The sequence below is a fragment of the Azospirillum sp. genome (genome assembly GCF_035628975.1).
GTDB lineage: Bacteria > Pseudomonadota > Alphaproteobacteria > Azospirillales > Azospirillaceae > Azospirillum.
On sequence record NZ_DASPIS010000126.1, the window covers coordinates 1 to 56,109 of the forward strand.

The window sequence follows — 56,109 nt, forward strand, 5'->3', positions numbered from 1 at the left end:
GACGCTAAACCGAAGCAAACACGCTGGCATCCTCACGAAATCCATCACCCCATACCGAGACATCCGCGGGGTGGAGCAGCCCGGTAGCTCGTCAGGCTCATAACCTGAAGGCCGCAGGTTCAAATCCTGCCCCCGCAACCACTATTACCGAACGCACCTGTTCACGAAGGCCGGCCGCTCCCGCAGCGCTGGCCTTTGGTGCGTTTGGGACCAGGCCGAGACTGAGCAGCGCCACCAGATCACCCTCCAGCGTGATCTCGACCCCTCGGGCATCGGCTATGCCGAAGCGCACCGCCACCCGTTCGATCAGCGGGCGCAGGCGGTCGCGCGCTTCGATCCGGTGCTCCGGGTCCTCCAGCGTCGCCGCCAAATCGGCGATCCGCTCCCGGTACAGGGCAGCCAAGTTGTTGGGCAGTTCCACAAGCGGTGGGGGAGGGGAGGCCAGCGCCGCTTCCAGCGATTCGGCCTTCGCCTCCAACTCGACCATCAACCGGTGCAGGCGCTCGGTCAGCCGACCCTGGCGGGCGGTGGCATCCAGCCCATCGAGGTCCTGGCGCACCTTCTTCAATTCGGCTTCCAGCCGCCGCTGTTCAGCGGTCTGTCCCTGCCCATCCGTCCGAACCGCCTCCCGGAAGGCGGCGATGAAGGCCGCAACCATGTCGTCCTGCATCAGCCGATCGCGCAGGGTGTTCAGCACTGTGTCCTCCAGCACACTCCGTCGGACGCTGCCCTGATTGGTGCAGGAGGTGGGCGAGAGCTTGGCGGTGGCGCAGGCGAGATAATCACGGCCGGCGTTGCTGAGCGACGTGCCGCAGCCGGCGCAGACCGCGAGGCCGGTGAGCAGATGCTGGCGGCGGTGCTCCCACGGACGCACGTCGCGAATGGCGCTGGATGCTGCGCCGTTCCGGATGTCCTGCAGCCGCTGCTGGACCCGGTCCCACAGAGCCTGCGGGAGGATGGCCAAGTCCGGCCAGGGCACCCGCACCCAATCGGACTCGTCGTTGAGGTTGGCGACGCGCTTGGCATCGTCGGCCGGGTTGCGGCTGAAGCTCTGGCGGTTGAACACCAGCACGCCGGCGTAGAGCGCGTTGCGCAGAATGCCGCTCGCCCGCTCATAATGGCCGCGGATGGTGGTGTCGCGCCAGATGCCGCCGCGCGGGCCGGGAACGTGACGCTCGTTCAGGGCGCGGGCGATCTGCTTGGGGCTGCGGCCGCCGGCGAAAACGGTGAAGATCTCGCGGAACACCGCCGCCTGCTCCTCGACGATCTCCCAGTGCCGGTCGACCAACGTTCCGTCGTCCGCATAAACCTTGACCACCCGGTAACCGTAGGCGAGGCCGGTGATGATCTCGCCTCTCCGGACCTTATCGAGGATTGAGCGCCGGGTTTTGAATGAAACGGCCTCAAGGTAGAGGGCGTTGGAGATGCCGCTGACCGCGACGTGGATGTTGCTGACCTCGCCCTCGGCCAGGGTGACGAGACGGACGCCCCGGTGCTTGAGCCGCTTGAACAGGGCGTGGCTCTTTTCCGGGTCGCGGGTCAGGCGGTCGAGCGGCTCGGCGAAGACGATATCCGCCCCGCCGGCGTCAGCGGCGCGCAGCATGGCCTGATAGCCATCCCGCGCCTTGGTGGCCCCGCTGATCATCGCGTCGGTGAATTCGCCGGCTACCTCCCATCCCTTGGAGGCAGCGAAGTCGCGGCAGAGCGCCAATTGGGCGTCGATGGAGGAGGGGTCCTGCTTTTGGTCCGAGTAGCGGGCGTAGATCACCACCCGGTCACCGATGGTGCCGTTGGACTGGCCGGAACTCGGCTTGCGTCTCATGAAGGCGTGTCCTTTCCGGGGCGAGGGAGGTCAGGAGGGTGTCGCGGCGATGATGCCGATCATGATGGTCAGGCTGATCAGGGCGATCAGCACCAACACGCGGAGGTCGGTGACGCCGCGGGAAGAGTGCAGGAAGCGGCGGGCTTCGGTTCGGGCGATAAGGCGCACCAGGTCCAGCAGGGTTTCCTCCACGCGCTGAAGGCGGTGGTCCGGTTCCGACGGCTCGGCGGAGGCGGGGGTGGCGGGGTCGGCCTCGCGGCGGGACACGGGCATGGAAGCGCTCCTGCGATGGCGGATCGGAAACCAATCCGATCCGGCTGCAGGACAGCGTGCCGCACCCGCCCTCCTCATGGTCTCCGCGTTCGCCTCGGAGGAACGTCCGAACGCAATAAAGATGTTGACGCCGCTGAAAAGGCCGGTCGTTGGCGTGTTCGTTCCCCCTCACCAGCCGGGATCGTGCGACAACAGCATCATGATGCCGGCCCAGCCGGACTGTCCGGTCCGGGACGCAGCCGTTCATGAGGTCCGGTCGAGCCAGTCCAACTGGCCGGCGACTGCTTCGTCGTTCAGTCCAGCGGCGGCAAGCAGGCCGGCCAATCGCATGCGTCCGTGAGCACTATGGGTCAGCTCAAGGATCCGCCTGGCCTGCCGCTCAGCGGCCAACTGCGACAGGCTGATGTCCACCTCCCCGAACCCGGCGGCCGCGAGTGCTGTGCGAATGTCCTGGAATACAGCAGCGACATGGGGCGGATAGGTCAGAGGATCGGGGGCGGTGGTGCTGTAAGTGACGACGACCTTACCGAAGCGGATGATCCTCCAGGGCAGAATGCAGGGAAAGGGCGCGTCATCGATCCGAACCCACAAGCGGCCATCTTCGACATGCGGGCTGATAGCGACGACGAAACTCTGCGGGACGATGGCCTGGACGACGCGGAAAGCCGCTTCGCGATCCGCGGCGGTGTAACAGCGGGCCATTCTGGCGCCTCCCTATTTGACGCCACGCTCCCGGCGCAGCCAGCGAGGTGGAAGCAGGATCAAATACGTGCCGGGGCGAGAAATTGTCGCCGCCGTCGCAGGAATGAGCTTGGGTCCTGGCAGCCCGCAGGATCGGGATGTGGCATGGTTGGATGGTCCATCGTTTGGCTACCCCCTGTTCTATTCGTGTAGGCTGAGCGTGGCGGTCGATACTGTGACGGCTAGGCCCTCCTCGTCACGGTGGATCGCCTGCTGGACGTCGACCTTCATCGTCAGGCTGACGCTGCGGGCCACGGTCATCGCCCACTCGAGGAACTCCGTGGCATCCGCCAAGTGGCGGCGCATTCGCGTACACCGGTCGCATTGGGTCAGCAGCGGGTGCCATGGCCGCGGCGCGTCTCGCCGGGCCGCGACGATCAGGAGGTGGGCGCTATCGAGCGCCTCGGCGATCACTCCGAGGGCGCAACGGGTATCGTCATCACCGACCTGATCACGCCAAACCGCCAGGTCGGCGGTCACGACGGGGACAAGGTCGCAAGTCTCAGTGACCAGTTTTGCCCGGCGTGTGGGGTTCGTTTTGAAGAGCTGCGCCTCCAATGCATCGATGGTGCCAGGGTGGGGATCGGCGATTACCGCGGTTTTGCTCGGCGGGGTCGTGAGATCGGTCGATGTCATGAGAAACCTCTGGAGCTGGAATGGAATGGTATGGGAGGGGATAATGGGCCGGTGTTGGATGCCGGTGCCGACCAGCCGCAAGGTTCCGCCGACTGTGCGTCATGGCGGAGCAACATCGCGGTCCCGCACTTAGCCGTTGCAAGAACTGCCGAACTGGTCGCGTCGCGTGCGACGACCACCACATGGTTGGCTTCTATTGAGGGGTGCAGCCGCCGGTAATGGGGTTCGATCGAGCCAGTCAAGTTGTGCGGAGATAGCCTCTTCGTCCAACCCGGCTGCGCCAAGCAGCTTGGCCAGCGCCATCCGTCCGTGGGCGCTCTGGCTCAAAGCAAGGATTTGGGCAGCCTGCCGTTCCGCAGCGGCCTGAGACAGGCTGATGTCCGCCTCCCCGATCCCGGCGGCGGTGAGTGTCACGCGGATGCTCTGGATCACCGCGGCGACACGGGGCGGGTAAGTCAGAGTGTCGGGTCCGACGCTGTAGCTGAGGAAGGTTCCCCAGCGGATTATCCGCCGAGGCAAGAAGGCGGGGAAGGGCGCGTCATCGATCCTCATCCACAATTTGTCGCCCTCGACATGAGGGCCAATGCCGACAGTAAAGCCTTTCGGCACCGTGGCCAGTACGATGCGGAGGGCCATCTCCCTGTCGGCGGCGGTGTGGCTGCTGGCCATGGACCGGGCGCTCCCTCTTCTGTTGGTTTTGCGTCGCCCCCGGTTCGGCCAGCGGGGAGGCAGCAGCGTCAGATACGTGTCCGGGTCGAGATAGTGTGGCCGTCGCCGCATAATTGTGATGTGGCAGCGGCGGCACAGTGTGTAGCTTTCGGGATCGCCGGGCGGCCCGACAAGGAGCCAGTTGTCCAGACCGCTACGGTCCTGGTCGTGCCAGATGCCGCACCGAGCGCATCGACAAGAATCGGCGATCGATGGCACATGTTTCATCACGGATGGCTTCGTCCGGCTCGTCCTCATGGGCATTTTCCCCGCTCTTCGACGGCACAATCCATGCAAGTCAAAGAACCGAACTCTGGAAGCAAACGTGCGACCGCCATCGCCCTGTTGCTGACGCCGAGAGTCCGATAGACTGCAGTAAGATGTATCTTGACGGTTCCTTCGCTCATCCCAAGGGTGGCGCCGATGATCTTGTTGCTGTGGCCGCGCGCAAGTTCTGCGGCAACCTCCCGCTGTCTTGCCGTCAGAGTGAGAGCAGGGGCCGGTATGCTGTGAAATACCTTGATTTCATCTGGATTGATTGCCGCTGCTGCTGGCCAACAGCAGCAGTCGGCAAGAGCCAGCTGGATCATGCTGGCGCACAGTTCCGTCGTTTCCGCCCCGGTCAGCAGCCCGTGGGCACCGGCGGCTCGCAACTCCGCCAGTCTGCTGGGTCCGCACACCCCGGCAGCAAGGAGAACTCTGGCCTGTCTTCGCTCGACCAGCGCCGCCACCGGCTCGATGGTCAAGCCAGGCGTGCCGGTATGCACCACAAGGAGATCCGTTCGCGGTCCGGACATCGCCGCGTCGATGCTGCCGTGAGCTTCGATGGAGCCAATGGAATGGACTCGGCCGAGAAGGCTGACCAGGCCCCGCAGGGCAAACCGGTCGCCAGCGACAATGACCGCAGTCGTTGGCGTCGGCGATGCGCAATCCTGGGGAGCAAGTGGCGTTGTGTTGGCTGGGGTGGGGGGACTGAGATCTGTGTCGGGCATCGCTACCTCATTTCGAACGGGAATTGATTCAATGGCAGGTGTGGGAAGAGTGGAGCAGGTCAGTCGGCGCCGTGCGGCGCGTCATCCGCACCGTCGATCCGGGCGATCAGGTCGTGGGCTTGGTGGATCAGCCAGACCGGCGCGTAGCCGGGGTCATCGTCGGCGCGGTCGACAAGGGCCGCCGCTTGTGCCCGCGCGATGTCGACGTCTCCGGCCGCATGGTGGTGGAGTGCCGCACGCAACAGCAGGTCGGGGCGGCCGGTCGCGGCGCAGTCGCGCTCAGCACGTTCGGCGATCCGACGCAGTCGGGCAATGCGGGCCGTGGCGGGTTCTGCGGGCGGTTGCATGAATTTCATGGAATTGGTCCGGTATGATCGACGGGATGGCGTCCGGATGGACCGCGGCGCCGCATAGGGCGGCCGCGGTCCGGCCGGATGCCATCCTCGCTCCTCGGTAGTGGTCATCATCTCCGGTTCAGGAGGTCGGATGGACATTGGCGCTGTTTCCCACCAGTCCGCCCGCGTACACGCGGGTGGGTGGTCGTGGGGGCCGGCTCCCGCCGGTCGTGCGGCGGTTCAGCCGCCGATGGCGGCGACCATTCCGCGCAGGCGCTTCACCGGTTTCAGCAAGCCGTCGGTTCACACCAGTGGATCGGTTGCCACACCTTACGATCAGCCGTCCTCATGGAACGAAGCATCGACGGCCAGAAACGGACTGTCATCGTTGTCCAGCAGCAGGATCGGACCAACCGTCGCCTCCTATCGATCTCGGTCGCGTCCGCGCGGGTGACTGGGGGAACGGGTCCGCTCTGGCGGGTCCGAGGATGACGGACGATTCTTTGCCGCCGCGATCTGGTGTTCCTGGTCCAACGCAAGCACCGCCGCATGGGCATCGAGCAGATCGGGATCGATCCTGGCAAGGATCTCGACCACGAAGGCATCCACCAGTTCCGGCCCATCGGTGGCCGCCAAGGCAAGCCCGCGATCTTCCACCGCTTTGCGCACCAACGGCAACGACTGGATCACCGCGGCTGCCGAAGCATGCCTCAGGTTGTGGTCACGCCACTGCTCCAGGTGCTTGACGTACTGGCTGAAAATCCATGGGGGCTGGAACTTCGGTCCTAGGGCGGGAAGCGGTCGCGCCCGGGGTACAGGCGCGACGGCTGCAGGTCCGGTCATTCCCGCGCCTGGAGATGCGACAGGATTACGGTCAGGCTGGCGTTCTGCCTCTCCACGCCCGCGGCGAGCAGCATCAGCACGTCGCCGATCTGGTCCAGCCGCTGCAGGATCGCGTCGGCGGCGCTCTCCGGCCCGGGCGGCGTCGTCAGATGCTTGGTCAGGGCGGCAATCTGCTGCTCGATCCGCTCGCCGACGGTCGCCGGCTCCTGTCCAAGTTTCAGGTTCTGGTCCGACAGCGTGCTCATGATTGGTCTCCGTCTTTGGTATCGCCTGCGTCTGCTTGGCTTGCGCAAGCCAAGCCTCCACTTTCATCTGGGTGCGCGACGCCGGAGGCGCCGGCCTCTGAGGCTGGGCGTCCAGTGCTGCGTCCGCAGCCCGCATCGGCGGGCGTTTCGCACTCAGAAGGACATCACGCAGCCTCTCGATCGGATCGTGTTTCTGGACATCGGCCGGGTCGGCGGTGGAAGTCGGCAGCCCCCGACTGGAAACGGGGGGCAGAGGGGAGGTTGTATTGCCGACTTGCGGCGGATCCGATTCGAGTTCCTCATCGCCCAACCACGACGGAGTTTCCCACGCTGCGGCGCTCGGAATCGCTGTTGTCTCCGCGATCACCGGCGCCGGCTCGGTCGGCTCTGGCATGTCTATCGGCGGCGAGAGGAGGGGATTGTGGGGGCTTGGCTCATCGGGCCGGGCCGCGGCCGGTTCGAGTTCCGGCCGGCAGCCTTCGGGCCAGTTCGGGATGCCGGCGGCATTCAGCGCCTCGGTGGCGGCGGCAATCCAGTCGTCGCTGCCGAACAGTTCAACCGCCGGCCATTCGGCGGCTCGAACCATCGCAACGAAAGCGGCGACGGCGTGGCCGGTGACGGCGCCCGGCGAGTCGACAGTGATCAGGTCGCCGCTGTCCGTCAGGACTTCGTCCGAGGTGAGCGTCACCCGCAGCGGCTCTTCCGGCGATCGCGGCGTCCGGACATAATGAATCAGCTCGCCGATGGTGCGGTCGATCGGTTGGCCGTAATGCTCGTCGAGCATCGCGCATTTGTACCGGGCCTTGCGGCTCAGCGAAGGAGCAGACAGCGGAAGCGTTTCGAGCGGAGGCTGGGGGACCGCTTCGACGAAGCGCGCGCCGTTTCGCACGAGTACCGGTTCACGACGGGGCGGCTTGTCGCGGATGGGCTCATGCGGCGGAGTGGGGTCGGTCTGCGCCGGCTGTGGGGAAGGATCGGGAGTCGTGGTCACCGCCGGGTCCGCGTGGCGGTTTCGATACCGGATGCCGCGCAACGCCGCCTGCGCCGCCCGGTCCCCGGCCAACGCCCGTTCCTGCAGGAAATCGGTCCATCCGGTGCGCCGAAGGACGCCGAACCGGTTCCGCAGCGCTTGGCGTTCGCGCTGGAAGGTCGCGGTTAGGCCGGCGCGGTCCTCCGCGGCGACCGTCGCCAGCATCGCGGTCCAGGCCCGCCGCTTCACCAGCGACAGGTGGACGCCTTTGAGCGCGAGGCGGCGCTCGTTCTGGTCCGCCCGCAGGGCGGCTCGGCGGTCGCGTTCCGAAGCCCGCTGCGCCTCCCAGGACGCCCGGCGATCGCGCCGGAGCCGCTCCTCGCGGTCGGCCACGCTGGTCCGGTAGAGATCATACAGCGCCAAGCGCTCGTCCTTCCGCTCCTCGCGGCGTTGCTCACGCTGGGTGGCATCCCGCGTTCTGCGCTTCACGGGTGGAAGCGGCTGGTCCTGCTCAGGGGTGACATCGACAACCGATCGCGGTTCGTCGGGCGGGCGGTGAGCCGGTGTTGGATCCGGCGGTGCGTATGTCTCCCCCAGCCGCGCCTCGATCTTCGCCAGACCGCCAAGACCCATGTGGGAGAGCTTCGCGGCAGCGGTGGAATCGGCGAGGTCGACGATGACGTGGCCGCTGCCCTTGGGCCGGATGGCAATCCCTAGTTCCTGGAAGGCAGCATGCACCTCCGCCCAGTCCGCCGCGTCGCGCACGATGTCCGCCGGCTGCGTCGCTACCCAACTCTGGAAGCTCATCCTGCCGGTGGCGCGCTCGTACCGCAGCGCCCGATCGGACAGACGCGGCGGCGTGTCGGCGGCGCGGCGCCGGTCTTCGATGACCAGATGATCGCCGGTTATCACCACCACATACCGGCCCCGGTCGTGACTCCACTCCTGCACCAGCTCGACCTCACGGCAGGCATGGTCCAGCGTGCCCCAATCGCGGTGTGGATAATGAGCTCGTCCCGTTTCCGGATGGACCCGGCACATCAGGATGTGCGCGTGAACGGTCAGGGTGTTGCGGTGGACAGCCAACACCCACTGATGGTCATCAAAGCCGATGCGGCGCAGCAGATGCCGGGCCGCGTCTTCCACCTCGTCGTTGGTCGGGCTCTCGCCTTCCGGCCAGCTGATGACAAGATGATAGAGAGGATCGCGGCACCGCGGACAGGCGTCCGAGGTGAAGCGCATCTGCGCCGCAGCGATGTTCAAGCTCAGCACCTCGTGCAGAGCCAGGTGGGCGGCTTTTCCCGGTGCCGCGATGTAGGCGATGGCGGCGGCGAAGCTGGACAGCCCGTCGCGCCGCCGGTCGCAGACCTTAGCGATCATCCTCGCCCCCGACGTCGTCAACCTCGGCGTCATCAAAGCGGTCATCGTCCATGCTGTCGTTGCCGGTGGTGATCACCCGCAGGATGGTGCGCTCGATGTCGCGGAGGAGATCGGTGATCCTCGGCACGTGCATCGGCGGTGCCTTGCCGCGGATGTGGCGTTCACCGTACTTGCCCTTGCCGTCGGTCAGCCACCACTTGAGCAGGCCGCCCAGCCGGTTCAGGTCCGCCATCGCCTTACGGTCTGCGACGGACCGGACCTCCCGGCCCAGCGCAGCCTGCCGGATGAACTCCGACATCGTTACGTTCGCCTGCCGCGCCTTCCGCTCGATGAGGTCTCGTTCCTGCGGGGCCACACGCACTTTGACGTTGTTGCCCTTCAGGCACTTTTTGGATCCTGACCGTCCTGCCATGCCACCCTCCATCCTCGAGCCGGGGCTTGGCGCACGTTGCGCCTCCGGCGGTGCCGATGGGGTGTCGGGGGCGGAGCCCCTGACCAGGCTGCGGAAGGCTGGATCGCCAAGAAGCCGCCATGCGGCGCCGAGGCGATCCAGCCGGTGTCCCATCGCGCCTCCGGGCGCTGTGGGACATTCGCCTACCCTGTCCCCTCCGGCGGACCTCCAGGCCGCCCCACCGGGGACCTGGGAGAATCGAACGGAGCGCGCAACACGCCGCACGACCGCTGGAAGACATTTTTGCGTGCCGGTTCCGACGCGGTATCATGGTGGTGGGCATCCTCCGAGCAACGAGGATGCATGGACGAGGAGGGCACGCCATGCCCAAGACGCGCACCTACACCCCGGATTTCCTCAACGATCTGCGTCAGAAGCTGGAAACCGCCCCGGTTCCGGTCAAGGATCTGTCCACTCGGCAGTCCATCGATCTCTTGAAGGACGACCTGCTGGCAAAACGGAAGGCAGGCTGGACCTGGAAGGCGATGGCCGGTTGGCTGACGGAGCAGGGCCTGGTCATCGATGCCTCGGGTCTGAGCACCTACGTGCAGGATGGCCGCGGAACGAAGACCTGCAAAAGGGAGAAGACAAAGAGCACCAGGGCCGCCACGATGGCAATGCCCATCAAGAAGGTGCCGGGTACCAAGAGCGCGTCGCCCGCCGGAACGGCGGCGGAGAAGACCAGCACCGCTACCAGGCGCACGCGGAAGCCGACGGACAACAAGGAGCAGAAGCAGTTTGGCTTCGTGAATGCGGACAAGAGTCTGCAGGGCTGAGCGGGCGCGCCACGAAGCCACGGCTCCGGTCAGCAAAAAGAACGGGGTGGGCACCGTGACCGGTGCCCACCCCGTTCCATTATCTCCGACAAAGCCGGGCCTTCTGCGTTTGAACCGCTCCGGATTTTTTGGAGCGGTTCACCGTCCACCACTTCACCCCACTTTAAAATGCCAAACGTGTATCCAGCATCAAGATATGTGCCCTGTCAGTCAGATCGGCTCCACCAGACGCCCCGCCGGACAGGGTCGAACGCACGTAATCATACTCCAGCCCGGTGGTCAGGCCGGGCGCAACGGTCCAGGTGACGCCACCTTGCCAGATGTCGGCCTTGGCCGGTGTCGTCATGGTCGCTGCGTCATTGCCGAGTGCCCGCATGTAGTTGGCGGCGAACAGCAGTGATCCGCTGACATACTGGGCGCCGACGATCAGGTTCTGCTGGTCGCGTGACCGGGCGATGCCCTTGGCATAGCCGCTGTCGCCGCTGAAGGCATAGCTGACGCCGACCTTCGCCGGCCCATAGCCGATATTGGCGCCGACATGGACGGAACTCAGATCCTCGAAGGACTGGTCGAGGACGCCGTCGCTCTGCCGCACCGCCTTGCCGGTCTGGTAGAAGGCGCTGGCCTCCACCGTGACGTCTCCGAAAGCGCTCTGGAATGCGGCGCCGGCTTCGACGATGTCGCGGAACGACAGGGCATCGCCCAGGGTATCGACCTTGCGGCGGTCGACCGAGCTGTTGGAATCGCCGAGGCGCGGCGTGTAGGACACCGCCACCTGCAGCCCGCCGAAGCTCGGGCTAATGTAGATGAGCTTGCTTCCAGTGTCGTAGGACACCAGCGTCCGCAGGCTGGTCGCCGCCAGCGGCAGGGCCGCGAAGGTGGAGGAGCCATAGAGGAACAGCACGCCGTTGCTGTCCGGGCTGCCGGCGATGCCCTCGGTGTTGGGGCCGATGATGCCGTATTCGTCCGACAGCCCGTTGATGACGCCCGCCTGCAGCGTGCCGAAGGAACCGTTCGCGTAGATGAAGGCGCGGTCATTCTCGACCGTCCGGCTCGATACCGACGGATCCCCGTTTCCGGCGACCAGACGCAGCCGGGCGCCGTAGGTCAGGCCGTTGTCGGCGGTCGCGGACGGGGTGACGGTCAGGCGCAGGCGGTTGGCGAACTCGGTGGAGCGCAGTCCGCTGTCCTGCTTCTGGCTGACATAGGCGCCCTGGAAATAGGCGTCACCGCCGATGGTCAGGTCGAATCCCTGCTCGGCAAGGGCCGGCGCTGTGTGAAGCGCGACGAAGGCGGTGCCGGTCAGGGCTGCGGTGCGAAGCACGCAAAGCGAGGGTGTCAGGCGCATGGGGATGGTCATTCCGGGATTGGACGGCGGGGGAGCGGTATGCGGGGAGGCGCGGGAGACGTCGGGCAGCGAGGTCAGGCGGCTTGCGCGGCCGGGAACCAGCGCCGGCCGAAGGCGGTGAGGTTGTCGTCGGTCAGGCGGGCGAGGCAGAGGATCTCCACGCTGTCGGCCCAGCGTGGATTCAGGCGCTGGAACTGGGCCACGGCGGGGCTGTCGAGCTTGGCCTCGCTGATGGCGCGGGCCTCCTCCGTCAGGCCGTAGCCCTGCCATTTCCAGTCCACGGTGCCCGTCGAGGCGTCGTAATACTGGGCGAAGCATTCACGCCCGATATGGTCGCGCAACGCCCGGTCCAATTCGTCGAGCGTTTGGTCCGCATGGGGCGTGTGGCGGATGAACAGCATCGGCATATAGCGGTAGGACCGGTATCCGACCGCGCTGTAGCTCCAGCACCAGAGCCGCCCCGACCGGTCGGAGCGGGCGCGGGCGACCATTTCGGTGAGCATCGCGCGCACCAGCCCGTTGGACCCCCAGAAGCGGCGTTCCAGGATGCAATGGGCGGTGTGGAAGGCCCCGACCGGCGTGCCGCCGATTTCCGTCTCCTGGCGGTAGACGGTGGCGAAGCCGACCAGTTCGCCGGTGTCGGGATCCTCCTGCAGGACGCAATGGTCGAGGCCGCCCAGTTCCTCGTTGAAGTACTCCTCGCCATAGCCCTCGAACCAGACGCTGAGCAGGGCGAACATCGCCGACCGCCGTTCGGGCGTCAGGGCGGCGGGTTCGACGATGCTGGTCCGCAAGGGATGATGGGACGCGCGCGGCGTCATGCCGTTCCTCCGGACAGGTAGAGTGCCGCGCCCGCATCGCGGACATCGGCGCAGATGTCCTCGTAGTTGCAGGTGATCTCCTCGCCGGCGGCGATGGCGCGGCGGGTGACGAACATCCGCCAGTCGCCGGCGTCGGCCCGGCCGATCGATGCGTCGTCGGCATGGTTGAGGAAGCGGGCATCGTCCCCCGGCAGAAGGACGCCGACCCGGTCGATCACGCAGCCATGGAAATCCACCAGCCGGGAAAGCTGGGGGAATTCGTCCAGCAGGGCATCGTCGGGCGCGAAGAGGCGGTCGACGCGGGCGTCGAACCGCCACACCGGCGTGCCGGCCGCGACCGGCTCCTCGGCGAAGAGACCCAGCCCGTGGATCGGGCTGGATGCGAGGCGGGTGGGGATGAGGAGCGGCATGGCGTTTCTTGATCCGGGTGACCCGTTGCTGCGTCAGGCGGCGGCGGTTGCGGGAGCCAGCGACTCGTCGAACTCGAAGCTGGCGGCGTCGTCGACGAACTGCTCCTCGATGGTCGTGCGCGGCTGTTGCAGGCAGACCCCGATGTAGTCGGCGAAGCGCGGCGGCGGAGCGAAGCCTTCCGACAGCAGGCGGCTGTTGTCGAAGGCGATGTCCTGGGCGGTGAAGCGGTGGTACTTGCGCCCGCCAGCGGCCATCGTCCGGTGCAGGATGTCGCGCTGCGGGAAGGCGAGGCGATAGGCGCGGTCGAACGGCTTCCACCCCTCCGGACCCTTCGGATCGAAGAAGCTGTAGGGGCGGGTGCCCTCATGGCCATGGCTGGCGAACGCCTCCTGGAAATCGACCCAGGTGGTGCGGCTGCCGAGACCGGCGGAGATGTGGTAGAGGCTGTGCTTCAGGTCCGGCTTGCGCAGCAGGTCGTGGAGACGGGCAGACGCCCAGTCCACCGGCACGATGTCGATGAAGCCGTCCGGCGAGCAGGGCAGGATGCCGGTGCGGTCGACCAGACGGAAGAACCAGAAGATGCTGGCGCTGGGGCGGACGCCCAACTGGGTGTGGCCGACCACGATCGACGGACGGCAGACGACGATCGGCAGGTCGGGGAAGCCGGCGGCGAGAGCGCGCTCGGCCGCCGCCTTGCTGCGGGTGTACTCGACGATGTGCGGCGTCTCGTGGCCGGGGGCCGGGGCCTCGCTCACCATTTCCAGCCACGGCGTCTCGCCGCAGCAGAAGGCGGTGCCGATGTGCAGGAAGCGCTGGAGATGCTTCATCCGGCGGGCGCGGGCGGCCAGCGCCAGCGTGCCATCGACGTTGATCTGCCAGACCGAATGGCGGCTGTCGAAGGAGGTGTCGGCGGCGACATGGACGATGTGGGTCACCGCGTCCAGCCGCGGGTCGGCGCTGGTCGCCAGCGACTGCAGGTCGCCCGGCAGGATCTGGCACAGGCCGGCATAGGCCTCGGCGGTGGCGCGGTCGACGCACCGGGCGAGGTTGGCGGAGAGGCGGGCGCGGCAGGCGGCCTCGTCGGCGCCGCGGATCAGCAGCAGGCAGTCGGCCGCGGTCCCGTTCCGCACGGCGTCGAGGTAGAAGGAGCCGCCGAGGAAGCCTGTGCCGCCGGTGAGAAGGATCATGGTGTGCCTCTGTCTCGCGTCTGGATGATGGGGGGCAGGGGAGGAAGGAAGAAAGTGGACCGGCCTCAGGGAGAGGCGGGGAGCAGGTCGGGGGCAGGAATGCCGCCCGGGGGAACGGTGGTGACCAGCCGGCGGATGCCGCCGCGGTCGACCTGGAGCTGCACGTCGGCCGCGTCGAAATAGGCGTCGTCATGGGTCACCGCGATCACGGTGATGCCGCGCGCCTTCAGCCACGGGATGATCTCGCGGTAGAACTTGCGCCGGAAATAGGGGGACTGGTCGGCCGCCCATTCGTCCAGCACCAGCACTGGCTTGCGTTCCAGCAGGGCGGCGATCAGGGCGAGCCGCTTCTTCTGGCCCTGCGACAGATCGACGGTGGTGAAGGCGCGGCTGTCGACCGCGACCTTGTCCGACATCTCCAGCAGGTCGAGAAGCTCTTCGGCATAGCCGTCGTCGAGAGCCGTCGCACCATAAAGTTGGCGGGTCACATGATTGTCCGAGAAGACCACGGCGAAGCGGTCGCGGTGGGCGGCGAGGCTGTCCGGTCCGACGGTCACGCCGTCGACCGACAGGCTGCCGCGCTGGACCGGATAGAGGCCCAGCAACATGTGGATCAGCGTGCTCTTGCCGGCGCCGTTGTGACCGGTGATGAAGACGACGCTGCCGCGTTCGATCGTCATGTCCACCGGGCCGACGGTGAAGGACCCCGAACCGTCGCGGCCGGCATGGCGGAAGGTGGCGCCTTCCAGCGCGATGGTGGCGAAGGCGTCGTCCTTTCCGCTGCTGCGGCCTGGAGCCACCGCCTGCGGTGCCGCCTTCAGCTCCGCCTCAACCGCGAGGTAGGAGCGGGCTGCCGTCTCCGCGGCGATATAGGACGGGTAGGAGGCGACGATGGTGATGACCGGATAGGCGATGAAGGCGGCGGCATGGCCGGAGAGGATGACGGTGGCGATGTCGGTGTCGGTCACCGCCGGCAGCAGGAAGATGATCCCGGCCAGCGCCGCGTAGTAGGTCAGCTCGCTGATGGTGAAGTAGTGGCTGTACTCCGCCCCGAAGCGGTGGCGTTCCTTGCGCAGGGCCTCAGCGCAGGCGGTCGCGTCAGCCAGCGCGTTGGCGGCGCGGCGGCGGTTCAGCTTGCATTCGCGCAAGGTCTGCAGGATGTGGTCCGACCGCTCCGACAGGGCGCCTTCGGCCTCGTGGATCGTCTCCGACATCAGCTCCAGCCGGATGACGGAGCGTCCGATCAGAATGCCGCCGACGACCAGGAAGCCAAGCACGATCAGGACCGCCGCACCAGACAGTGTGGCGAGGTACAGCAGGCACAGCAGGATGGCGGCGACCGACTGGAAGCTGATGACCAGCGTCGGCACCGCCTGGGCCAGCAGTTGCAGCTCCGGCCCCGCCACCTGGGCGAGCCTGGAGGAACCGATGGCCATCGCGTCCGGCAGGTCGGCGGCCACCGCCCGGCGCAGCAGGTCGACGCGCAGGACGGCAAGGGCCGCCTGCATGCGCTTGGATGCCGCGTTCATCATCCAACCCTGGGCGATCCGCCACAGGAAGGCGGACAGCAGGAAGACGATCAGCAGACGCTGCAGCCCCTCCGGATCGTCCAGCGCCAGAAGCGCGTCGTTCAGAGAGGTCAGCAGGGCGAGGTTGAGTGCTGCGGCCAGCACCGCCAGCAGCATCAGCGGCTGGATGTTGCGCAGGGCGTCGCGTCTCAGGATACGCCAGAGATCCATCGCCGCCTCACTTCGACTGGATCATGTCGAGGAGCTTGGACGGCGACACCTTCGACAGGATCGGTGCCGATGCCGCGGTCTTGGAGCCCTCCTTCGCCGGCTCCGGCTTGGTGCCGGGCGCGGGCGACGTCGGGTGTCCGGCCGTGCCGGAGCCGGCGGCCGTGCCGGGGACGGGTTCGGTGCTGCCGGTGTTCAGGCTCGGCATCTGGCCGATGGGAGTCTGGCCCGGCGATCCCTCGCCGGTCAGGGACGGCAGCTGCGAGACCGGCGGCACTGCGGCGCTGGTGGGCACCGACGTCAACTTGGCGTTGGGACCCGCGGGCAGGGCACCCGGCGTGGCCGTGGGGGTGCCCGGGGTGGCGGTCCCCGGTGCCGGCAGGCCGGAAGCCGCGTCCAGGATCAGCGGAAGCCCGCCGCTGGCGGCGTTGCCGATCACGACGATCTTGGCGTTGGGCGAATGGGCCAACTCCAGCGTTGCCTCGATGCCGCGCCAGCGCAGGTAATTCTCGGTCAGGTTGGCCTGCACGGTTTCCTGGAAGGCACGGATGCCCTGGCCTTCCAGCTGCTTGCGCTGGCTTTCGAACAGCTCGCGCTGCAGGCGGAACTGGTATTCCTGCGCCGCCTGGTCCTGCTGGATCTTGCGTTCGATCGACGCCATGATCGCTTCGGGCAGGGAGACGTTGCGGATCAGAATGTCCTGGATCAGCAGGTAACCGGTCTTGGTCCGCCCGTCCGGCTTCGGCACGTCCTCCGCACCGATCAGCTGCGCGTACATCACCCGGTCGGCGACCTGCTCGTAGGTTTCCGTCTGCACCCGCAGGCGGCGGTGGGCATAGAGCTCGTCCGCCTTGAAGCGCGACACGATCTCGCGCGAGACGGATCCCACCTCGGGCACCAGCAGCACTTCCAGATAGCGCGGTCCGACATTCTTGTGCAGGGCGGCCAGCATCTCCGCATAGGGGCGGTAGCGCACCGTGATCTCGATGCTGACGTTCAGGCCGTCGTTGGCGATGGCCGAGTAGGAGCGGGTGTCCTCCTGCAGGCGCAGGTCGTAGACCTCGATCTTGTCCCAGGGGAAGATGACGTGCACGCCTTCCGGCAGGGCCGGCGCCATCTGGGTGCCCTGGTGGAAGCGCTTCCACAGCACGCCGCCATGGCCCGCCGGGATGAAGACGACGATGGAGGGGGCGAAATAGAGGAAGATCAGAACCCCGACCAGCAGCGTGCACAGCAGGGACCGGCGGTGTTCGTCGTACCAGTGGGCCAGCAGCGCGCGCAGGCGCGACTTCGGCTTCGGCAGCGCATCGGCGTCGTCGATGGTGAAGGCCTGGTCAGCCATATCACGCGGTCTCCTGCAAGCAAGCCATGGCTGGGCCGGACGCGGCCGTCATGGCCGGCATGTCCGTCTGCCCATTGTTCATTTGGCCGTTGTTCATCTGGCCGCCGGTCATGCGGCCGTTTGTCATTCGAATGGTGATGTCGCAGACCGACGAGACGTCGCCGTCATGCGACACGAAGATCACGGTGCGGCCGAGCGCGCGCAGCTTGCCGATGATCTCTTTGGTGAAGCGGGTGCGGAATTCGGCGTCCTGGTCGGACGTCCATTCGTCGAGGATGACGACCGGCCGGCCTTCGGCCACCGCGACCGCAAGCGCGACGCGCCGGCGCTGTCCCTTCGACAGGTCGCGGTTCACCAGCCCGTCGCCGGTGTCCGGCACCAGATGGTCGATCTTCAGATAGGCCAGCATCTCGCGGAACAGATCGGCGTCGAAGCCGGGACCCTGCGGCAGGCGGGTGAACAGGTGGTGGTCCTGGAACACGGCGCAGAACAGGTCGCGGTAGGCTTCCAGCCTGTCGGCCTCCACCGGCTGCCCGTCGAGCAGCACCTGCCCCTCGTCGGGACGGAACAGCAGCGGGATGACGCGCAGCAGGGTGGACTTGCCGGACCCGTTGGAGCCGACGATGCCGACGACGCTGCCGGCCGGGATGGTCAGGTCGACCGGGCCGATCACGAAGGGCTCCGGCCGCATCCCGGCGCGGTAGGCGAAGCTGACGCCGCGCAGCTCGATGGCCGAGAAGCGGCGCGGCGCGCGGGCCGTGCGGGAGGGTTCGTATTCCGTCGCCGGCATGGTGCGGAGAAGCGTGCTCAGCTGTGCCGCCGCATCCTCGGCCGCCACATAGTCGGGAACGGCGTTGAGGAACTTCGACAGCGGACGGGCCAGGAACAGGATGACCGAAGTGACCAGCGGCAGTTCGGACACCGACATCGCGCCCATGCGGGGGAAGATGAAGACGAAGACCGCCGAGAAGCCGATGATGATCGTCGCGATCCAGGAGAACAGCTCCCCCAGATTGCGGCCGTGGCGGCGCTTCAGCTCCTCCCAACGGGCGATGTCGGCTTCCACCGCCTGGGTCAGCTCGTCGCGCCGCGCCTTGCCCAGCTTGACCTCGGCATTGCCGCCGACCATCTCGGAGAAGCCCTGGAGCATCCGAACCTCGGAGTCCTTGGCTTCACCAAGCAAGGCGCGGGTCCGCTGCGCCTCGCGCACGTACCAGCCGCCGACCAGGAGCGCGGCGACCAGCAGCAGCGTCGCCCCCACCGTCGACAGCGTCCACAGGTAGAGGTAGGCGACGGCGGCCACCAGCATCATGTTGGCGGCGATAGACAGGTTGGGCAGCAACGCCGCGATGCGTTCCAGATGGTGGTTGCCGAGATCGAAGGACCGCTTGGCCTGCAGATCCAGGATGTCGGCATGGCCGCCCAGCGTGACGTGGCGCAGGAATTGCCGCCGCACCTCGGCCAGCGCACTGAAGGCGGTGGTCAGGGCCAGCGAGACGAAGCGCTTGCTGAAGGCGTAGGAGACCAGCAGCGACAGGCAGAACACCAGGAAGGGGGTGTCCAGCACCTCGCCGCGCATCCAGCCGCTCAACTCGGCGCTGAGGCTCATCAGGCTGATCAGGTTGGCGGTGGCGGCGACGCAGCCGGTGACGACCAGCCGCGTCAGGATGCTGCGGTCGGCAAGGCCGATCAGCGGCAGCAGCGACGAGGGCGGTTTGCTGGGGGGCCGGCTTGGGGGAATGCGCTTGCTCATCGTCCGTTCACTCCGCCAGCCAGCCGTCGAGGATGCGGGTGATGGTCCCGTTGTCGCGCAGCTTGACGAAGGCGGCCTGCAGGCGCTCCGCCTTCTCCTTGCGCGCCTTGGGCATGGCGATGTAGCGGGGGATCAGGCCGACCGGCTTGGCCAGCACGCGCACGTCCTTCAGCCGGCCGTCCTGCTTGGCCATATGGTTCAGCACATGCAGGTCGCCGACGATGACATCCACCCGGCCCAGGATCAGGCGGCGGAAATTGACGACGTTGCTGCTGGACGCGACCTTTTCCAGATAGGTGGCGGCATCGAAGTCGGGCGCATAGGAGAAGCCGTCGACCACGCCGATGCGGTGGGAGGTCAGATCCTCCAGCCGGTCGAAGGTGATGGTGGAGTCCTTGCGCACCATGAACACCGTCGTGCCGGTGCGGAACGGCCCGATCATGTTGTATTGCGCGAAGCGCGCCGGCGAGGCGATGAACTGGAAGCCGACATCGACCTTGTTCTCGTCCATCGACTGGACGACCTCCGACCAGGAGAGCGGCCGATGGACCGGGGTGACGTTCAGTTCCTTCAGCAGCGCATTGACGATCTGGGTGTCGATGCCGGTGCGGTTGCCGTTGAAGGAGTAGTTGTAGGGCGGGAAATGGTCTTCCGACGCTATGGTCCAGTATTCAGCGCGTGCCGGAAAGGAAGCGGCAAGCAGCGCCGACACGGCCAGCAGCAACGGCAATGCCAACCGGCGGAGAGCCCGGCGGATGGTCGCGGCGGGAAGGGGCATGGTCATGGCTGCGGTCACGCCTTGGCCGGCTTCTTGCGGCGGGTGGTCAGCAGGATCATGACGAGAAGGGCGCCGGGCGGTGTCAGGACCACCGCCAGGAAGGCGTAAAGCAGGAATCCGCCGCGGCGGCCGATCCCCAGAAACCCGACCAGCAGGCAGAGACCGATATAGATCAGCTCGAACACGGCGATGTTTCCTTCTTTGCCCGGCGTCCCGTCGATCAGGCGTTAGCCGGCCTTCTGGACCGGCTGCTCGTCCATCTGCGGCGCCGCGGCCGGAGCATCGGCGGCAGCCTCGCCCTTGGCGGCCTCGAACTCCTTGCGGAAGTAGTCGCGCATCGTCTCGACATCGAAGTCCAGCAGCGTGCCGCCGGTCTCGAAGTGCTGGGCGAACACGCGGCCGAGCGCCTGGGTGGCGGCCAGCGACAGCGCCGGCATCACCGCCACACCGAGGGCGGTGCCGATGAAGGGGACGGCCTTGACGGCGGAGCCCAGCACGCTGGAGCTGAGAGCCCCCGGCATGACGCCGCCCAGCAGGGCGCCGACGATGGCGCGGGTCCGCTCCTGGGCGAACTCGACCTCGTACAGCTTGGCGAGCTTGTGGACCAGGTTGAGCTGGGCCGCGCTGACCGCGGCGACGTCGGCGCCGGGAACGGGAATCAGCCCGAAGGCGCCCGAGGCGTAGCTGTGGTACTTGATCAGGTCCTGGGCGCGCTTCTTACGGTCTACCATGATCCGAAGCCTTTCTCGGGTCGGGAAGAGTTGCGTGACGATAGAAATTTCGATGCAGAGCACACGTTGTCGTGAGTTCCGCGTTGTCCGGCCGAGCTTTCTGGAAGAAAGCGAAGGCTGACCGTCAATTGCGTTCCGGCGATTGACAAACGAATAGCCATTGCCGCCAAAAGCAGCCGTTAAATTAGAGAATTTTCATTGAACCGGTCGGCAGATAGAAAATAACTATCTGCCAACGTGACGCGCACTAAACCGTTGATACGGTTCTTTTGATTAAAAACGAATTAAACGCTTATCAGGGTAACTATGATTTTTGTGGGTTCGTGGAGCGTCTTGTTGTATCTTGTGACGAATTTCGTCATCCTCATTTCTTTTGGCTGAGTGCATTTTCTATCTTTGAGGGAAACGAACAGGCAGATCGAACGCCTGTGCCGGTACCGAGGATCGTGATCCGGTGCCGACCGATGCCGTCACGAACAGGACCGTATCGCGCACCGGTTCGCCGCCGATGGTCTGGGTGGGCAGCGCGATGCGCAGCAGCGTGCCGTCTCCGGTGGAAGCAACCGAGGCCGAGCGGCTTCTCAACAGGCGCAGCAACGCCCAGGGGCCACGCTCCACCAGGGTCAGCGTATCGCCTGCAGCGGCTTCCGCCTCGCTCGCCGTGGCGTTCTTGGGGCGATAGGGAGAGCCGGCCGCCCAGCGAAAACTGAGCAACAGCGGTTGGCCGGCCTTCCATGTCAGTGGTGCCGGACCGGCGGAGGCGCCGACCGCGCCGCTGCCGGAGCGGATCGACCAGTCGATGATGTGCTCCGCTCCATGCTCCTGTGCGCGGTTGGTGCCGTAGGTGAAGCGGACGCTCACCGGCGTCGAACGGAAGACGGCCTCCAGCAACGGCCTTGCGGCTTCCATCCTTTCCAGGAAGGCTGCCAGTTCGGGCGTCGCCGTCTTCGTGACCGCGGCCCGGTTCTCGTCCAACTGCGCGAAAAAGCGGCGAACATCCTGTGGATCGGCATCGGGCGTGCCGCGCGCAAGATCAGGGTGGACAAAGGGAAAGCGGCCGGCCAGCGTCTGCGAGAAGAGCGCAGCCAGCTTCGTCACCGCGGGCTCCGCTTCCAGTATCGACGGCACGGCGGCCGGCACCGGCAGTGCCGAAAGGCGGATCGGCGGAGGAGGCTCGACCAACACCGGCGCCGGGCTGTTCGCGGCCACTCGGTTGGCCTCAACGACGGCGGTCGGCTCCGGCGGCCGTGCCGGCGGGTTTGCGGGATGCGGTTCGGCAACCGAAGGCGCCGTGCTGCTTTCCACCGGCTTCGCTTCGGGAGCAGCGGGCTTGGCAACTGCGGCCTGGGTTGGGGGCGGCGACGCCTTCGTCGTATCGCTGCCGGGCTTGGCCGCGGCGGGCGCGGGCGCGCTGTCCGGGGTGGGGGCGGGGAGGGCATCGGCCATCTTCCCCGGAAGTGCGGCCACCGTCGGGCTCAAGGTCAGTGCTCCCCCCTCGCCGCTCGCGAGCAGGCGTCCCACCTGCGGTGCCTCGAGCGCCAGGACGGCGGCACGGGCGGAGGTGGCGGCGGTCGACAGCGCCTCTGTGATGCGGTCGGTGGTGTCGCGGCCGGGCAGGTCGGCGATCGCCGCCTTCTGCAGCGCCAGCTTGATGGCGTCGGGCAGCCCGCGCGACGGGTCCTGCAGCGCGGCGGCGATCGGCCAGCCAGCGACCTCGGTGACGGCAGCGACCAGCTTGCGGGTGTCCTCGACATCTTCCGCGGCCGGAGGCTGCGGCAGGTCACGCAGCCGGTCGGCCAGCGCCTGACCCCGCAGGAGCAGGGGGTTGCGGGTGTAAAGTTCTTCGGCCAGGGGAGCTGCGAGTTGCACCGACTCCGCCCGCACCGCCGCCGCGATCGTCCTGGCATCCAGGTTCGGAAGATCGGCCCCGGCGGCGATGCGCGTGATGAAGCCGTCCGTCGCCGTCACCGGCGGACGGGGAACGGCGCCATGGACGCTCTCCGCCAGCGCCAGCAACTCGTCGAACCCGCTGTTGCGGCGGAAGCGGTCATAGCGCTCCAGCGCGCCGCGCCGGCCGCCGATACGGTCCAGCTGCGCGGCCAGCCGGCGGAAGGCAGGCAGATCCTCGACGCGCCGGGCATTGGTGACCGGCGGCAGGTCGGTCATGGTGGCGCTGGGCAGCAGGGCGTCGCGGATCGGCCGCAGCACCGCCCGGCGCAGGGTGACGGAGGCGAGCCGCCGCTTGTCCTCGTCGAAGCCGCTGAAAAGCGAGGTCGGCAGCAGCGGCGTGGCCAGCCGGTCGCGCTCCATCGCCGCCGTCGCGGCGATCACGCGCCCTGCCATCGGGCCGTCGGCAACGGCATCGCGCGACAGCAGCGCCCGACGCAGGTCGCCGACCGAGGCCGCCACCGCAGGCGTGCCGGCAGATACGATGGCAAAGCCCTGCCACGCCGCGACCGACAGGACCGCAGCCGACGCTGCCAGCGTGGCCTGCGCCATCCGGCGCCGGCGCCGGCCTTGCAGGAATGCGGTTTCGGACGGGCGGCCATAACCCGGCTCGGCGAAGGCACGGCCGGGCAGCAGGTCGCGCGCGAAGGCCGGGCGGCGCCCGCCGGTGGCCGTTGCGCAGGCGCCGGTCAGGGCGATTCCGCGCAGCGGGAAGGGCTCTCCGCTCTCGTTTCCATCTCCGGCCCCGCCAAGCGCTCCGTCGAGGAAGAGCGCCAGCGGGTGCCGCAGCGTATCCAGCGACGGGGCAAGCAGCGGCAGGCGGACGCCTGCCGTCCCGGCGGCGAAGGCGTTTGACTCCAACAAAGCCAGGTCCGATTGCATGGCGTCGAACGCCTCGCCCACCCGGCCGGGTTCGAAGGGCAGCAGCCAGTCATGCGGGCTGGTCCATCCCAGCACGCTGTCCAGCATGGTCGCGGGAATCGCGGCGCAGAGGTCGCCGAAGCCCTCCAGGGACTCCGCCCGCACCACCACGACATGCACCGGGCAGACCATGCCGAGATCGTCGCGGATCGCCCGCAACCGCGCGCGCAGGGCCTCCGCCCGCTTAGCCAGCGCCTTGCGTGGAGCCTCACGCTCCGCCGCGGCGCGCAACTCGTCGGCGCCGACCATCAGCAGGATGCCGTCCAGCGGCCGGCGCATCGGCCGTTTGCGCATGGCCGCCACCAGGGACGGCCAGGAGGCGTCGAGCTTGGAACCATCGGCGGAATCGGCGCCGGCATGCAGGATCGCCGCCCCTTCACAGAACCACCAGCAGCCATTCTCGGTGTTGCCGTCCTCGGGCCAGCTGACATGGCTCGCGTCGGTGGCGAGCAGCGCCGGGCCGCCGACACCGAAGGCGAGGAACCAGGGAATGTCGCCGCGCCTCAGAGGACCGCGCATCTGCCGGGCGAGGATGTCCATTCCTTCGCCGTAGGTGCGCGCCAGCGGCGGCTTGCCGGCGGCGGACTTCGACGGCGGCGGAGCCTCCGCCCTCACATGCAGGGGCGAGGACGGCATCGCCTTGCGCGCAGGCGCCTTGGCGCGGACCGCGGTTTTGGAGACGGGCTTGCGTCGACGGCGCAGCCGGCTGCGCAGCTTCGGCCAGACCGCCCGTGCCGCGCGGTAAAGGATGTAGATCGGCAGCGCCGCCAGGGCGTAGGGCAGGAAGGCGAAAACGAAGGACAGGACCCAGCCGATGGCCGAACCGATGGTGGAGAGCAGGAATTCCAGCGTGAGGATCAGTAGGACCATGACAGCCCCATATCCTCGACCGCTGCACGGGCGCCGCGCAGGTCGCGTTGGAGATCGTTCACCGCGGTAGACCACAGCAGATGGGAAACCAGCAGGAACAGCGCCGCCGTGCCGCCGACCGCCCACCACCAGCGCCTGCTGGACGGACGGAAGCAGCCGGCGATGGCACCGGCGGGCGGATCATAGGCGCGGGGGCTGGCGAGGCCGGTTTCCGGCCGTTCGGCCCCGTCCTCCCTGCGGCTGACGATCCGATGAAGCTGCGGGCGTCGCGCCGCCGCCTGCGCGTCGTCGGGGAAGCCCAGCGCCAGTGCGGCGAGATAGACGGAGGCAAGCTCGCGGTCGGCCTTGGCGCCCTGGCGGATCAGGTCGTCGGCCTGGACGAACAGGGTTTGCATAGTGGCGTTCGCACCGAACAGCCGGCCGGCGACCACCGCATCCGCCGGCTTCACCTGGGCCAGCGCCCGGTCGGCCAGCATCGCCATCGCGAAGACCGCCTTCACCACCGCTCCATGGGCGGCGGGTCCACGGGCGGATGCGGCGCCGCTCATGCCGTGGAGAATGGCGACCAGCCGCTCGGCCACCGCGCCGGCCGGCGCCTGCTCCTGCGCGCAGCCCGCCAGCAGATCGGTATGGAAGGCGCGGAACAAGGCCAGGACGCCGGGGGCGGCATTCTGCTGCATGGAGGCGGAAAGCACGGAAGCGGTCGAAGGGGGGGGCTGGACGCTCAAGGTGCGCTCTCCTTCGCCAGGGGAGCCACGGTGAAGCCGTCGCGTCCCAGACGGACGTCCGGGGCGGCGGTGCCCTCCAGCAGCTGCCGGTGTGCGCCCGGCGTGCCGTAGCGCGCGAAGACGACCATCGCCGACGGGGTGGCGGCGAAGGGTGGCAGGCTGTGCAGGACCACGCTCTGGCCGGGCACCATCTCCCAGGACGCGATGGCGATCCGCCCGGCGGCTTCGCCATGCAGGGCCGCCCGCTCGCGAAACCATGTCGCGGCGTCCAGCATGCCGATCCGGCGCGCCAATGCCGCGTCGGCCACCCGGACCACGTCGACGGCGACGGGGCGGCGGTCGTTGGCATCGGCATCGGCCATGATGCGGAGCATTGGGGTCGAGGTGTCGGCGGTCGGCCGGGCGGGCTCGCCCATGGCGCAGCCGGCAAGCAGCAGAACCATCGCTGGAACCAGATGCTTCATGGTCAGCCACCCGCCCCGCCGGCACAGACATAGCCCGCCGGCGTGTGGCGGTACCAGTTGCCTACCGCTTCGGCACAGGGCGCCAGGACGCGGTCGTTCCGCTGCGGCAGGGCCGGCTCAGCCACCGCCGGTACTGCGCCGTCCGCTTCCCTGCCGGGCGCCGGCCGGTTGGTGAGGGCGAAGGACTCCTCCTCCTCCTCCACGATCATCACGTAGCGCGTGCGCTTGGACGGATAGCGGATGCCGACGTCGTATTCGCCGTCGGCCACCCGTTCCAGGATGGCGGCGGGCTTCTCGGACCCGAAGGGAGCGCAGCCCGATCCGGCCAGCAGAGCCGGCAGCAGCGCCGCCGCGACAAGGCAGAGACGGAAGGAACGTGTCATCGGATTGCTCCTGCTCATGCCGGGATGGCCGCCTGCGGGCCCGAAATGGTGGCTGTCACGGCTGTCACGGCGGCACCCGCCTCCATCAGGTCGGGCGGCGTCGGGTCGATTCCGGCGTCGGCCAGCGTCCGGTAGACGGACCGCCAGACCAGTTCCGGCACGGCGAAGGTGGCGTCGTGGTCCTTGACCCAGAAAAACAGGTTGTACTTGCACAGCCACTGCCCGTTGACGGCGCGGAAGCCGTCGTAGCGGACGAAGGGCAGCCCGCCGGTGGCGCTGGGCATCACCTTGTCGGCGGCGCGCAGGGCCGTGGTCAGCAGCCCGCCCATCCGGCCGGGGTCGTGGCCGGCGTCGGCGAAATACTCCAGCTTCATAGACACGCGTTCGACCGCGCTGAAATTGACGACGGTCGCTTCCGACACCTTGGCGTTGGGCATGGCGACGATGAAGCCGGCGACGTTGCGCACCCGCACCGTCCGCCATGTCATGTCGACCACAACGCCGCGGACGATGTCGGTGATCTGGATGGTGTCGCCGATCTGGAACGGCCGTTCGATGTTCAGGACGATGCCGGAGAAGACGTTGGCGATGTTCGCCTGGATGGCGAGGCCGACGACCATGCCGACGAGGCCCGACGCCGCCAGCAGGCTGGTGATCGGCTGCTTCAGCACGAAGGCGATGATGCCGCAGCCGGCGAAGCCGAAGACGATCAGGGTGGAGAAGCGGCGGACGATGGCGGGGATCTTGCGCTGGGTCCGGATCTCCAGCGGTGTCCAGACGAACCGCTCCAGCGTGCGGTCCAGCAGGATGGCCGGCACGATCCACCACAGCACGCTGATGCCGTTCACCACCATCGCGATGCCGCTGGGCGGCAGCGTCGCCACCGCCTGGTCGAGCGCGATGTTGCCGGCCGACATCAGCAGCAGCGGCCAGGACAGGATGCGCATGAACAGGGTCTGGATCTTCCAGAACTGACCGCGGTCGCGCCGGTCCATGAAGGCGGCGAAGACCGCCAGCACGGCGCTGAAGATGGCGATGTAGACGAAGAAGTCGCGATGGATGAAGTCACGCGCAGCAGGCGCATCGGGCGTCGTCACCACGCCGAAATCGACGCGGGAGAAGTCGGGCTGCGGCCGGCCGAAGCCGACGTAATTGGGATCGCCCTCGCTGCTCACCGTCGCGACGTCCTGGGAAATCCAGGCGCGCGACAGCCGCCAGCCGGGCGACGGGGCCAGCACCCGCTTGGCGCGCAGCTGGTCGAGCAGGGTGGAGCTTTCGCTTTCCCCCTCCAGCGCCCGGCGGAAGCGGTCGGTGAGGCCGAGGTCGGCGGCCGACGCGGTCTCCGCCGCCGCCATCGCCTTCAGCTTCTCCACGAAGTCGTTGGTGTTCACCAGCGACATGCCCAGCACGTCGGTGACGAACATCACCGTGTTACGGTTCTGCGTCCGGTGGCGGAAGCTGACGCCGACGCTGTGGCTGCCGTAGGGCGGCCGCTGGTCGGAGAAATTCAGCGCGAAGCGGCCCTCGATCCGGAAGGCGACATAGGTGGTGACCTCGCCGCGCTCCTCGCGGTAGGGCTTGCCGAGTTCCACCGGCTTGACCGCGTTGGTGAAGACGACGTCGGCCGGATTGAAGGCGCCGCGGTAGCGGAACCAGATGGTCAGGTTCAGCGTCGCCTCGTTGGCATCCGGGTTGAGGTCGCGGATCTCGTGCAGCTGGACGCCGGTGTAGATCACGTCCGTCTTGTACATGAAGCGGTCGTTGACGTAGAGCGCCCGCCCGCGCTGCACCTCCTCCAGGAAATTGGAGACGCCGGCCTCGCGGATCGGCTGCAGCTGGGTCAGCGCCGCCACCGGGTTGAGCCCGTTGTAAGTGGCCATCATCACCGGCAGGGTCGCCTGTCCGCGGCCGTCGAAAGTCCAGGTGCCGACGGTTCCCTGGAACGCCGCCTCAGCGCGGTCATGCCCGGCGATGGCGAGGCGGAGCCTGTCCCCGTCCGGCTTGCCGCTGGCGGGTGCCGCACCAGCGATGGCGTCGGCGACCAGATCGACGCCGTCGGCGCCCAGCGCCGCCGCCCAGTCGGGCACGGCGTTGAAGCGCTTAACATACTGGCCGTAGAAGCGCTGCGCCCGCTCGTTTGCCGTATCGAACAGGACGGGCGACGAGACCAACAGGCCATGGCCGTAGGCCTCCGGTGTCAGCGCCTTGGGATTGGCCTGCGTCTGGACAACGATCTCGGTGCGGAAGGCGGCTGTCGCCATTTCCGAACTGCCGGCGATCAGGTTGCGCACCCCGGCGTCACGCAACGCCACCACCACCCGCGCGCTGTCCGCCGCCGATCCGATGACGACGATGGCGCCCGTCGGCATCTTCTCCTTCACCGCCTGGGCAAGCGCCGGAAGTGCGCCGGCCCCGCCGCGTCCGGGCGCGTAGGTCCATTGGCTGACCAGCTTGGTGCCGAAGCGCTGGAGGATGCCGTCGAACTGCCCGGCAAGCGATGCCGCCTGTTCGCTGTCCTCGCGGATGACGGCGACCATCGGCTCGCCCACCACGTTGCGCACATAGTTGGCGAGGAAGCGGATCTCGTGCGTGCGGTCGAGCGTGATGCTGAACAGCCACGGGCTGGGCGGGGCATCCGCCGCACGGACCAGCGGGCGCGGGGCGATCAGCGGGATCTTCTTCTGGGCGTAAATGGCCGCCGCACTGTCCGTGGCATCCGGCGTGTGGCCGATCACCGCGATGACCGAGGGATCGTTGGCGACGCGCCGGGCAATCTCCAGCGACTTGCCCTTGTCGCCCTCGTCGTCGAAGGGCTTGACCTCCACCGGCCGTCCGCCGATGCCGCCGGTCGCGTTGATGGTGTCGGCGCGCAGGGCGGCACCCTTGCGCAGCGCCAGCCCCAGCGCCGCATCCGGCCCGCTGAGCGGCCCCACCACGGCAAGCGTCAGCGGCTCCCCGGTCCGCTCGCCGAGGAGGCCGGCGCGCACCACCAGCGACACCAGCACGGTGACCAGCATCGCCGCCGCCAGGATCAGGGCGAAGCGCGCCTTCTTGGTCATGTGCGACCAGCGCAGCGGCGGCCGGGAACGGGGCTGGAGCGAACTCAGCATCGGGTGAACCTCGGGGGAGGGGAAATACTCATCGATCGGACCATGCTCACCGTTCCTGCATCGCGTGCTGAAGGCCGTTGAGCACCGGCGAGAAGACGTAGTCGAGGATCGTGCGCCGCCCGGTCAGGATGCTGCAGGTCACACGCACGCCGGGGAACAGCTCGTAGGTCTTGCCGCCGTAATCGAAGCGGGTTACCGGCAGCTCGACGCGGACCTTGTAGTAGGACTGCTTGTTGGCATCGAGCAACGTGTCGGGGCTTATCGTCCGCACCCGCCCTTCGATATGGCCGAAGCGCGAGGCGTCGCTGCCGGCCAGCGTCACCACCACCGGCTGCTCGGCGCGGACATAGCCGATGTCCTGCACCGGCAGGCGGGCGTCCACCACCAGCTTGCCGTCGCGCGGCACCAGTTCCACCACCGTCTCGCCGGCCTTGACGACAGCGCCCTTGGTGGAGACGGCCAGCGTCTTGACGATCCCGTCCATCGGCGCCCGCAGGCTGGAGCGGTCCAAACTGTCCTGGTAGCGGGTCAGCCGCTGGGAAAGCTCGTCGTGATTGCGCCGCGCCTCGTCCAGCGCGTTGCGGCTTTCCTCCTCGTATTTGCGGCCGATCCACACCAGCTTGCTGCGGGACTCCGCCAGCGCCGCCTCGGCCTGGGCTAGGGTAGCGCGGTCCTCGGCGATGGCGCCGGTGATCCGGGCATCGTCGCGCAGAAGCTCCAGATGCTTCATGCGGTTGGTGATCTCGCGCTTCAGCAGGCTCTCGCTAATCGACAGCTGTTCGCGGATCAGGCCCTGCGCCACCTGCGATCCGGCGATGCGGGCGCGGACGGCCGCCATCTGCTGTTCGCGCTGCACGATGTCCTGGCGCTGGATGTCGAGGTCGGAGGCCAGCCGGTCGCGCCGGGCGCGGAACAGGTCGCGGGTCTGCGCCACCAGATTGGGCCGTTCGCGGGTCAGCCGGTCGGGGAAGTCAATGGTGTCGCGGCGGGCCACCTCCGCGTCCAGCCGGGCGATGTCGGCCGACAGCGAGCCGAGGCGCAGCCGCAGTTCTTCCAGGTCGGCGCGGGTCTTGGTCTGGTCCAGTTCGACCACAACCTGCCCGGCCTTCACGGACTCGCCCTCCTGCACCAGGATGTCGCGGACGATGCCGCCTTCGAAATGCTGGACCGACTGGTTGTAGGCGAGCGGCACCACGTCGCCGGGCGCACTGCTGGAGATGTTCAGTTCGGCGACGGAGGCCCAGCCCAGCGCCGCCAGGAAGGCGGCGATGCCGACCGCGAACAGGCCGTCGCCGAAACGGCTGTCGGCCTCCTGCTCAGGTGGGGACAGCAGGGGTGAGGGCAGGGGCGCGGCGGAAGCCGGGTTTACCGCGGCGCCCAGTGGCAGCGGCAGGGTAGGGCCGGCGGCCGGCTTGCGGGTCAGCAGGGGGAACGGCTTCATGACGCTACCAGTCCGGCCGTGTCACGGCTCACCACCGTGTCCTGCGCCTGATCGAGGTCGAGCACCAGCGAGGCGCCCTGGAGGATGCGCGGATCGTGGGAGGCGATGACCACGGTGTGGCCGGCCCGCGCCAGTTCGATCAGCGTTCGGTAGACGACGGCGGTGCCTTCGGCGTCCAGCCCGTCGGTCGGCTCGTCCAGCAGGACCAGCCGGCCGCCCACCGCGAGCGCGCGGGCGAGCGCCAGCCGGCGGCGGTGCCCGACCGGCAACTCGTTGCCGAAATTGCGCAGCGGCGTATCGAGCCCCTGGGCGCAGTCGGCCACCGCGCGGTCGGCGCCGGCCCGGTGGAGGACGGCGTGCAACTCCGTCTCCGACAAGCGCGGGTTGGCGAGCAGCAGGTTCTCGCGGATGGTCCGGTTGAGGAAGACGGGCTCCTGCGGCAGGAAGCCGATCTGCTGGCGCCACCAGGCGGGGGCGAATTTGCGGATGTCGACGCCGTCGGCCAGCGCCGCCCCTTCCTGCGGATCGGCAAGCCCGGCGATCAGGCGGATCAGCGTCGACTTGCCCGACCCGTTCCGCCCCTTCAGCACCAGGATGTTGCCGGCGGGCACCGACAGGCTCAGGCGGCGCAGCAGCGGGGTGACGGCGCCGGCCGGCGTGTAGGTCAGGTCGCGCAGTTCCAGTGTCCCGCCATAGCGGGGCAGGCTGGTGCCGGTCTGCGGCTCCACCGCCGTGCGGGCGAACTGCTCCAACCGGGTCTGCGCCTGCCGTGCCATCGCCAGAGATTCCCCGATCTGCGCCAGCCGGGTGAAGGGGGCCAGCGCCCGCCCCACCAGCAGGTTGACGCCGATCAGCGAGCCGACATCCAGTTCGCCGCGTACCACCAGCACCGCACCCACGGCGATGACGGCGACGCCCTGCAACGCCTGGAGGCTCTGCGCCGCCGACTGCGCACGCCCCTGGCGCATCGACATGCGTTCGCGCAAGGTGCGGAGCGTTTTCGCCGCGCGCTGCCAGTCGCCCAGCAGCGGCTTGGCCCCGCCGAACAGCGCCACGGCGTCGCGGCCGACGATGGCCGACGTGACCAGACCCTGGGCGTCGGCGCCGGCCTGGGCCAGATCGCGGCCAACCGTCCGCATGTCGGCCTGGGCCAGCAGGCCGGCGGCGATCGACAGCAGGGTGAAGACCACGCAGATCGCCGCCAGCGGCCAGGACACCAGCGCGACCACCAGAATGAAGCCCAGGGCGAAGGGCAGGTCGAACAGCGTCGCCAGATTGGCGGAGCCCAGTGCGGCATCAATCTGCTCGGGCGCGCGCACTGCCTCGCGCCGCGCGGCGTCGCCTTCCGCCGAACCGGCGCCGCTGCGTGCGGTCATCAGGATGCCGAAGGCACCGGTGGACAGCCGCTCGTGCTCGGTGCGGCCGATGCGGCCGGCGATGCCCAGGCGGACGTGGCGGAACAGATGTTCGAAGGCGATGGACAGCACGACGCCGACGGTCAGCGCCGCGAGCGTCGAATCGACGCCGTGCGTCACATACCGGTTCAGCACCAGCATGGTGTAGAAGGACGAGGCGAGGCCGAGCAGGTTCGCGGCGAGCGAGGCCGCAAAGACACGCGCCGTCAGCCGCAGGTTGGAGCGCAGCCGCAGGAGCAGCAGTCCGATGGAGCCGCCGGTCATTGCTGGTCTCCCGTTCCGCGTCTGCGCTTGCCGTCGCGGTTGTTGGAGGGTACGGAGTCCTGCTTGCCCGGCCCATCGAAGAGGCCGCGCCCCATTGCCGACAGCTTCGGCATCGGCTTGGTCTGGATGTCGGCGGCGCTGAGCCGGCCCATGGCCGCCAGCAGGCGGTATCCGGCAAGCACCAGTTCGGTCTCGGCCGCGGCGGCGTCGCTGCGGGCGTTGATCAGCGTCGTCTCGCCCGTCAGGATGTCGATGAGGGAGCGGGAGCCCAATTCGCGCTCCGCCCGCGCCACGTCGAGAAAGCCGGCGGCGAGGCTTGCCTGATCGTTCAACAGCCTCACCTGCGACCGGGCGCTCTCCAGCCGGTTCCAGCTGTTGCGCACCGTCTCCAGCACCGTGCGCTCCTGATCGGCCCAGGTGGCGTCGGCGGCGCGCAGGTCGGCCTCGGCGAGACGGACGCTGTTGATCGCGGTCAGGCCGGTGTTCAGCGAGAAGGTGACCTGCAGCTTGAACAGCAGCTCGTCCTGCCGTCCGGGCTGGCCGGCGACATCCCGCTTCATGTTGCGCTCGACATAGCCCTCCACCCGGGGATAGAGGCTGCGGCCGCGCACCGAGGCCACCGCCTCCTGCGCCGCCGCGGTGGTCAGGGCCAGCTCCTGAAGGCGCGGATTGTGGCGGCGCGCCTCCTCCACTGCCGCGTCCATGGATGTCGGCAGGGCGGCCTTGGTCATCGCCAGCACCTCCGCACTGTCCAGCCGGAAGGGCACATGGCCGAAATAGGCCTGGAAGCGGTTCAGGGCCGTCTGCATAGCCTCTTCCGCGGCGACCCGGCGGGCCTGTGCGCCGGCTAGCTGGCTCTTGGCCTGCAAAACGTCGGTGGAGAAACCGTAGCCTTCCTGAAGGCGCACTTCCTCAAGGCCCGTCTGGCGGCGGATGTTGTCTTCCGACTGGCGGGCGAAGGCGAGCAGCCGATGGGCGCGCACGAGGCTGGCATAGGCGCTGAGTCCCTCCACCAGCAGTTCCTGGCGGGTGCGTTCCACCGCGATGTCGGCGCGGACCACGGAAACCTGTGACCGCCGGATGTCGGCATTGGTCGCGTCGAAATCCCAGATCAGCTGCGTCGCGCGCAGCGAAAGCTGACCGGCATTCAGGTCGGTGTTGGGCAGGCCGGCCGGCTTGCGGGTCGATTCCCGTCCGCCGTTCGCCGACAGGCTGAGCGTCGGATACCAACCGCCATGGCTGATGCGCAGCGCGTTGCGGGCGGATTCAGCTGCCGCTTCCGCCCCCTTCAGCCGGTCATGCTGGTCCGTTGCCTTGCCGATCAGGGAGATCACGTCCTCGCGCGGAGACGCAAGCACAGGTTGCGCGCTCCAGGCAAGAAGCGGAAGCAGGGCCGCGGCAGAAAGGAAAAACTTGTGCATGAGGGTCCTGAAGATCGCCGTCAGCGGAAGCGCGGTTGCTTGCGACGATGGCGAACATAGCCGACAGCCATCATTGGTATTTAAGACAAAACAGTGTTCAAATTACTAACAAATCCTCTAAATGTGTCATCTGTATTAGGGGGTTGTGATGTTGTGCACGTTTAGCGCTTCACTGTTCTGCAAATGATGCTGATCAGGAGCGTGCGCCTCAGGGCTCCAATTCAGTAGAGAAGAGAAGTCGGAGTGTTGCACAACCGCGCCTTCGGCCGGCAGGCCCAGACCGGACGCCAGAAGTGCGGTGAAGCTCGTCCCCCCGGAAGCATCGGGTGTCGCATTTGCTGTGGTCTGCGGCTGGACGAGGTTCTGCGCGGCGGAGGCTGCCTTTACGTCGAATGCGACGCCGGCCACCATGTGGGTACTGCCGTCGGCCATCGTCATGCTGGTGGTGCCCAGGATCCGGTTGCCGGCTAGCAGGGACTCGCTGGGGGTCGAACCGGTGGCGATGGACTGGAGGCCCGCTTCGGAAAGCCCGCGCAATTCCCCGGTCTGACTGATCCCGTCGCCGTTGGCGTCCTGCCAGACCTTCAGAGTGGCGAAGGTCTCGTCGTTGGCATCCAGGCGTCCGTCGTGATTGCGGTCGAGGGAGGCCAGCGCCTCCAGGCTGGTGTTGAAGCCGCCGCCGAACTGCTCCGACACCAGTTCCCGCGCGTCGTCGATCTGTCCGTTCCGGTTCTCGTCGCGGACGAGCAATGCGTTGCCCGACCCGATCCAGCCGGTCCGGTCGGCCACACCGTCGCCGGTCACGTCGAAATGCACGCCATCGGACAGGGCACGCAGGGCCAGCCCGTCACCGGTCATGTCCAGCACGATGGGATCGCTGGCGACGGTGGTCAGCCTGACATTGTCGACGCGCAGAATCGGGTTGACGCTGTTGTCGCTGGTGTCGGATGTGCCGAAGCCCAGCGACAGCGTGCCGTTGGCCGGGATCACCACGCTGAAGGTGCCGCTGGCGCTGTTGTCTTTGGCCAGCAGGGTCACCACCCCGTTGACGCTGACGAAGGCGAAATCGTGATAGCCGGGGTCGGAGAAGATGAAGGACCAGTCGAAGGTCAGCGTCGTGTCCTGCGTAACCGTCACCGTGCTGGCGAGTTTCATCGCGTGGCCGAGGGACGGCACGGTTCCGGTCGCAGCGGCGATGGAGCCGTGGGACAGGCCGAGGAAATTCTCCAACTCCGCCGGAGTCCGGCCGGCGGCGGAGGTGATGGTTCCTTCACGGCCATCGCCGGTCGTGCCGACGGTGGTCCCGCCGGTGTAGGTCCAGCCGGTCAGCCCATCGTCGAAGGATCCATTGGGGATCAGCACGCCCGGATGCAGCGTCACGCTGTCCGTCGCCGTGGAGAAGGCGCTGCCGACGCCGGTGTCTATCGCGACCTTGCTGCCCGCGGTTCCGCTGGTCTGGTCCCAGGCGTGGATGGTCAGGGCGCCGTGGACGGTGGCCGGCACCGATGCGTTCGGCTGGAAATACAGGCGGTCGGTCGAGCGCAGCAGCAGGGCGGAATCGCTGTCGTTGACCGTGCCGACCAGGTTCCAGGTCGTGCCGCCGTCGGTCGAGAACCACCAGCGGCCATAAGTCTCGTTGGCGCCGACCAGGGCGATGCCGGTCAGGGCGCCGGCATCGCCGTCGGTGACGTTCGCCGGGCCGGTTCCATTCAGCCCGACCAGCGCTGACACGGCGATGCCCGCGGTTCCGGCGCCGGGCGTCGCAAGGGCCGCAGCGGTGACGGAGAGGGAAAGATCGGTGTCGGCCAGCACCGGCGAGGCGTTCGGCGGCGCCACGGTGACGGCGACCGAGGTGCCGGCGGTCAGCGGTCCGCCCGCCCCGCCGCCGCCCAGATCGTCGACCAGCACATGGATGGTGTCGGCGCCGGTGTAGGAGGTGGCGGTGTAGAGAAGCCCGTTGGCGGCGCCGAGCAGGCCGTTGATGGTGGCGAGCGTCGCCCGGATGGTGACGGTGTCGGTTCCGTTGCCGGTGATGACGGCGTCCGCGCTGCCATCCGCCAGCGTCAGCGTCAGCGTTCCGTGCCCTGCGGTCAGCGTGACGAGCATCGACGTGGAGCCGGCGTCGATGTCCGAAATCGACAGTCCGGTGACCGCCACGGCCACGCCCTTCACCGTGCTCAGCGACGCGGTGCCGGCGGTGACCTGCGGCGCATCGTTCACTGCGGTGACGCTTCCGGTCAGCGCGATGGTTTCCGCACTGTAGGCGCTGCTGCCGCCCACATGGTTCGTCAGGTCTACCCTGCCGCCGGTGAGGACCGGAGTGCCGCCCTCTTCAACCAGACGGACGGTCAACGCAGGGGTGGTGCCGTTCCAGTCGGCCGCCGGTACGAAGCGCAGGCGGTCGGCGGCGGCGACAACCAGGGCTGACCCTTCCGACACCGCACCCACAGCCGCCCAGCCGGAGCCGGTCCAATATTGCCAAACGCCCTGCGCGGCGGTCACCGCATTGCCGACGATGGCGACCCCGGCAAAGCCGTTGGCCATCGATCCTCCCGCGACCATGTCGGCCGCGTCGGAGAAAAGGCCGCCGAACAGGTTGGTGACGGTGGCTCCTGCCGGATCGGCGGTGTCCTCCGCGATGGTCGGCAGGGTTGCCGTCGTCCCGGTGGCGACGGGGGCGTCGTTGACGGCCTCTATGGTGCCGGCCAGCGCGATGGTGCCGGCACTGAAACGGCTGGTTCCGCCGCCCGTGGTCACGGTGACACGCTCGCCGCTGGCGAAGGTGCCTTGCGAATCATCCACCAGCCTTACGGTCAGGGCCGGCGTCGTGCCGTTCCAGTCGCCAGCAGGCAGGAAGCGCAAGGCGGTGCCGGCCGCCAGCAGCAGCCCGTTGCCGTCGCTCGCCGCGCCGATGTCGGTCCAGGCGGTTCCGGTCCAGTATTGCCAGGAGCCCTGGGCCGCCGTGGCGGCGTTGCCGATCACCAGCACTCCGGCGAAGGCATTCGCCGCCGATCCGTCGGCCACCGCGTCGGTCGGGTCGGAGAACAGCCCGCCGAACAGGGTGGAGATGGTCGCCCCGGCGGGATCGGCGGTGTCTTCCAACCTGTTCGGCAGGGTTGCCGTCGTCCCGGTGGCGACCGGGGCGTCGTTGACGGCGGTCACCTGGCTGTCGAGCAGGATGGCGGACACGCTGTAGGGCGTCGTTCCACCGAGGCCGAGGCTCTTCAGATCGACACGGCCGCCGCTGACGATGGCACCTTGGGAATCGTCGACCAGCCGCACCATCAGGCTGGGAGGCTTGCCGTTCCAGTTGGCGACGGGAAGGAAGCGCAGCATGGTGTCGGCGGAAAGCAGCAGTGCGTTGCCGTCCGACGCCGCGCCGACCGCGACCCAGCCGTTTCCATTCCAATACTGCCACTCTCCCTGGGCGGCGTTGCCGGGGTTGGCGACCACGGCAACGCCGGCGAAGCCGTTACCGGTTTGGCCGAAAACCGCGTCGCTCGGATCGGAAAACAGCCTGCCGAACAGCGAGAGGATGCTGGCGCCGGCCGGGTTGGCGGTGTCCTCCGCCACGGCATCGAGGATCGCTTGTACGCCTGTCGCCACCGGAGCGCCGTTGACGGGGGTGATCTCCAGGGAAAGCTGCGCGACCTCCGACGACAGCGGTGTCGTGCCTCCCGTGCCGGCGATCGCGAACAAGCGGTGCTCGGCGCCGCTGAAGCCGCCGGTCCAATCATTCCCCACCGCCCGAAGGTCCAGGGCGGGAGCCTGTCCGGAGGCACCTGCAGCGGGCAGGAAGCGGAGGAGGGCATTGCCCGGCAGCACGAGCGCCGCCGTTTCGGCCACCGATCCCACCGCCAGCCAGGTGCTGCCGTCGACGCTGTACTGCCAGACGCCGAGCGCCGAGCCGTTGTTGGCTACGACGGCGACGCCGACCACGCTGCTGCCCGTCTCGCCTGGGCGGAACATCATTTCGATCAGGTGGAAGACGGCGAATCCGGCGGGAGCAGCCGTTCCCTCGGCTATTGCCAGTGCCTTCGCCAGGGCCGCCGCGTCGAAGGCGGACGACAGGGTGGGCGCGACGGTATGATATTCGGTCGGAAGGCTGGGGGAAGGCGTCGGCGTGTTGGTCGGCGAACTGGTGCCTCCGGTGTCAGGCGCCACGTTCTCAAGGGTGCGAACCGCCGCCTGGACTGCGCGCTGCTGGCTTTGCGCGGCAACGGCGAAGGCGTCGGTTGTGCTCAGTGCCTTGGTGGCCGACGGTGCCGAAACCGCTGGCCGTGCATCCGGGGACGTGGCGGCTTGGGTGGAGGTGTCGCCTGCTGTTTCCTTGTCCGCCGCGCCGCCCTGATCGAAGCTGATGGTCTTGAGCGCAGCCTCGCCCATCGTCGCCTGTTTTGCGGGCGGGGAAGAGGAGGTGTCCGGAGCCGGGGGTGCCCCTTCGGCCGACGCTTCGGCCGCTTGCTTGTCGCCTGCGTTCTCCTTGACATCGCCCTTGGCTTCACCTTTTTCGTCGGCCTCGCCGTTCTCCTTCGCGCCCTTTTCCGTCTCCCCGTCTTCCTTGCCGTCCGTCGCTTGGCCGTCCTTTGCTTGGCCATCTTTCGCTTGAGCATCCGCCACCTGTTCGGCGGCCTTGCCGTCCGCGCTTTCGCTTTGCTGTGCGGACTCCTCGGCGGCGGCCTTGTCCGGATTGGCGAGGTCGGCCATCGCCTTGTCCTGCGGCGACACCGGGACTTCGCTGGAGTCGGCGTTCTGCTGGACGGTATCGGCGGCCAGACGGGCTGCCGCCAGGGCCTGCCCGGCCGGCCGCCCCTCCGCCAAGGCCTGTCCCAGGGCGGCGCTGAATGCGGCGCTGCCTCCGCCGAGGGCCTGGACGGCTTGCTGGACATTCTGCCCGCTGGCGAGCGCCGTGACGAGCGGGTCGGCCTTGACGCCTTTCATCGTCTCGGCCGATAGGGCGGACACGACGGCGACATCCTGCCTTGCCGCGCCCAATGCCCCGGCCGGCTCATGGCCGGTCGATAGTGCGCCTGTCAGCGCCTGCCCGAAACCGCTGGATGCGTTCGCGTCGATGCCGGCGGCCGCGGCGAAGGATTTGACGGTCTCGGCCACGTTGCGACCGGATGCAAGCGACGCCACCAGTGCGTCGGTCGGCTTCGGCGGTACGGCGGCGGCATTCTGGCTGGCCGTCATGTCCGATTGCGCCCTGACCGACGCGCCGAGCGCTGCATCGGGCGCTCCGCCGCGGGCCAGCGCATCATTCAGAACACTCGCAAAGGCCGGACCGCCCATTGCATGGCGGGCCTCCGCGCCGCCGGATGCCAGCGTGGCGAGCAGATGATTGCCTTCGGACTGCGCAACCGCGGCGGCGTGGGTCAGGATCTCGCTGCGGGTGCTCAGTTCCTGGGCCACGGTCACCGCGGCGCTGGACTCCGCGCCGCTGGACAGCGCCCGTTCCAGCGTATCGGCGAAGTGGCTGTCCTGATCGCTTCCTAATGCCTTGACGGCGTCCCGGACGCCTGTGCCGGAGGCGAGCGCATTGGTCAGTTGGTCCACCGGCGAGAGCGGGGCGGCTGGAGAAGGCATCTGCGCTGTCGGCGCGTGCAAGGCCTGTGACAGCGCGGCAATCGGGTCCGCCGTCCCCACCGGTCGGGCGAGCGGGTCCATCACGCCGTTGAACAGGGCGGCGGACAGGTTGGCCGCCGCGTCCGGGGTGGACAGTGACTGCGCGTCCATACCCTGACCTTGCGCCAATGCCGTCGCCATCCGCTGCTCGCCGGTCAGGGATGCGGCGTCCTGTGTGGCCTGGGCCATGCGCGCGGCGGCACCCGCGGCGATCCGGTTCGCTTGAAGGATGGCAGCGTCCGGCGTGGCATGCACGCCCAGTCCGTTGGCGAAATCCTGCATCCAGCCTTCCGCCAGCGTACCGGCGGCGTTTCCAGGCAAGCCTTGGCTGCTCAAGGCTGCCGCAATCTTCTCCTGCACTGACAGCAGCGCTTCCGGCTTGCCACCCAGCAGCACCCCCGCCGCTTCCAAAGCGAGCGCCTCAGGGATGGTCAGGGGCGGTTCGGACATGGTGTCGGCCTTCAGAGGGTCTGTCATCACGGTCCTTTCGCCGGTGCAGAAATTGCTAGCGGCAACTAGCAATAAAACCGTGATTTGCTGAAAAAAATCTGAACGCCGCTGAGTATGCGGGCGGGTCCATCAACAATTCTGCGTCAAAACCACAAGATTATTAGGACTTTTATTTCAGAGAAAATTGATATTCAAAAACTTGTATAGGCTTGAACTGATACCAGCGCATGACAGGCCAGCTTTTCGCTATCGTCCTAGGGTCTAGACGCATAACCAGTAGGCGACCGTTGCAGCGATGTAGACGGCGGCCATGAAGTTGGTGGCGGAGCGGTCATAGCGGGTGGCGATGCGCAGGAAGTCCTTGAGGCGTCCGAACATACGCTTGATGACATTGCAGTTCCGGTAGAGATAGGGCGAGAAGCAGTTTTTCCAGTGCTTGTTGGCGCGTGGCGGAATGTTGGGCGCGGCCCCGGCCTCTTCGATCTTCCAGCGGATGGCGGCACTGTCGTAGCCCTTGTCGCCGTGCAGGAGATCAGTGGCGGGCATCTGGTCGAGCAGACGGTCGGCGGCGGTGCAGTCGGTAACCTGACCGCCGGTCAGCAGGTCAGCAGGTCAGCAGGTCAGCAGGAAGGCGAGCGGCCGACCGCGCGGATCGCTCAGAGCGTGAATTTCGGTGGTTCGTCCGCTACGGGACCGCCCGATGGCCTGGGCACGCTCCCCCCTTTGCCGCCGCTTGCCGAACGATTGGCGCGCACCGCCGTGGAGTCGATCATCACCTGGGCCGGTGGGCCACCCGCCGCCGCCAAGGCATGGAAGATGTCTTCCCACTGAACCGCGCCGGGTTTCCCGGAGGCCATTTGTGTTGGGTCACGCCGCCATGGCGACGTCCTCGGTTTGGGCATAATAGCGTGCTTCGGCCTCGGCGGGAGGACTGTTGCCGATGGGTTCGAGCAAGCGCCGATTGTTGAACCAGTCCACCCACTCCAAGGTGGCGAACTCGACGGCCTCCAGGGTGCGCCACGGCCCGCGACGCCGGATCACTTCGGTCTTGTAGAGGCCGTTGATCGTCTCGGCCAAGGCATTGTCGTACGAATCGCCGACGCTGCCGACGGAAGGCTCGACGCCGGCGTCTGTGAGGCGCTCAGTGTACTTGATCGCCACGTACTGGAACCCGCGGTCGCTGTGATGGATGAGGCCGCTGCCCTTGGCTGGCCGGCGCTCGTGGAGTGCCTGCTCCAGTGCGTCCAGCACCAAGTCGGCGTGGGCAGTGCGCGAGACCCGCCAGCCCACGATGCGGCGCGCGAAAGCATCGATGACGAAGGCCACGTAGACGAAGCCCTGCCTGCCACCCACAAGGCGTTCGGACGCGGCGCCTGGAATTGCCGGTTCACCCGGTCAGCAGGGCACGACGCCGCCCGGTCGCTGATCGTGGTGCGCACCGCCTTGCCACGCGTCGCCCCCTTCAGGCCCATCTGCTTCATCAGTCGGGCTACCGTGCAGCGCGCCACATCGATGCCCTCTCGCCGCAACTGCCGCCAAACTTTCCTCACCCCATAGACCTGGAAATTCGCATCCCAGACCCGTCGGATAGCAACACTCAGTTCCGCGTCACTTCGCGAGCGGGCCGGCGCCTTGGACGGATCGGCCCGCCGGGCGGCATGGGCGCGGTAGGTCGACGGGGCGATCGGCAGCACTTTGCAGATCGGCTCGACCCCGTAGACGGCGCGGTGCGCGTCGATGAAGGCGATCATTTCCGAAACGGGCGGTCGAGCTCCGCCTGGGCGAAATATGCCGATGCCTTGCGTAGGATCTCGTTGGCTTGGCGCAGTTCCCGGTTCTCGCGCTCCAACGCCTTGATCCGCTCCTGCTCGTCCGTCGTCGGCCCCGGCCGCTTGCCCTGGGCACGCTCGGCCTGCCGGACCCAGCCCCGCAACGTCTCCGCCGTGCAGCCGATCTTTCCCGCGATCGAGCTGATCGCCGCCCACTGCGACGCGTACTCGCCTTCGTGTTCGAACACCATCCGAACCGCGCGCTCGCGGACTTCAGGGGCGTATTTGGGTGATGCCTGTTTCGTCATGATGACCCCATCCTCTCAAGAAACGGGGCCTCCGACAAACCCGGAGCGGTTCAGTGGCGAGGTCGACCGCCACCGGCTTGGCGCCGCCGGAAATGGGGGCCGTGAAGCCGGTGGCTCCGGTGTCGAGGAGCCACAGACGGTTGGCACCGTCGGCGACGACGCTTTGGACGGTGATCAGGTGGTTGGCGGCATCCACGGCATCAGCCCGGTTCATGGCGGCATCGGGGTAGGCGACAGGATTGCCACCCTTCAATTCCGCCACCGTGAATGGGCTGTTGTCGCCCCACTGCGGGTAGTTGACGAAGATCCGACCATTCGGCGCCACGGTGACACCGGTCGGCATGGCGCCGGTCAGATTGGCGACGACCTCGATCTTCTGTTGTGCTTGGGCGACGGCGGGAAGGAGTGCGGTGAGGGTGATAGCCATCGTGCCGAAGGCTAGGGCGAAGAGTGTCGGTTTCATAGGTTGTCTTTCCTGTGGCGCGGGGTGATCGGGGGCGCTTCAAGCGGCCGCGGCGACGGATGCCTGCCGCAGTTGGTCGTCGAGCGCGCTGACCCGCCGATTTCCCAAAGGCAGGGCCGCCAGGGCGGCGAGTGCGGCCGGGACGATCGGATGGCCATGGGCGCCGAGTATTTCCTCCACTTCGCGGGCGGCTGCGTCGTGGAAGCCGAGATCGATGTGACCAACACGGAGTGTGCGGGACGCCGCCCAGCTGGCTTGCCCGACTATTCCCATCAAGAGACTGGCGATCTTGTGAAAACTCCCTGCGGATTTGAACGAAAGCCGGATGCCGCGAACTGATCGGTATCGAAACTGTGCAGTGTTCAAATCAGCGGCGCCCTGTCCAAGACGATCCTGACCTGGATGGGCAGCATCGCCGCCATGGTTCCTGAAGACGGACCATGACGATCCGTTCGCCTTTGGGAACGGAACCGGCGGAGTTTCCCCGCGCCGCCGGCTGATCGTGCAGGACAGGGCTCTCTCCCCCGGAGCCCTGTCCGCCCCGCGATCCCTTGCAAATTCTCAAGTCGTCCAGCCCATGGCCCTGTCGCAAAAGGAGGTTCGCGTGAACCGACAAGCTGAACCGGCCGGAACGGCGCCGCTGCCCGGCATCGTGACGGCGCTTGGCGAGAAGCCGGCTTTCCGCCCCGGAGACGCCGTTCGCATCCTCACCCGAAGCCCCATCGGCCATTACCGGGTGCCTACCTACCTGCGCGGCAAGACCGGCACGGTCGAAGCCGTCATCGAACCCGCCGCCATCGACAACGAGCAGGAAGCCTACGGCCGCAATGCCGGCGCCAAGCGACACTATTACCGGGTCGCCATCCCGCTGACCGACGTCTGGCCCGACTATGCCGGTCCGGAAAAGGACGGCCTGCGCATCGAGATTTACGAAACCTGGCTGGAAAGGGCCTGACCCGATGACCGACCCAGATCACGGCCACCATCACGGCCATCAGCATGAGCATACCCATCTGCATGCCCCTGTCGGGCAGGAAAGCCCGCCCGGCTACTACGAGATCATGGAAACGGCGGTGCGCGAACTGCTGGTCGAACGCGGGATGATTGGTCCCGACGAAATCCGACGGCAGATCGAGGTTCTGGATTCCCGCAACCCGGCGCTGGGGGCGAAGGTCGTCGCCCGTGCCTGGGTGGATGCGGAGTTCCGCCGCCGCCTCCTCGCCGATGGCCGGGCAGCGTGCGAGGAGATGGGCATCAGCTTCTATGACGACACCCGGCTGATCGTGCTGGAGAACACCACGACGGTGCACAACCTGATCGTCTGTACCCTGTGCTCCTGCTACCCTCGCCCTGTGCTGGGGCTGCCGCCGGATTGGTACAAGCTGAAGGCCTACCGTGCCCGCGCGGTGGTGGAGCCACGGGCGGTGCTGGCCGAATTCGGGACCGTCATTCCTGAAGACGTCGAAATCCGCGTCAGCGATTCCACCGCCATGGTCCGCTATCTCGTCCTGCCGCGTCGGCCGGACGGAACGGACGACATGGATGAAGAAAGTCTGGCGGCGCTGGTGACCAGGGACGCCATGATCGGCGTGGTCCCGGTGGCTGCTCCCACGGGGAGGACGGTGCAATGAGCGGTGGCGAACAGCTGGTCAGGCGTCTGCCCAACGACATCGGCGGCCTGTCCGCCGGACCGATCGAGCGGGTCGAGCATGAGCTGGAGCCGTGGGAAAAGCGCTGCCACGCGCTGGCCGACGTGCTCGACTTCCGCAAGATCATCAACACCGAAGAGAAGCGCCGCGGTGTCGAGGCGCTGGGGTCGGAGATGGTCGGCGCGCTCGGCTATTACGAGCGTTGGATCGTCGCCTTCTCCAACATCCTCTTCCAGAAGGGGTTGCTGACGCCGGAGGATCTGGCCCGCAAGATGGACGAGGTCGCGGCGCGCCACCCCGTTCCGCCGACCGTTCCGCAGTCATGAGCGCGGTCCGCTCCGCCGATCCCACGACCTGCTTCGTCGAGCGCAATCCGCGGCTTGCGCTGGCCCGCCGCGCGGCGGTCGAGGGGATCGGCACGCTTCTGCTGATGCTGATGGTGGCGGGAGCGGGGGACGCCGCGCTGAATCCGGGGGGATTGGCCGGAAGCGGCCCGCTGCCCGGCGCGCTGGCGACCGCCGGAAGCCTGGTTGGCCTGATCCTGGCCTTTGGCGCGGTGTCCGGCGGGCATTTCAACCCGCTGATTACCGTGTTGCAATGGATGGCGGGCGAAAGGCGGCTGGACTGCACCATCGCCTATGTCGCGGCGCAGAGCGCGGGTGCGGTAGCGGGGGCGATGCTGGCCGACGCGCTGTTCGGCATCCCGCCCCGGGACGCGGCAGCCGTACCGCTCGGGATGCTGGTGCCGAGCGAAGCGGTGGCGACGGCCGGCCTGATGATCGTCGTGTTCGGCTGCAGCCGCAGCGGCCGGGCGCAGACCGGTCCCTTCGCCGTCGGCGCGTGGCTGGCCGCGGCCATCCTGGCGACACCGTCGGGGTCCTATGCCAACCCGGCGGTCACGCTCGGGGCACTGTTCACCGGCGGGCCGGTGGGGCTGCCGGGAGGATCGGCGCTGCTCTATGTCGTGGCGCAGTCGGCGGGGGCGCTGGTCGCCTTTCTGGCGATTTCGGTCGCCTATCCGAAACCCTCTTCAACGACCGGCGGCACAGTCCCCAATACCGTCAAAGGAGAAGCGTCATGATCCCGCTTCCGGCACCCGCTGCCGTCTTCGGGCAACCCGGTCTGAAGGCACGTCTCGCCCTGGTATCTGTGGCCGTTCTGCTGCTGAACGGCGGCGGCTGGCTTGGCGCCTTCCTGTCCTTCGGCGGCGATCCGGCGTTGTTCGCCATGGCGCTGCTGGTCTACGGGCTTGGCATGCGCCATGGGCTGGATGCCGATCACATCGCCGCCATCGACAATGTCACGCGCAAGCTGATGCAGGAGGGAGAGCGCCCGGTCGCAGTCGGCTTCTTCTTCGCGCTCGGCCATTCGGCGCTGGTTGTGCTGGTGGCCGCGGCGGTCGGCGCCACCGCCGGCTCGCTGGAGCTGTTCCGCGGCGTGCAGGAGGTCGGCGGATATCTGGGCACCGGCATCTCGGCGCTGTTCCTGCTGACCATGGCGCTGCTCAACATCCTGGTGTTCCGTTCGGTCTATCGCGCCTATCGCACATTGCGTGCCGGCGGTTCTCCGGATCAGGCGGAACTGGACCGTATGGTGGGCGGGCAAGGGCTGCTGGCAAGGCTTCTCCGTCCGCTGTTTGGGCTGATCGGCCGGAGCTGGCACATGGCTCCGCTCGGCGTGCTGTTCGGCCTGGGCTTCGACACGGCGACGGAGATCGCGATGTTCGGGCTGTCAGCCGCGCAGGCGGTCAACGGGCTGCCCTTCGCGACGATCCTGGTCTTTCCCCTGCTGTTCGCCGCCGGCATGCTGCTGGTCGATACCGCCGACGGCCTGCTGATGCTGGGGGCCTATCGCTGGGCGACCGCCCGTCCCGCCCGCAGGCTGCGCTACAACATGGGCGTCACGCTGCTGTCCGCCCTTCTCGCCGGCTTCATCGGCGGAACCGAGATGCTGGGCCTGATCGGCGAGCATTTCGGCTTCGACGGCGGGCTTTGGAGCCTCCTGGGCCTGCTGAAGGACGGGTCCGACCGCCTGGGCTTCCTGATCGTCGTCCTGTTCGCCGTCGCCTGGGCGGTCGCCCTCGGCCTGCACAGGTCGCGTGCGGCGTCGGCGGTCCTGAAAGGCGATGCCTGAGCACGCTCGTCCGTCATCCTTTCCTCAAGATTTCATCCCCTGCAAAGAAGGAGTTCACCATGGCCACCCGGATTCCGGCCGCCTATGCCGACCCCGCTTCCCCTGCGCTTCCGAAGGGCGAAATGGTCCTCGACCTTGCCCGAACCGCTCTCGTCATCACCGACCCGCAGATCGATTTCCTCAGCCCGCATGGCGCGGCCTGGGGGGCCTTCGGCGAGAGCATCACCGAGCACGGCACCGTCGGCAACATCGGCCGGCTGCTGGTCGCCGCCAAGAGCGCCGGAATCCCGGTGGTGATTTCGCCGCACTATTATTACCCGCACGACCATGACTGGGACCATGCCGCGCCCGGAGAGGTGCTGATGCACAAGCTGCGCATGTTCGACCGCCGCGACCCGCTGTCGCTTGATGGCTTCGCCGGGTCGGGCGCCGACTGGATGCCCGAATACCACGACCTCATCCAGGATGGGCGGACCATCGTCTGCTCGCCCCACAAGATCGCCGGCCCGCAGACCAACGACGTGCTGTTCCAACTGCGCAAGAAGCAGGTGGATCAGGTCATCCTGGCGGGCATGGCCGCCAATTTCTGTGTGGAATCGCATCTGCGCGATTTCGTCGAGCATGGCTTCGAGGTCGCCGTTGTGCGCGACGCCACCGCCGCCAGCAAATTGCCGGAGGGCGACGGCTATCTCGCGGCCCTGATCAATTTCCGCTGGCTCGCCAATGCCCTTTGGAGCACCGACGAGACGGTCGAGCGGCTGGGCGTGTCCGGCGCCGTCGATGACGGCGGCCAGCGCGGCTGAAGCTCGATCGATCCCGCCGCAATGGCTCCGCCGAGCCGATGGACCATCCAGCGGCTGCTGGCGGCGCCATCGCAACGGGCGGTTGCGCCACCGGCTCAGGTCACGTTCGCATTCAGGGGCGGGATGGGTTGAGGCGCGGCACCAGCAGCCGGTGGAGCCCCGCCACCCCGGCATAGAGCACGAGCCCCAGCAAACAGAGCTGCAGGACGATGGCGAACATCTGTGCGGTTTCGTAGGAATTGATCCGGCTGACCAGCAGGTATCCCAGCCCGTAGCTTCCGGATATGAATTCCGCCACGACGGTGCCGACGAGGGCCAGGACGATGCCCACCTCCAGGCCGGTGACGATGAAGGGCAGGGCATAGGGAAGCTCCAGGCGGCGGAGCAGCTGGAAGCGGCTGGCGTCGAAGGAGGTCATCACGTCGCGCAACCCGTCCGGCACCGACCGGATGCCGAGCAGCGTGTTCATCATGATCGGGTAGAAGGGCAGGATGGCGGAGGTGAGGATCTTCGGGCCCAGGCCGAATCCCATCCACACCACGAACAGCGGGATCAGCGCCACCTTCGGAAGAACCTGGAAGGCGACGATGAAGGGCTTCGCCAAGCGCTCCAGCGTCGGCGACAGCGAGAGCAGGATGCCCGCGGCCACACCCAGGACGGTCGCCAGGAGGAAGCCGGCCAGGGAGCCGGCGAAGGTCATGGCCGTATGGCTCCAGGCCCGTCCGCTGAGTATCAGCGCCACCCACTCCTCCAGCACCGGCAGCGGGGCGGGCAGGATGAAGGGGGAGACGTCCCAGGCGGTGACGATTCCGTGCCAGGCCAGCAGCCCGGCCGCCAGCAGGCACGGCGTGACCAGCCACGGCAGCCAGACCGCATCGCGCAACCGGACCTTCTTCATGGCTGCCCCATCAGTTCGGCCAATCGTTCGTGCAGATCGCGCACCATCCGCTGGAATTCCGGCGAATAGGTGAGATCGCGGGTGCGCGGCCTCGGAAAAGGCACGTCGATCACACTGTTGATGCTCCCCGGTCCCGGCGAGAACAGGATGATCCGGTCGGCCAGGAAGGCCGCCTCCACCATTGAATGCGTTACCAGGACGATGGTCTTGCGGGTCGCGAGCCAAAGCGACTGAAGCTCCATGTTCAGGGCCTCGCGGGAAATCGCGTCGAGCGCCGCGAAGGGCTCGTCCATCAGCAGCACATCGGGATCGTAGGACAGGGCTCGCGCAATGGCCACCCGCTGGCGCATGCCGCCGGAAATCTCGTGAGGCATGCGGGTGCCGATGTCGGCCGCGCCCACCAGCGCCAGCATCGCCCGCGCGGCGGACAGCCGATCCGCGCGCGGCAGCCGCCCACGCAAATCCAGCGGCAGCCGCACATTCTCCTCCACCGTCAGCCAGGGGAACAGGGACGATTCCTGGAAAACGAGCCCCAGTCGGGACCGGAGGTCCTTCCGGCAGCGGCCCTTGTCCCACAGGGGGCTTCCGGCAATGCTGATGGTTCCGGAGGTCGGTTCCAGCAGCCCGCCGATCATGCGCAGCAGGGTGGTCTTGCCGCAGCCCGACGGCCCGAGGAACACGACGAACTCGCCGTCGGCGATCGACAGGCTGCTGGGCAGGAGCGCCGTCGCCGTTCCGTCGCCGACATCGAAGGTCTTGCCGATCTCCGTCAAGGCGATCATGGCCGGCCGCCCGCTGCTGCCGCCGAGCCCGGTCACAGCGCGTCGATGAACCGGTTGGTGTAAAGATCCTCCTGCTTCATGTCGGGCGGTGCGAACCCGCAGGAAACTATGAGGTCGTAGGCGCTCTGCCAGCGCACCGGCACGTTGCGCAGAAGGTTCTCCCGGCCGTCCGCCAGCAGGAAGGCGATGTTCTCCTTGTAAATGGCGGCGGCAAGCTCCGGATTCCGGGCTTCGGCCATGTCGTAGCGCTCCATGGCCTTCAGTGCATCGGCGATGGCGACCTTGCCGTCGATCAGGTCGAGCAGTGCCGTGCGGACGGCGCGAAGGTAGCGCTGGATCAACGGCTGATACCGTTCGATCACGTCCCGTTTGCCGGAGTAGCAGAAGCCCGGTGTCGGGGCGACCGTGTCCGTGTTCCATAGGTGAACGGGCTGGCCGCTCTTCCGCAATGCGACCGCGATGCCGGCGGTCACGAGATAGGCGTCCATCCGGCCCTGGCGGATCAGATCGACCCCGGCCGGCGAGTTGCCCACGACCACCCGCTGGACGCCGGTGCGATCCACGCCGCGGGCGGTCAGCATGATGTCGAGCAGCGTTTCCGTGGTGCCGCCGACCGATTGGATGCCGATGGTCCGGTTCGCCATGTCCTGCGGCCCGGTCACCGGCTTGTCCTGCAAGCTCACCACGAACCAGGGAGAGGTCTGCTGTACCGTGCCGATGGCGACGAGATCACGGCCTGCCGGCTGGCCGCTCGCCCGGATGTGATCGACGGCCCCGATGCGGGCGATCGTTGCGTTTCCACCCATGACCTGCTGCAGCGCCACGGAGGAGCCGCGGCCTTCCTCGATACCGACCCGCAGTCCTTCCCGTTCGAAGTATCCGGCGGCCTGCGTGAACAGGACATCGATGAAGGCCAGGATGAACTGGTTGGGCAGCACGATGGACAGGGCGTCCTGGGCCTGCGCACCCAGCGGCCTTACCGAGGCCAGGAACATGCCCGCCGCGGAGGCAGCCAGCACAGTCCGTCGATTCACCGTCATGGTCGATTCCATCAATCAAATCAAAGGCAGCGCGCCTGCCGCATCTCCGTCGGGATCCCATTGGCGCTTGCATACAAAAGGATATTGCGGAGCTTCCGCCTGATTGCCAAGCTCCTTCGGAAGCAGGGGGGACCATGGCGCCGATGCGCGTAAAGGGGCAGTGGCCTTTACAACGCTTTACTCGCTTACGGGCCGCCGCCCGGCCACACTCTCCTCAGAACAACTTAGACAGGAGCAGGGGCCATGGCTCACCTTTCCGCCCATGACGCCGGTGCGCCGTCGATATCGCCGCACCAGACTTGGTCCGAGGCCGAAGCATTCGCGATGCAGCCGCACGCATTCGGCGAGTTGGAGATCAACACCTACGTCTCCTACGTCAGGACCCTCGTCAATGCCGTCACCTCCATCCGGATGGCGTCGGACGCCCGGCGGCGCTGGACGGAGCGCAATGGGGCTGCCTGCCCCGATGCGGAGAAGATGTCCCGGCTGATCGAGGCAGAGATGGACCGCGCCGACGACATGGCTCACCGCATCGTCGAACTGGTGGCGTCCGTGCGCGCGGCGTCCGCTCCGCAGCCGCCTTCCAAGCGCGCCAATGCCGCTCCGGTCTCTGCCTTCCGCTCCGCCCCGGGGCTGAGGACGGTGCAAAGCGACAGGCAGGTCCGGGTCCGGCATGGCTGAGCTTGGCAGGGCGGAAATGATTTGGCCTGCGTTCGACGTGATTGAAGCTCCAGCGTTCGGCCGCGCTGCGATGCGGATTTGATCCGGTGGAAGGTGCCGGAATGGAAAAGCTGTTTCTCCCGATAAACATCGGTGCGCTCGATCTCGCCCATCGCGTCGTCATATCGGCGGCGACCGATCACAGGCGGATCGGCGAGCGCCGCGCGGCGGCCGATTGCGGCGCCTGCGTCCGGCATGTCTCGCCCGGTGGGTTGGTCATCACGCCTCCTGTCGCAGTTTCCGCAGCGGCGTCGTCGGCCCCCGTGTCGGATGGGTTCGACACGCCCGGGACGGCTGATGCCTGGGCTACGGCGATCAGCCTGGCCCATGCCAGGAAAGCCAAGGTGGTGGCGCGGTTGTGCCACCCGGGAGATGCCCCTCTTCGGGCCGCCACCCTGCCAGGCACCGGCATCGACGAGGTCATCGCGGATTTCCGCCGCGCGGCGGAGCGGGCCAGGCACCTCGGGTTCGATGGCGTGGAACTCGATGCGGCCGACGGCTCGCTTCCCGACCAGTTCCTTCAGGACGGGGTGAACCGGCGGACGGACCGGTATGGCGGCTCCATCCAGAACCGGTTGAACTTCCTCTGCGAGCTTGTCGATGCGGTAACCGGCGTCTGGACGGCGGAGCGGGTCGGTGTCCGCCTGTCGCCGTTCGGCCAATTCCGCGGCATGTCGGATTCGGATCCCCTCACGCTGTTCACCATGCTTCTGACGACGTTGGCCGGGCAGGAGCTTCCCTTCGTACACCTTGTCCGCACCGCTGCGGATGGGGCTCCGCTCGGCCATCTGCCTTATGAGGATCGCAGCGCCGCCGCCCGGATTCGTGCGGCCTTTCCCTCGGCGATCATCGTCTCCGGTAACTTCACCCGGCGGCGCGCGGTGGAGCTGGTGAGAAGCCGCTGGGCCGACGCCATCGGGGTTGAAGCCGGCATGGTGGAGGATGGCGCCGAGGGTCGTTGATGGCCGGTGCGCAAGCGTCCTGCTGCGCCGCCCCATGCCACGTTATGATGCGTTGACCTATGGTAAAGCATACGTATGATGATGAGGTCTAATGTATGCTTAGCGTTGGGAAATGACGCTTTCTCTTGCCCTCGATGACCTGATGAAGACGGAGCCGCGCCGGAGGTTGTGTCACCGCTTTGCTGTTGGCGGGGCGGTGGGCGCGACCTTTGGCTGACACGTCTGTTTCCCGCCGTTCCGTCGTTTCCCAGCCGCCGGCCGTGACAGGTCCCGCCATGGAGCAGAACGAGGTCGGCTTCGGACCCTTCCGATTTTCCCCGATGCGAGGGCTGCTGAAGAACGGCGTTGCCGTCAAGGTGGGGAGCCGGCCCCTTGCCATCCTCGCCCTGCTCCTGGAGCAGGCCGGAGCGGTCGTCAGCAACCGCGACATCATGGCCCGCGTCTGGCCCGGCTTGTTCGTCGAGGAGGCGAACATCCGCGTCCATATCGGCTCCTTGCGGAAGCTGCTGGGCAAGAACGACCTCGGCACCGACTATATCGAGAACATCCCGGCACAGGGCTACCGGTTCGTCGGGACCATCCGGACGCCCTTCCCGCAGGGGAACGCGGAAGGGGCCGTCTTGCAGCCGTCCGCACCGCCTGCGGACCTTTCGACCCTCTTGCCCCGCAACATCGACCGGCTGATCGGGCGCGACGGGACGATCGACGACATCGTGCGGAAGTTGGCGGAGAAGAGCTTCGTCACCATCACCGGCGTGGGGGGAATCGGAAAGACGAGCGTCGCCATCGAAGTGGCGCAGGTTTCGGCGAGCAGCCACCGGGACGGCATCCATTTCGTGGATCTGAGCACCCTGTCGGACCCGACTCTGGTGTGCCCGACCATCGCCCAGGTGATGAAGCTGCCCGGTGGCCGCAAAGGTGCCCTGGACGGGTTCCTCGGGGCGGTCAAGGGGTTGGATGCCCTGCTGATCCTCGACAACTGCGAGCATCTGATCGAGGAGGTCGCCATCGTCGTCGAGGGCATCCTGGCGACGGCTCTAGAAATCGACATTCTGGTGACCAGCCGCGAGATCCTGCGCGCGCAGGGCGAGTGGGTTTACCGCCTGCCGCCCTTGCCCGTTCCGCCCGGGCGGGAACACATGTTGACCGCCGAGCAGGCGCTGACCTACCCGGCGGTGGAGCTGTTCGTCGAGCGGGTGTCGTCCGGCGACAGCATGTTCCGCCTGTCGGATGCGGACGCGCCGGTCGCCGCGGAGCTGTGTCGCCACCTGGACGGTGTTCCGCTCGCGCTGGAACTGGCGGCGGCCCGGGTGCCCCTGCTGGGCATCCATGGCCTGGCTGCGAGCCTGGACCGGGCCTTCGACGTTCTGCGCGGCGGCCGCCGCACCGCGCTGCCCCGTCACCAGACCCTTCGGGCCACGCTGGAGTGGAGCCACCGCCTGCTGGACGAGCGCGAACGCATTGTCCTGCGCCGTCTTTCGGTCATCCGCGGGTCTTTCACCGGCGACCTTGCCATCGGCGTCGCGGCCTTCGGCGCGATTTTCGAGGAGGACGTCGTCGAGGGACTATCGGAGCTGTCGAAGAAGTCGCTGCTGTCCGTCGAGCACCGGCAGCAGAGCGTGCAGTTCCGCCTGCTCGAGACCACGCGCCAATATGCGGCGGAACGGCTCCAGGAAAGCGGCGAGTCTGACGTGGTCTGCCGCAATCTGGCGCGGTATCTGTGCCGGATGCTGGCGGGTTCGCAGTCGACGAACACGGTGGCCTGGACCGTCGTGTACGGGACCCGGGTGGACGATGTTCGCAGCGCGCTGGAATGGTCGCTGTCGCCTGCTGGCGATTTGGCGACCGCCGTCGACCTGACCGTCGCGTCGGCCCCGATGTGGTTCCAGCTGTCGCTGACCGATGAATTCCGCCGGCATGCCGAGACGGTGCTGCAGTCGGTCCGGCGGCAACCGGAACCGGACTTGCAGTCCGAAATGTCGATCACGGCGCATCTGGGCCCGGCACTGTGGAATTCGCTCGGCCCGGCGCCGGAGGTCGAGGCCGTGCTCTTGCGCGGGCTTGAGCTTTCGCAGCAGCTCGGCAATGTCGGATACCAGCGCCGCGCCCTGTGGGGGCTGTGGCTCTACCATCTGGCCCTCGAAAAAGACCAGGAAGCGCTGGAGGCGGCGCAGCGCTTCGGGGAACTCCTGGGAACGCCCGCCGATCCAGGTGCGGAGTCCATGCATCAGCGCATGATGGCGCTCGGCCTCCTCACGGTGGGCGAGTTCGACCGTGCGCGCGGCTTCGCCGAACGGTGCCTGGGTGCCCCTGCCCCGACCACCGGATCGAGCCTGCGGGGCTACCAGTTCGAACAGCGGATCGTCTCCCACACGCATTTGGCGCGCATAAACTGGATCCAGGGCCATCCGGACCGGGCGCGGGAGGCCATGCTTGAGGCGGTGGAGCAAGCGCTGGCGTCGGGCCATGTGCTCTCCCTGTGCTTCGCCTTGTCGCTCGGTGCCTGCCCGGTGGCCTTCTGGTGCGGGGACTACGACCTTACGGCGCGCTACGCCAACCTGCTGGTCGAAAAGACCAACGAAGGCTCCTTGTTCGTCTGGCGCACCTATGGGCTGTGTTATCAGCTGGCGCTGGAGGCGCGACAGGGGCAGGAGGACCGGCTCGCGTCGCTGCGCCGGTCTGCGCAATTCGCCGAGGTGTACCGGAACAAGCGCATCCGGATGCTCGCCACCGTCGCTCCGCGCCTGATCCCGCCGGCCGTCCTGGAAGAAGCGAGCGACGGCGCGACCAACTGGGCGACGGCTGAACTGCTCCGCCTGAAATCGGAGAATGCCGGCGAAGCGGAGACGGCGGAGAGGCTGCTGCGGCAATCGATGGAGATCGCCCGCCAACAAGGGGCCCGGTCCTGGAGCCTGCGGACGGCGATGAGCATGGCCAGGCAGTCCATGGGGACGGGACGTCACCAGGATGCCGCTTCGACCCTCTCGTCCATCTACGGCACCTTCGCCGAGGGGCACGATACCCCCGACCTGTTGGAAGCCGCGGCACTTCTGGACAGGCTGTAGACGCTCTTCCGTCCCGGGAAGCCATCCGGCCGGTCATCGATACCTGAGTATGGGTTCCCGCACACCCGGGCCTCCGGCACTGTCGCCGTCAAGGTGACCTGAGCAGGAGATCGACATGGATATGGCTGCTTCCCAGACCTTGCGCCGTCTTCCGGCGTTGGCAGCCCCGGCGTCCGTCGGCCAGGCGGGGGATGACGGAGACAGGCTTACGGCTGCCGCCGATTGGCTGTTGCGGGTGGCGAACGACATGCTGGCGCCGGATCGGCAGTCGGTGGAGCATTGCCTGTCGCTGGCCCTCGCCCGGTTGCAGCGCGACGGCGGCGAGCATCGTCCTGACCGTGGCGCGTCTGACGATGCCGGCCAGAAGACCGGACTGGCGAAGGCCGGATTGGCGAAGTCCGGATTGGCGGCCTGGCAGATGCGGCGGGTTACCGCCCATATCGACGCCCATCTCGCCAGTTCCATCCGCAACCGGGATCTGGCGGCGGCGGCCAAGCTCAGCTGCGGCTATTTCTGTCAGGCCTTCAAGGACAGCTTCGGCTGCCCGCCGCATGCCTACATCGTGCGCCGGCGGGTGGAACGGGCGAAGGAACTGTTGGAAACCACGGCCACGCCCCTGTCGCAGATCGCGCTCGACTGCGGATTCTCGGACCAGTCGCATTTCTCGCGCATCTTCCGCCGCATCGCCGGTGAAGCGCCCCGGTTGTGGCGGCACAAGCACCGGATCGACGGGGGCGCTGAAGAACAGTGAAGGAGTTCGGCGTCTCCAGAAGCCCGGCGGAGGGAGGGCGGCGGCGGCCCGATGGCCCGTCTCCGCCGCCTTCGGATCAGCCGTGCGCGGCGTAGGCGTCCATCACGCGGGTGGAATAGACCAGCGCCGCCCCGGCGTTCAGCGCGACGGCGACGCCCAGCGCCTCTGCAATCTCCTCCTGGGTGGCGCCGTGCTTGATCGCCGCTTCGGTATGGACGGCGATACAGCCGTCGCAGCGGACGCTGACGGCGACCGCCAGCGCGATCAGTTCCCGCACCTTGGCGCCCAGGAGGTCCTTCTTCTGGCCGGCGGCGCTGAGCCCGGCATAGCCCTTCACCGTGTCGGGGCTGAGCTTGGCGATCTCGCCGACGCCGGTGAGGACCTGCTGACGGTATTCGTTCCAGTTGAGCATCATGGTCGTGTCTCCTGAGGGTTCCGGTCCCGCTGCCGCAGGTGCCGGTCGGTGGGGCCACGCTACGTCCCGGTGCAGGCGCGATATAGAAGGATGCGCCCGTCTTTGGGACGCCGTTCCGGGCGCCTCACCCGACCCTTTCGATGGCGATGGCCGTGGCTTCTCCGCCGCCGATGCACAGCGACGCGACACCCCGGGTCAACCCGCGCGCGGCCAGCGCGTGCAGCAGAGTCACGATCAGCCGTGCCCCGGTGGCACCGATCGGATGGCCGAGCGCACAGGCACCGCCATTGACGTTCAGGCGGTCGGGTGCGATGCCCAGGTCTCGCCGGGCCGCCATGGCGACGACGGCGAAGGCTTCGTTGATCTCGAACAGGTCGACATCGCCCACCGACCAGCCGACCTTGTCCAGCAATTTGCGGATCGCCGGGATCGGGGCGGTGGTGAACCAGGCCGGATCCTGGCTGTGGGTGGCATGGCCGCGGATTTCCGCCAGGATCGGCAGTCCGGCCCCCTCGGCAACCGACCGCCGGGTCAGCACCAGCGCGGCGGCACCATCGGCATTGGCGGACGAGCTGGCGGCGGTGATCGTTCCATCGCGGCGGAAGGCTGGCTTCAGCGCCGGGATCTTGTCGGGGGAGACCTTCAGCGGGTTCTCGTCCTGTCCGACCAGCCGCTCCCCGCCCTTGGCCGGGACGGCGACCGGCACGATCTCGGCAGCGAAGGCGCCGCTCTCCACCGCCTTGCGGGCGCGGGTCAGCGTCTCTGCCGCATAGGCGTCCTGTTCGGCGCGGGTGAATCCGTAGGCATCGGCCGTCGCCTCGCCGAAATCACCCATGGCGCGTCCGCCCTCATAGGCATCCTCCAGCCCGTCCAGCATCATGTGGTCCAGCAACCGGTCGTGGCCGATGCGGTAGCCGCCGCGCGCCTTCGCCAGCAGATAGGGGGCGTTGGTCATCGACTCCATGCCGCCGGCCACCACGATGTCGGCCGATCCGGCACGGATCAGGTCATGGGCCAGCATGGTGGCCTTCAT

46 protein-coding genes, 1 tRNA gene, 2 pseudogenes and 1 other annotated feature are annotated in these 56,109 nt (G+C 67.7%); of the genes and pseudogenes, 12 read left to right on the forward strand and 37 right to left on the reverse strand.

The features are described from left to right. The first annotated feature begins 64 nt into the window (after positions 1-64). Positions 65-141, forward strand: a tRNA-Met gene (locus VD964_RS26720). Here VD964_RS26720 and VD964_RS26725 read toward each other — a convergent pair. The 9 genes from VD964_RS26725 to VD964_RS26765 all read right to left on the reverse strand — a co-directional run bounded on the left by VD964_RS26725 (position 98) and on the right by VD964_RS26765 (position 9,510). Further along, positions 98-1,822 carry a recombinase family protein gene (locus tag VD964_RS26725; protein ID WP_324871539.1) on the reverse strand — a complete coding sequence of 575 codons (1,725 nt, stop codon included), beginning with the start codon at positions 1,820-1,822 and terminating at the stop codon, positions 98-100. The genes VD964_RS26720 and VD964_RS26725 overlap by 44 nt on opposite strands. A 30-nt stretch (positions 1,823-1,852) precedes the next feature. Beyond that, positions 1,853-2,095 carry a hypothetical protein gene (locus VD964_RS26730; RefSeq protein ID WP_324871496.1) on the reverse strand — a complete coding sequence of 81 codons (243 nt, stop codon included), beginning with the start codon at positions 2,093-2,095 and terminating at the stop codon, positions 1,853-1,855. 243 nt (positions 2,096-2,338) lie between these two features. Continuing rightward, on the reverse strand, positions 2,339-2,797 hold the full coding sequence (locus VD964_RS26735; RefSeq protein ID WP_324871497.1) for a hypothetical protein: 459 nt from the start codon (positions 2,795-2,797) through the stop codon (positions 2,339-2,341). Between the two features lie 180 nt (positions 2,798-2,977). Beyond that, positions 2,978-3,472, reverse strand: coding sequence for a hypothetical protein (locus VD964_RS26740; RefSeq protein ID WP_324871498.1), 495 nt, complete (start codon positions 3,470-3,472; stop codon positions 2,978-2,980). 129 nt (positions 3,473-3,601) lie between these two features. After that, positions 3,602-4,141, reverse strand: coding sequence for a hypothetical protein (locus tag VD964_RS26745; RefSeq protein WP_324871499.1), 540 nt, complete (start codon positions 4,139-4,141; stop codon positions 3,602-3,604). Positions 4,142-4,434: 293 nt separating this feature from the next. Next, positions 4,435-5,172: a response regulator transcription factor gene (locus VD964_RS26750; protein ID WP_324871500.1), complete on the reverse strand. Its 738-nt coding sequence runs from the start codon at positions 5,170-5,172 to the stop codon at positions 4,435-4,437. A 59-nt stretch (positions 5,173-5,231) separates the two neighbouring features. After that, positions 5,232-5,528 carry a hypothetical protein gene (locus VD964_RS26755; RefSeq protein WP_324871501.1) on the reverse strand — a complete coding sequence of 99 codons (297 nt, stop codon included), beginning with the start codon at positions 5,526-5,528 and terminating at the stop codon, positions 5,232-5,234. A 402-nt stretch (positions 5,529-5,930) separates the two neighbouring features. Beyond that, positions 5,931-8,945 (reverse strand): TraI/MobA(P) family conjugative relaxase, encoded by a 3,015-nt coding sequence (gene traI / locus VD964_RS26760; protein ID WP_324871502.1) that lies wholly within the window; start codon positions 8,943-8,945, stop codon positions 5,931-5,933. Continuing rightward, positions 8,935-9,510 carry a plasmid mobilization protein gene (locus tag VD964_RS26765; RefSeq protein ID WP_324871503.1) on the reverse strand — a complete coding sequence of 192 codons (576 nt, stop codon included), beginning with the start codon at positions 9,508-9,510 and terminating at the stop codon, positions 8,935-8,937. Before VD964_RS26765 ends, traI begins: the two co-directional genes overlap by 11 nt. Before the next feature lie 209 nt (positions 9,511-9,719). Between VD964_RS26765 and VD964_RS26770 the strand changes: the two genes are divergently transcribed. Beyond that, positions 9,720-10,172 (forward strand): hypothetical protein, encoded by a 453-nt coding sequence (locus VD964_RS26770; RefSeq protein WP_324871504.1) that lies wholly within the window; start codon positions 9,720-9,722, stop codon positions 10,170-10,172. 163 nt (positions 10,173-10,335) lie between these two features. Here VD964_RS26770 and VD964_RS26775 read toward each other — a convergent pair whose 3' ends face one another. The 23 genes and pseudogenes from VD964_RS26775 to VD964_RS26885 all read right to left on the reverse strand — a co-directional run bounded on the left by VD964_RS26775 (position 10,336) and on the right by VD964_RS26885 (position 42,224). Then, positions 10,336-11,520 (reverse strand): porin, encoded by a 1,185-nt coding sequence (locus VD964_RS26775; RefSeq protein ID WP_324871505.1) that lies wholly within the window; start codon positions 11,518-11,520, stop codon positions 10,336-10,338. Positions 11,521-11,594: 74 nt separating this feature from the next. Then, the gene (locus tag VD964_RS26780; protein WP_324871506.1) at positions 11,595-12,341 is read right to left on the reverse strand and encodes a hypothetical protein; all 747 of its coding nucleotides are present in this window, start codon (positions 12,339-12,341) and stop codon (positions 11,595-11,597) included. Continuing rightward, positions 12,338-12,751 (reverse strand): SET domain-containing protein, encoded by a 414-nt coding sequence (locus VD964_RS26785; protein WP_324871507.1) that lies wholly within the window; start codon positions 12,749-12,751, stop codon positions 12,338-12,340. Before VD964_RS26785 ends, VD964_RS26780 begins: the two co-directional genes overlap by 4 nt. 33 nt (positions 12,752-12,784) lie before the next feature. Continuing rightward, entirely contained in the window at positions 12,785-13,939 is a 1,155-nt protein-coding gene (locus VD964_RS26790; protein WP_324871508.1) for an SDR family oxidoreductase, read from the reverse strand. 65 nt (positions 13,940-14,004) lie between these two features. Continuing rightward, on the reverse strand, positions 14,005-15,678 hold the full coding sequence (locus VD964_RS26795; RefSeq protein WP_324871509.1) for an ATP-binding cassette domain-containing protein: 1,674 nt from the start codon (positions 15,676-15,678) through the stop codon (positions 14,005-14,007). Between the two features lie 7 nt (positions 15,679-15,685). Then, complete coding sequence (locus tag VD964_RS26800; RefSeq protein WP_324871510.1) at positions 15,686-17,017, reverse strand: prohibitin family protein; 1,332 nt, start codon at positions 17,015-17,017, stop codon at positions 15,686-15,688. 1 nt (position 17,018) lies between these two features. After that, on the reverse strand, positions 17,019-18,770 hold the full coding sequence (locus VD964_RS26805) for an ATP-binding cassette domain-containing protein (protein WP_324871511.1): 1,752 nt from the start codon (positions 18,768-18,770) through the stop codon (positions 17,019-17,021). Between the two features lie 7 nt (positions 18,771-18,777). Next, positions 18,778-19,554, reverse strand: coding sequence for a transporter substrate-binding domain-containing protein (locus VD964_RS26810; RefSeq protein ID WP_324871512.1), 777 nt, complete (start codon positions 19,552-19,554; stop codon positions 18,778-18,780). Between the two features lie 8 nt (positions 19,555-19,562). Next, positions 19,563-19,733 (reverse strand): hypothetical protein, encoded by a 171-nt coding sequence (locus VD964_RS26815; protein WP_167393271.1) that lies wholly within the window; start codon positions 19,731-19,733, stop codon positions 19,563-19,565. Between the two features lie 42 nt (positions 19,734-19,775). Next, on the reverse strand, positions 19,776-20,279 hold the full coding sequence (locus tag VD964_RS26820) for a YcjF family protein (protein ID WP_324871513.1): 504 nt from the start codon (positions 20,277-20,279) through the stop codon (positions 19,776-19,778). A 390-nt stretch (positions 20,280-20,669) separates the two neighbouring features. Continuing rightward, a complete protein-coding gene (locus VD964_RS26825; protein ID WP_324871514.1) occupies positions 20,670-24,017 on the reverse strand; it encodes a type VI secretion protein IcmF/TssM N-terminal domain-containing protein in 3,348 nt (1,115 codons plus the stop codon). After that, positions 24,005-24,745 (reverse strand): hypothetical protein, encoded by a 741-nt coding sequence (locus VD964_RS26830; protein WP_324871515.1) that lies wholly within the window; start codon positions 24,743-24,745, stop codon positions 24,005-24,007. The genes VD964_RS26825 and VD964_RS26830 overlap by 13 nt, the downstream gene beginning before the upstream one ends. After that, positions 24,742-25,209 (reverse strand): hypothetical protein, encoded by a 468-nt coding sequence (locus VD964_RS26835; RefSeq protein ID WP_324871516.1) that lies wholly within the window; start codon positions 25,207-25,209, stop codon positions 24,742-24,744. Before VD964_RS26835 ends, VD964_RS26830 begins: the two co-directional genes overlap by 4 nt. 2 nt (positions 25,210-25,211) lie before the next feature. Next, complete coding sequence (locus VD964_RS26840) at positions 25,212-25,592, reverse strand: hypothetical protein (protein WP_324871517.1); 381 nt, start codon at positions 25,590-25,592, stop codon at positions 25,212-25,214. A 14-nt stretch (positions 25,593-25,606) separates the two neighbouring features. Beyond that, on the reverse strand, positions 25,607-28,702 hold the full coding sequence (locus VD964_RS26845; RefSeq protein WP_324871518.1) for an ABC transporter substrate-binding protein: 3,096 nt from the start codon (positions 28,700-28,702) through the stop codon (positions 25,607-25,609). 46 nt (positions 28,703-28,748) lie between these two features. Then, positions 28,749-30,143, reverse strand: coding sequence for an HlyD family type I secretion periplasmic adaptor subunit (locus VD964_RS26850; RefSeq protein WP_324871519.1), 1,395 nt, complete (start codon positions 30,141-30,143; stop codon positions 28,749-28,751). Then, on the reverse strand, positions 30,140-31,822 hold the full coding sequence (locus tag VD964_RS26855) for an ATP-binding cassette domain-containing protein (RefSeq protein ID WP_324871520.1): 1,683 nt from the start codon (positions 31,820-31,822) through the stop codon (positions 30,140-30,142). Before VD964_RS26855 ends, VD964_RS26850 begins: the two co-directional genes overlap by 4 nt. After that, positions 31,819-33,180, reverse strand: a complete 1,362-nt coding sequence (locus tag VD964_RS26860; protein WP_324871521.1) for a TolC family protein — start codon at positions 33,178-33,180, stop codon at positions 31,819-31,821. Before VD964_RS26860 ends, VD964_RS26855 begins: the two co-directional genes overlap by 4 nt. 198 nt (positions 33,181-33,378) lie before the next feature. Further along, complete coding sequence (locus tag VD964_RS26865) at positions 33,379-39,345, reverse strand: hypothetical protein (protein ID WP_324871522.1); 5,967 nt, start codon at positions 39,343-39,345, stop codon at positions 33,379-33,381. 234 nt (positions 39,346-39,579) lie between these two features. After that, a pseudogene (locus VD964_RS26870) lies at positions 39,580-40,145 on the reverse strand (IS5 family transposase); the annotation flags it as partial. Between the two features lie 40 nt (positions 40,146-40,185). Then, positions 40,186-41,395, reverse strand: a pseudogene (locus VD964_RS26875) (IS3 family transposase). Beyond that, positions 40,995-41,111: a sequence feature (AL1L pseudoknot), on the reverse strand. Its footprint overlaps the pseudogene before it by 117 nt. Next, positions 41,361-41,858 carry a hypothetical protein gene (locus VD964_RS26880; RefSeq protein ID WP_324871523.1) on the reverse strand — a complete coding sequence of 166 codons (498 nt, stop codon included), beginning with the start codon at positions 41,856-41,858 and terminating at the stop codon, positions 41,361-41,363. Before VD964_RS26880 ends, VD964_RS26875 begins: the two are co-directional and overlap by 35 nt. A gap of 39 nt (positions 41,859-41,897) precedes the next feature. After that, positions 41,898-42,224 (reverse strand): hypothetical protein, encoded by a 327-nt coding sequence (locus tag VD964_RS26885; RefSeq protein WP_324871524.1) that lies wholly within the window; start codon positions 42,222-42,224, stop codon positions 41,898-41,900. Between the two features lie 238 nt (positions 42,225-42,462). Between VD964_RS26885 and VD964_RS26890 the strand changes: the two genes are divergently transcribed. From VD964_RS26890 to VD964_RS26915, 6 genes are read left to right on the forward strand one after another with little or no spacing between them, the layout of a single operon-like run. Beyond that, positions 42,463-42,813 (forward strand): SH3-like domain-containing protein, encoded by a 351-nt coding sequence (locus tag VD964_RS26890; protein ID WP_324871525.1) that lies wholly within the window; start codon positions 42,463-42,465, stop codon positions 42,811-42,813. 4 nt (positions 42,814-42,817) lie between these two features. Next, a complete protein-coding gene (nthA, locus tag VD964_RS26895; protein WP_324871526.1) occupies positions 42,818-43,489 on the forward strand; it encodes a nitrile hydratase subunit alpha in 672 nt (223 codons plus the stop codon). Next, positions 43,486-43,833, forward strand: a complete 348-nt coding sequence (locus VD964_RS26900) for a hypothetical protein (RefSeq protein ID WP_324871527.1) — start codon at positions 43,486-43,488, stop codon at positions 43,831-43,833. Before nthA ends, VD964_RS26900 begins: the two co-directional genes overlap by 4 nt. Beyond that, positions 43,830-44,588: an aquaporin gene (locus tag VD964_RS26905; RefSeq protein WP_324871528.1), complete on the forward strand. Its 759-nt coding sequence runs from the start codon at positions 43,830-43,832 to the stop codon at positions 44,586-44,588. Before VD964_RS26900 ends, VD964_RS26905 begins: the two co-directional genes overlap by 4 nt. Continuing rightward, positions 44,585-45,640, forward strand: a complete 1,056-nt coding sequence (locus tag VD964_RS26910; protein ID WP_324871529.1) for a HoxN/HupN/NixA family nickel/cobalt transporter — start codon at positions 44,585-44,587, stop codon at positions 45,638-45,640. Before VD964_RS26905 ends, VD964_RS26910 begins: the two co-directional genes overlap by 4 nt. 59 nt (positions 45,641-45,699) lie before the next feature. Further along, complete coding sequence (locus VD964_RS26915) at positions 45,700-46,443, forward strand: cysteine hydrolase (protein WP_324871530.1); 744 nt, start codon at positions 45,700-45,702, stop codon at positions 46,441-46,443. Positions 46,444-46,555: 112 nt separating this feature from the next. Here VD964_RS26915 and VD964_RS26920 read toward each other — a convergent pair whose 3' ends face one another. The 3 genes from VD964_RS26920 to VD964_RS26930 are packed head-to-tail and all read right to left on the reverse strand — an operon-like array spanning position 46,556 to position 49,163. Next, positions 46,556-47,341 (reverse strand): ABC transporter permease, encoded by a 786-nt coding sequence (locus VD964_RS26920; RefSeq protein ID WP_324871531.1) that lies wholly within the window; start codon positions 47,339-47,341, stop codon positions 46,556-46,558. After that, positions 47,338-48,123, reverse strand: a complete 786-nt coding sequence (locus tag VD964_RS26925) for an ABC transporter ATP-binding protein (protein ID WP_324871532.1) — start codon at positions 48,121-48,123, stop codon at positions 47,338-47,340. The genes VD964_RS26920 and VD964_RS26925 overlap by 4 nt, the downstream gene beginning before the upstream one ends. Positions 48,124-48,155: 32 nt before the next feature. Further along, on the reverse strand, positions 48,156-49,163 hold the full coding sequence (locus VD964_RS26930; protein ID WP_324871533.1) for an ABC transporter substrate-binding protein: 1,008 nt from the start codon (positions 49,161-49,163) through the stop codon (positions 48,156-48,158). A gap of 243 nt (positions 49,164-49,406) precedes the next feature. On the opposite strand from VD964_RS26930, the gene VD964_RS26935 reads away from it, so the two are divergent. From VD964_RS26935 to VD964_RS26950, 4 genes are all read left to right on the forward strand, one after another. Next, positions 49,407-49,844, forward strand: a complete 438-nt coding sequence (locus VD964_RS26935) for a hypothetical protein (protein ID WP_324871534.1) — start codon at positions 49,407-49,409, stop codon at positions 49,842-49,844. Between the two features lie 101 nt (positions 49,845-49,945). Further along, the gene (locus VD964_RS26940) at positions 49,946-50,845 is read left to right on the forward strand and encodes a hypothetical protein (protein WP_324871535.1); all 900 of its coding nucleotides are present in this window, start codon (positions 49,946-49,948) and stop codon (positions 50,843-50,845) included. Positions 50,846-51,120: 275 nt separating this feature from the next. Then, positions 51,121-53,910 carry an ATP-binding protein gene (locus VD964_RS26945; RefSeq protein WP_324871536.1) on the forward strand — a complete coding sequence of 930 codons (2,790 nt, stop codon included), beginning with the start codon at positions 51,121-51,123 and terminating at the stop codon, positions 53,908-53,910. 115 nt (positions 53,911-54,025) lie between these two features. Next, positions 54,026-54,661 carry an AraC family transcriptional regulator gene (locus VD964_RS26950; protein WP_324871537.1) on the forward strand — a complete coding sequence of 212 codons (636 nt, stop codon included), beginning with the start codon at positions 54,026-54,028 and terminating at the stop codon, positions 54,659-54,661. Between the two features lie 76 nt (positions 54,662-54,737). Here the strand turns inward: VD964_RS26950 and VD964_RS26955 are convergent, their stop codons facing one another. Further along, positions 54,738-55,076: a carboxymuconolactone decarboxylase family protein gene (locus VD964_RS26955; RefSeq protein WP_349255962.1), complete on the reverse strand. Its 339-nt coding sequence runs from the start codon at positions 55,074-55,076 to the stop codon at positions 54,738-54,740. A 124-nt stretch (positions 55,077-55,200) separates the two neighbouring features. After that, the coding region (locus tag VD964_RS26960; protein ID WP_324871538.1) for an acetyl-CoA C-acyltransferase at positions 55,201-56,109 on the reverse strand (909 nt) is incomplete at its 5' end.

Coding starts and splice junctions, on each gene's coding strand:
- VD964_RS26920 (WP_324871531.1), bottom strand. CDS start 47,341: ATGAAGAAGGTCCGGTTGCGCGATGCGGTCTGGCTGCCGTGGCTGGTC.
- VD964_RS26855 (WP_324871520.1), bottom strand. CDS start 31,822: ATGACCGGCGGCTCCATCGGACTGCTGCTCCTGCGGCTGCGCTCCAAC.
- VD964_RS26910 (WP_324871529.1), top strand. CDS start 44,585: ATGATCCCGCTTCCGGCACCCGCTGCCGTCTTCGGGCAACCCGGTCTG.
- VD964_RS26865 (WP_324871522.1), bottom strand. CDS start 39,345: ATGACAGACCCTCTGAAGGCCGACACCATGTCCGAACCGCCCCTGACC.
- VD964_RS26795 (WP_324871509.1), bottom strand. CDS start 15,678: ATGGATCTCTGGCGTATCCTGAGACGCGACGCCCTGCGCAACATCCAG.
- VD964_RS26805 (WP_324871511.1), bottom strand. CDS start 18,770: ATGAGCAAGCGCATTCCCCCAAGCCGGCCCCCCAGCAAACCGCCCTCG.
- VD964_RS26850 (WP_324871519.1), bottom strand. CDS start 30,143: ATGAAGCCGTTCCCCCTGCTGACCCGCAAGCCGGCCGCCGGCCCTACC.
- VD964_RS26825 (WP_324871514.1), bottom strand. CDS start 24,017: ATGGTCCTACTGATCCTCACGCTGGAATTCCTGCTCTCCACCATCGGT.
- VD964_RS26800 (WP_324871510.1), bottom strand. CDS start 17,017: ATGGCTGACCAGGCCTTCACCATCGACGACGCCGATGCGCTGCCGAAG.
- VD964_RS26730 (WP_324871496.1), bottom strand. CDS start 2,095: ATGCCCGTGTCCCGCCGCGAGGCCGACCCCGCCACCCCCGCCTCCGCC.
- VD964_RS26790 (WP_324871508.1), bottom strand. CDS start 13,939: ATGATCCTTCTCACCGGCGGCACAGGCTTCCTCGGCGGCTCCTTCTAC.
- VD964_RS26750 (WP_324871500.1), bottom strand. CDS start 5,172: ATGCCCGACACAGATCTCAGTCCCCCCACCCCAGCCAACACAACGCCA.
- VD964_RS26745 (WP_324871499.1), bottom strand. CDS start 4,141: ATGGCCAGCAGCCACACCGCCGCCGACAGGGAGATGGCCCTCCGCATC.
- nthA (WP_324871526.1), top strand. CDS start 42,818: ATGACCGACCCAGATCACGGCCACCATCACGGCCATCAGCATGAGCAT.
- VD964_RS26775 (WP_324871505.1), bottom strand. CDS start 11,520: ATGCGCCTGACACCCTCGCTTTGCGTGCTTCGCACCGCAGCCCTGACC.
- VD964_RS26840 (WP_324871517.1), bottom strand. CDS start 25,592: ATGACACGTTCCTTCCGTCTCTGCCTTGTCGCGGCGGCGCTGCTGCCG.
- VD964_RS26945 (WP_324871536.1), top strand. CDS start 51,121: ATGGAGCAGAACGAGGTCGGCTTCGGACCCTTCCGATTTTCCCCGATG.
- VD964_RS26930 (WP_324871533.1), bottom strand. CDS start 49,163: ATGACGGTGAATCGACGGACTGTGCTGGCTGCCTCCGCGGCGGGCATG.
- VD964_RS26740 (WP_324871498.1), bottom strand. CDS start 3,472: ATGACATCGACCGATCTCACGACCCCGCCGAGCAAAACCGCGGTAATC.
- VD964_RS26835 (WP_324871516.1), bottom strand. CDS start 25,209: ATGAAGCATCTGGTTCCAGCGATGGTTCTGCTGCTTGCCGGCTGCGCC.
- VD964_RS26845 (WP_324871518.1), bottom strand. CDS start 28,702: ATGCTGAGTTCGCTCCAGCCCCGTTCCCGGCCGCCGCTGCGCTGGTCG.
- VD964_RS26735 (WP_324871497.1), bottom strand. CDS start 2,797: ATGGCCCGCTGTTACACCGCCGCGGATCGCGAAGCGGCTTTCCGCGTC.
- VD964_RS26925 (WP_324871532.1), bottom strand. CDS start 48,123: ATGATCGCCTTGACGGAGATCGGCAAGACCTTCGATGTCGGCGACGGA.
- VD964_RS26950 (WP_324871537.1), top strand. CDS start 54,026: ATGGATATGGCTGCTTCCCAGACCTTGCGCCGTCTTCCGGCGTTGGCA.
- VD964_RS26785 (WP_324871507.1), bottom strand. CDS start 12,751: ATGCCGCTCCTCATCCCCACCCGCCTCGCATCCAGCCCGATCCACGGG.
- VD964_RS26725 (WP_324871539.1), bottom strand. CDS start 1,822: ATGAGACGCAAGCCGAGTTCCGGCCAGTCCAACGGCACCATCGGTGAC.
- VD964_RS26935 (WP_324871534.1), top strand. CDS start 49,407: ATGGCTCACCTTTCCGCCCATGACGCCGGTGCGCCGTCGATATCGCCG.
- VD964_RS26940 (WP_324871535.1), top strand. CDS start 49,946: ATGGAAAAGCTGTTTCTCCCGATAAACATCGGTGCGCTCGATCTCGCC.
- VD964_RS26905 (WP_324871528.1), top strand. CDS start 43,830: ATGAGCGCGGTCCGCTCCGCCGATCCCACGACCTGCTTCGTCGAGCGC.
- VD964_RS26765 (WP_324871503.1), bottom strand. CDS start 9,510: ATGGGACACCGGCTGGATCGCCTCGGCGCCGCATGGCGGCTTCTTGGC.
- VD964_RS26915 (WP_324871530.1), top strand. CDS start 45,700: ATGGCCACCCGGATTCCGGCCGCCTATGCCGACCCCGCTTCCCCTGCG.
- VD964_RS26780 (WP_324871506.1), bottom strand. CDS start 12,341: ATGACGCCGCGCGCGTCCCATCATCCCTTGCGGACCAGCATCGTCGAA.
- VD964_RS26810 (WP_324871512.1), bottom strand. CDS start 19,554: ATGACCATGCCCCTTCCCGCCGCGACCATCCGCCGGGCTCTCCGCCGG.
- VD964_RS26900 (WP_324871527.1), top strand. CDS start 43,486: ATGAGCGGTGGCGAACAGCTGGTCAGGCGTCTGCCCAACGACATCGGC.
- VD964_RS26820 (WP_324871513.1), bottom strand. CDS start 20,279: ATGGTAGACCGTAAGAAGCGCGCCCAGGACCTGATCAAGTACCACAGC.
- VD964_RS26880 (WP_324871523.1), bottom strand. CDS start 41,858: ATGAAACCGACACTCTTCGCCCTAGCCTTCGGCACGATGGCTATCACC.
- VD964_RS26955 (WP_349255962.1), bottom strand. CDS start 55,076: ATGATGCTCAACTGGAACGAATACCGTCAGCAGGTCCTCACCGGCGTC.
- VD964_RS26755 (WP_324871501.1), bottom strand. CDS start 5,528: ATGAAATTCATGCAACCGCCCGCAGAACCCGCCACGGCCCGCATTGCC.
- VD964_RS26770 (WP_324871504.1), top strand. CDS start 9,720: ATGCCCAAGACGCGCACCTACACCCCGGATTTCCTCAACGATCTGCGT.
- traI (WP_324871502.1), bottom strand. CDS start 8,945: ATGATCGCTAAGGTCTGCGACCGGCGGCGCGACGGGCTGTCCAGCTTC.